This is a genomic window from Pseudomonas sp. BIGb0558, assembly GCF_024807515.1.
GTDB classification, from domain to species: domain Bacteria; phylum Pseudomonadota; class Gammaproteobacteria; order Pseudomonadales; family Pseudomonadaceae; genus Aquipseudomonas; species Aquipseudomonas yamanorum_A.
Window position 1 is genome coordinate 57,672 of the sequence record NZ_JANUEW010000010.1, and the last position, 57,671, is coordinate 115,342.

General features: G+C 55.6%; 44 protein-coding genes, 1 other RNA gene and 8 pseudogenes (2 of these 53 cut by a window edge). 24 read left to right on the forward strand and 29 right to left on the reverse strand.

Annotated features, from left to right (window positions below; translation table 11 throughout):
* Positions 1-884 carry the 5' portion of a bifunctional 3-(3-hydroxy-phenyl)propionate/3-hydroxycinnamic acid hydroxylase gene (locus M2400_RS14555; RefSeq protein WP_259196462.1) on the reverse strand. Its footprint begins 775 nt before the window's first position, so only the first 884 of its 1,659 coding nucleotides appear in the window; the start codon lies at positions 882-884; its stop codon lies off the left edge, out of view.
* Positions 885-1,017: 133 nt separating this feature from the next.
* On the opposite strand from M2400_RS14555, the gene M2400_RS14560 reads away from it, so the two are divergent.
* Positions 1,018-1,794 carry a DNA-binding transcriptional regulator gene (locus tag M2400_RS14560; RefSeq protein WP_259196463.1) on the forward strand — a complete coding sequence of 259 codons (777 nt, stop codon included), beginning with the start codon at positions 1,018-1,020 and terminating at the stop codon, positions 1,792-1,794.
* 59 nt (positions 1,795-1,853) lie between these two features.
* Here M2400_RS14560 and M2400_RS14565 read toward each other — a convergent pair whose 3' ends face one another.
* Entirely contained in the window at positions 1,854-2,399 is a 546-nt protein-coding gene (locus M2400_RS14565; protein ID WP_259196464.1) for a TetR/AcrR family transcriptional regulator, read from the reverse strand.
* A 99-nt stretch (positions 2,400-2,498) separates the two neighbouring features.
* Here M2400_RS14565 and M2400_RS14570 point away from each other — a divergent pair, with 99 nt between their 5' ends.
* The 3 genes and pseudogenes from M2400_RS14570 to M2400_RS14575 form a co-directional block, all read left to right on the forward strand.
* Positions 2,499-3,476: an NAD(P)-dependent oxidoreductase gene (locus tag M2400_RS14570; protein ID WP_259196465.1), complete on the forward strand. Its 978-nt coding sequence runs from the start codon at positions 2,499-2,501 to the stop codon at positions 3,474-3,476.
* Between the two features lie 493 nt (positions 3,477-3,969).
* Positions 3,970-4,245, forward strand: coding sequence for an MBL fold metallo-hydrolase (locus tag M2400_RS33595; protein ID WP_405046186.1), 276 nt, complete (start codon positions 3,970-3,972; stop codon positions 4,243-4,245).
* Between the two features lie 90 nt (positions 4,246-4,335).
* A pseudogene (locus M2400_RS14575) lies at positions 4,336-4,909 on the forward strand (hypothetical protein); the annotation flags it as partial.
* Between the two features lie 22 nt (positions 4,910-4,931).
* On the opposite strand, the gene M2400_RS14580 reads toward M2400_RS14575, so the two are convergent.
* Complete coding sequence (locus M2400_RS14580; RefSeq protein ID WP_259196466.1) at positions 4,932-5,549, reverse strand: TetR/AcrR family transcriptional regulator; 618 nt, start codon at positions 5,547-5,549, stop codon at positions 4,932-4,934.
* 99 nt (positions 5,550-5,648) lie between these two features.
* On the opposite strand from M2400_RS14580, the gene M2400_RS14585 reads away from it, so the two are divergent.
* Both M2400_RS14585 and M2400_RS14590 read left to right on the forward strand, forming a co-directional pair.
* Positions 5,649-6,452 (forward strand): inositol monophosphatase family protein, encoded by an 804-nt coding sequence (locus tag M2400_RS14585; protein WP_259196579.1) that lies wholly within the window; start codon positions 5,649-5,651, stop codon positions 6,450-6,452.
* Positions 6,449-7,129 carry an NAD(P)H-binding protein gene (locus M2400_RS14590; protein WP_259196467.1) on the forward strand — a complete coding sequence of 227 codons (681 nt, stop codon included), beginning with the start codon at positions 6,449-6,451 and terminating at the stop codon, positions 7,127-7,129. The genes M2400_RS14585 and M2400_RS14590 overlap by 4 nt, the downstream gene beginning before the upstream one ends.
* Before the next feature lie 446 nt (positions 7,130-7,575).
* Here M2400_RS14590 and M2400_RS33410 read toward each other — a convergent pair.
* Positions 7,576-7,939, reverse strand: a pseudogene (locus M2400_RS33410) (phosphohydrolase); the annotation flags it as partial.
* 249 nt (positions 7,940-8,188) lie between these two features.
* Positions 8,189-9,064: an SDR family oxidoreductase gene (locus tag M2400_RS14600; RefSeq protein ID WP_259196468.1), complete on the reverse strand. Its 876-nt coding sequence runs from the start codon at positions 9,062-9,064 to the stop codon at positions 8,189-8,191.
* 78 nt (positions 9,065-9,142) lie between these two features.
* Between M2400_RS14600 and M2400_RS14605 the strand changes: the two genes are divergently transcribed.
* Positions 9,143-10,075, forward strand: coding sequence for a LysR family transcriptional regulator (locus tag M2400_RS14605; protein WP_259196469.1), 933 nt, complete (start codon positions 9,143-9,145; stop codon positions 10,073-10,075).
* A gap of 36 nt (positions 10,076-10,111) precedes the next feature.
* Here the strand turns inward: M2400_RS14605 and tnpC are convergent, their stop codons facing one another.
* The 10 genes and pseudogenes from tnpC to M2400_RS14660 all read right to left on the reverse strand — a co-directional run bounded on the left by tnpC (position 10,112) and on the right by M2400_RS14660 (position 20,434).
* Complete coding sequence (gene tnpC, locus M2400_RS14610; RefSeq protein ID WP_259196470.1) at positions 10,112-11,638, reverse strand: IS66 family transposase; 1,527 nt, start codon at positions 11,636-11,638, stop codon at positions 10,112-10,114.
* A 50-nt stretch (positions 11,639-11,688) separates the two neighbouring features.
* A complete protein-coding gene (tnpB, locus tag M2400_RS14615; protein ID WP_167055474.1) occupies positions 11,689-12,024 on the reverse strand; it encodes an IS66 family insertion sequence element accessory protein TnpB in 336 nt (111 codons plus the stop codon).
* Positions 12,021-12,338, reverse strand: a complete 318-nt coding sequence (gene tnpA, locus M2400_RS14620; protein WP_259196472.1) for an IS66-like element accessory protein TnpA — start codon at positions 12,336-12,338, stop codon at positions 12,021-12,023. The genes tnpB and tnpA overlap by 4 nt, the downstream gene beginning before the upstream one ends.
* A 66-nt stretch (positions 12,339-12,404) precedes the next feature.
* Positions 12,405-12,824, reverse strand: a pseudogene (locus M2400_RS14625) (IS3 family transposase); the annotation flags it as partial.
* A gap of 278 nt (positions 12,825-13,102) precedes the next feature.
* Positions 13,103-13,918, reverse strand: a complete 816-nt coding sequence (locus M2400_RS14630; protein ID WP_259196474.1) for an NAD(P)-dependent oxidoreductase — start codon at positions 13,916-13,918, stop codon at positions 13,103-13,105.
* Entirely contained in the window at positions 13,915-14,367 is a 453-nt protein-coding gene (locus M2400_RS14635; RefSeq protein ID WP_259196475.1) for a MarR family winged helix-turn-helix transcriptional regulator, read from the reverse strand. Before M2400_RS14635 ends, M2400_RS14630 begins: the two co-directional genes overlap by 4 nt.
* A 113-nt stretch (positions 14,368-14,480) precedes the next feature.
* Positions 14,481-15,651, reverse strand: a pseudogene (locus M2400_RS33600) (sigma 54-interacting transcriptional regulator).
* 172 nt (positions 15,652-15,823) lie between these two features.
* Positions 15,824-17,182: a DUF1329 domain-containing protein gene (locus tag M2400_RS14650; RefSeq protein WP_259196477.1), complete on the reverse strand. Its 1,359-nt coding sequence runs from the start codon at positions 17,180-17,182 to the stop codon at positions 15,824-15,826.
* A gap of 10 nt (positions 17,183-17,192) precedes the next feature.
* The gene (locus tag M2400_RS14655) at positions 17,193-18,941 is read right to left on the reverse strand and encodes a DUF1302 domain-containing protein (RefSeq protein ID WP_259196581.1); all 1,749 of its coding nucleotides are present in this window, start codon (positions 18,939-18,941) and stop codon (positions 17,193-17,195) included.
* A 302-nt stretch (positions 18,942-19,243) separates the two neighbouring features.
* Complete coding sequence (locus tag M2400_RS14660; RefSeq protein ID WP_259196479.1) at positions 19,244-20,434, reverse strand: citrate synthase; 1,191 nt, start codon at positions 20,432-20,434, stop codon at positions 19,244-19,246.
* Positions 20,435-20,853: 419 nt separating this feature from the next.
* Between M2400_RS14660 and M2400_RS14665 the strand changes: the two genes are divergently transcribed.
* From M2400_RS14665 to M2400_RS14675, 3 genes are all read left to right on the forward strand, one after another.
* The gene (locus M2400_RS14665) at positions 20,854-22,137 is read left to right on the forward strand and encodes a CitMHS family transporter (RefSeq protein ID WP_259196582.1); all 1,284 of its coding nucleotides are present in this window, start codon (positions 20,854-20,856) and stop codon (positions 22,135-22,137) included.
* 157 nt (positions 22,138-22,294) lie between these two features.
* Positions 22,295-23,698, forward strand: coding sequence for a DUF1446 domain-containing protein (locus M2400_RS14670; protein ID WP_259196480.1), 1,404 nt, complete (start codon positions 22,295-22,297; stop codon positions 23,696-23,698).
* Positions 23,695-24,006, forward strand: coding sequence for a DUF4387 domain-containing protein (locus tag M2400_RS14675; RefSeq protein WP_259196482.1), 312 nt, complete (start codon positions 23,695-23,697; stop codon positions 24,004-24,006). The genes M2400_RS14670 and M2400_RS14675 overlap by 4 nt, the downstream gene beginning before the upstream one ends.
* Positions 24,007-24,315: 309 nt before the next feature.
* Here the strand turns inward: M2400_RS14675 and M2400_RS14680 are convergent.
* The 7 genes and pseudogenes from M2400_RS14680 to M2400_RS14710 all read right to left on the reverse strand — a co-directional run bounded on the left by M2400_RS14680 (position 24,316) and on the right by M2400_RS14710 (position 34,494).
* Positions 24,316-25,762: pseudogene (locus tag M2400_RS14680) on the reverse strand (IS1182 family transposase).
* 260 nt (positions 25,763-26,022) lie between these two features.
* A pseudogene (locus tag M2400_RS14685) lies at positions 26,023-26,205 on the reverse strand (transposase); the annotation flags it as partial.
* A 13-nt stretch (positions 26,206-26,218) separates the two neighbouring features.
* On the reverse strand, positions 26,219-28,585 hold the full coding sequence (locus tag M2400_RS14690; protein WP_259196483.1) for an RND family transporter: 2,367 nt from the start codon (positions 28,583-28,585) through the stop codon (positions 26,219-26,221).
* Positions 28,582-29,529: a YCF48-related protein gene (locus M2400_RS14695; protein WP_259196484.1), complete on the reverse strand. Its 948-nt coding sequence runs from the start codon at positions 29,527-29,529 to the stop codon at positions 28,582-28,584. The genes M2400_RS14690 and M2400_RS14695 overlap by 4 nt, the downstream gene beginning before the upstream one ends.
* A 246-nt stretch (positions 29,530-29,775) precedes the next feature.
* The gene (locus M2400_RS14700; RefSeq protein WP_259196485.1) at positions 29,776-31,125 is read right to left on the reverse strand and encodes a DUF1329 domain-containing protein; all 1,350 of its coding nucleotides are present in this window, start codon (positions 31,123-31,125) and stop codon (positions 29,776-29,778) included.
* Between the two features lie 14 nt (positions 31,126-31,139).
* On the reverse strand, positions 31,140-33,044 hold the full coding sequence (locus M2400_RS14705; protein WP_259196486.1) for a DUF1302 domain-containing protein: 1,905 nt from the start codon (positions 33,042-33,044) through the stop codon (positions 31,140-31,142).
* A gap of 256 nt (positions 33,045-33,300) precedes the next feature.
* Positions 33,301-34,494, reverse strand: coding sequence for a citrate synthase (locus M2400_RS14710; RefSeq protein WP_259196487.1), 1,194 nt, complete (start codon positions 34,492-34,494; stop codon positions 33,301-33,303).
* 228 nt (positions 34,495-34,722) lie between these two features.
* Between M2400_RS14710 and M2400_RS14715 the strand changes: the two genes are divergently transcribed.
* The 9 genes from M2400_RS14715 to leuD are packed head-to-tail and all read left to right on the forward strand — an operon-like array spanning position 34,723 to position 45,693.
* Positions 34,723-36,054, forward strand: coding sequence for an MFS transporter (locus tag M2400_RS14715; protein WP_259196488.1), 1,332 nt, complete (start codon positions 34,723-34,725; stop codon positions 36,052-36,054).
* Positions 36,055-36,073: 19 nt separating this feature from the next.
* Positions 36,074-37,081, forward strand: a complete 1,008-nt coding sequence (locus M2400_RS14720; protein ID WP_259196489.1) for a LysR substrate-binding domain-containing protein — start codon at positions 36,074-36,076, stop codon at positions 37,079-37,081.
* 60 nt (positions 37,082-37,141) lie between these two features.
* Positions 37,142-38,803 carry a hydantoinase B/oxoprolinase family protein gene (locus M2400_RS14725; protein ID WP_259196490.1) on the forward strand — a complete coding sequence of 554 codons (1,662 nt, stop codon included), beginning with the start codon at positions 37,142-37,144 and terminating at the stop codon, positions 38,801-38,803.
* Between the two features lie 13 nt (positions 38,804-38,816).
* Positions 38,817-40,949 (forward strand): hydantoinase/oxoprolinase family protein, encoded by a 2,133-nt coding sequence (locus tag M2400_RS14730; RefSeq protein ID WP_259196491.1) that lies wholly within the window; start codon positions 38,817-38,819, stop codon positions 40,947-40,949.
* Between the two features lies 1 nt (position 40,950).
* Positions 40,951-41,949, forward strand: a complete 999-nt coding sequence (locus M2400_RS14735) for a phosphoglycerate dehydrogenase (RefSeq protein ID WP_259196493.1) — start codon at positions 40,951-40,953, stop codon at positions 41,947-41,949.
* Positions 41,950-41,971: 22 nt separating this feature from the next.
* Positions 41,972-43,345, forward strand: coding sequence for a DUF1446 domain-containing protein (locus M2400_RS14740; protein WP_259196496.1), 1,374 nt, complete (start codon positions 41,972-41,974; stop codon positions 43,343-43,345).
* Complete coding sequence (locus M2400_RS14745) at positions 43,342-43,656, forward strand: DUF4387 domain-containing protein (RefSeq protein WP_259196498.1); 315 nt, start codon at positions 43,342-43,344, stop codon at positions 43,654-43,656. Before M2400_RS14740 ends, M2400_RS14745 begins: the two co-directional genes overlap by 4 nt.
* 5 nt (positions 43,657-43,661) lie before the next feature.
* Positions 43,662-45,083 carry a 3-isopropylmalate dehydratase large subunit gene (gene leuC / locus M2400_RS14750; RefSeq protein WP_259196499.1) on the forward strand — a complete coding sequence of 474 codons (1,422 nt, stop codon included), beginning with the start codon at positions 43,662-43,664 and terminating at the stop codon, positions 45,081-45,083.
* Position 45,084: 1 nt separating this feature from the next.
* Positions 45,085-45,693 carry a 3-isopropylmalate dehydratase small subunit gene (gene leuD / locus M2400_RS14755; RefSeq protein WP_259196501.1) on the forward strand — a complete coding sequence of 203 codons (609 nt, stop codon included), beginning with the start codon at positions 45,085-45,087 and terminating at the stop codon, positions 45,691-45,693.
* Between the two features lie 407 nt (positions 45,694-46,100).
* Here leuD and M2400_RS14760 read toward each other — a convergent pair.
* Positions 46,101-47,531, reverse strand: a pseudogene (locus M2400_RS14760) (IS1182 family transposase).
* Between the two features lie 116 nt (positions 47,532-47,647).
* On the reverse strand, positions 47,648-48,631 hold the full coding sequence (locus M2400_RS14765) for an NADPH:quinone reductase (RefSeq protein WP_259196503.1): 984 nt from the start codon (positions 48,629-48,631) through the stop codon (positions 47,648-47,650).
* 142 nt (positions 48,632-48,773) lie between these two features.
* Here M2400_RS14765 and M2400_RS14770 point away from each other — a divergent pair, with 142 nt between their 5' ends.
* Positions 48,774-49,118 carry a helix-turn-helix domain-containing protein gene (locus M2400_RS14770; protein WP_008436803.1) on the forward strand — a complete coding sequence of 115 codons (345 nt, stop codon included), beginning with the start codon at positions 48,774-48,776 and terminating at the stop codon, positions 49,116-49,118.
* A gap of 172 nt (positions 49,119-49,290) precedes the next feature.
* Here M2400_RS14770 and M2400_RS14775 read toward each other — a convergent pair whose 3' ends face one another.
* Complete coding sequence (locus tag M2400_RS14775) at positions 49,291-50,205, reverse strand: LysR family transcriptional regulator (RefSeq protein ID WP_259196506.1); 915 nt, start codon at positions 50,203-50,205, stop codon at positions 49,291-49,293.
* A gap of 124 nt (positions 50,206-50,329) precedes the next feature.
* On the opposite strand from M2400_RS14775, the gene M2400_RS14780 reads away from it, so the two are divergent.
* Positions 50,330-50,740 (forward strand): DoxX family protein, encoded by a 411-nt coding sequence (locus M2400_RS14780; protein ID WP_259196507.1) that lies wholly within the window; start codon positions 50,330-50,332, stop codon positions 50,738-50,740.
* Between the two features lie 44 nt (positions 50,741-50,784).
* The gene (locus M2400_RS14785) at positions 50,785-51,657 is read left to right on the forward strand and encodes an NmrA family NAD(P)-binding protein (RefSeq protein ID WP_259196508.1); all 873 of its coding nucleotides are present in this window, start codon (positions 50,785-50,787) and stop codon (positions 51,655-51,657) included.
* Between the two features lie 226 nt (positions 51,658-51,883).
* Here the strand turns inward: M2400_RS14785 and M2400_RS14790 are convergent, their stop codons facing one another.
* Together M2400_RS14790 and M2400_RS14795 are read right to left on the reverse strand one after the other, a co-directional pair.
* Positions 51,884-53,068 carry a M20 aminoacylase family protein gene (locus tag M2400_RS14790; protein ID WP_008436817.1) on the reverse strand — a complete coding sequence of 395 codons (1,185 nt, stop codon included), beginning with the start codon at positions 53,066-53,068 and terminating at the stop codon, positions 51,884-51,886.
* 68 nt (positions 53,069-53,136) lie between these two features.
* The gene (locus M2400_RS14795; RefSeq protein ID WP_259196509.1) at positions 53,137-54,444 is read right to left on the reverse strand and encodes an MFS transporter; all 1,308 of its coding nucleotides are present in this window, start codon (positions 54,442-54,444) and stop codon (positions 53,137-53,139) included.
* Positions 54,445-54,605: 161 nt separating this feature from the next.
* Between M2400_RS14795 and M2400_RS14800 the strand changes: the two genes are divergently transcribed.
* Entirely contained in the window at positions 54,606-55,523 is a 918-nt protein-coding gene (locus M2400_RS14800; protein WP_259196510.1) for a LysR family transcriptional regulator, read from the forward strand.
* A gap of 145 nt (positions 55,524-55,668) precedes the next feature.
* Positions 55,669-56,099, forward strand: a pseudogene (locus M2400_RS14805) (DUF2326 domain-containing protein); the annotation flags it as partial.
* 103 nt (positions 56,100-56,202) lie between these two features.
* Here M2400_RS14805 and M2400_RS14810 read toward each other — a convergent pair.
* Positions 56,203-57,459, reverse strand: coding sequence for an integrase domain-containing protein (locus tag M2400_RS14810; protein ID WP_259196511.1), 1,257 nt, complete (start codon positions 57,457-57,459; stop codon positions 56,203-56,205).
* A gap of 185 nt (positions 57,460-57,644) precedes the next feature.
* Positions 57,645-57,671, reverse strand: a transfer-messenger RNA (tmRNA) gene (gene ssrA, locus M2400_RS14815); it runs 367 nt beyond the window's last position.

Genomic DNA, 57,671 nt, shown 5'->3' on the forward strand with positions numbered 1-57,671 from the left:
GCCGCATCACCGGCTAGCAGCAGCCGGCCTTGCCGAAACTGCCCGGCCAGCCGTGCGTTGTGGGTGTAAACCCGGCTGCGAATCAGCTCAATGTTGTCGGGGTTTGGCAGCACCTTGCCAAGCAGTTTGCGCATGCTTTCGGGCTTGGTCAGTTCTGCTTCGGTCTCGCCGGGCATGACCATAAACTCGAAGCGCCGAACGCCATGAGGCAGCGCGGCAGAAACATAGGGGCGCTTAGGATCGCAACACATGTACAGATGTGGCGTACCGAGCGGATCGTTAGCGAGGTCCAGAACGATCCACTGATTGGGTGCAGTCTTTCCTTCAAAACTGATATCGAGGACGCGGCGAACCAAACTGTTGCCGCCATCGCACGCGACCACGTAGCGGGCCCGCAAGGTATCTTCATGGCCGCTTTGGTCTTTCAGGCGCAGGCTCACTGCGGTTTCGTTTTGCTCAAAATCCTGAAGCTCAAGACCGAAGAGCACCTTGACGTTGTTGAAACGCTGCAGCCCTTCAAACAACACGCGGTCGGCCAACGGTTGGATAAATGCGTTGCGCCGCGACCAGCCAAACTCATCGGTCTTGGGCTGGATATCGGCAAAACAACGACCCCTAGGCGTCATGAAACGCATGGCGTGTGACGGCGTTGTATGCGGCAGTACTGCCTGCGCCAACCCCACCGCCTGGAAGGTGCGCAGGCTTTCGTCGTCAAGGCCAATGGCGCGGGGGTAGTCGATTAGGGTGTCGAGCTTTTCCACCACCGTAACATTCACACCACATTGGCCCAAATAGTTGGCGATCATTAGGCCGACGGGACCGGCGCCGATGATGGCAACGTCGGTGGTGTGCTCAGGAGGGTAAGCAGATGACGTGGAATTCATGTGTATCTCCGTACTGCACTTTTTGAATTTCTTGTGCAGCGGAGTATGGAAATCACCTGGGTGGTGTACAACGGCAACAGTTGCTAGTGTGCACCTAGTGCACAAGGTACATTTTCATGGTGTGGACAGTACGATGAGCGAGACCCATTACAAGTCAGTACGCGGGCTAACGCGCGGGCTGGCGCTAATTAACGCTCTAAACCGCTTCGACGGAGGGGCCAGCGTCGCCCAGTTGGCCGAGCAGAGCGGGCTGCATCGCACAACGGTACGCAGGTTGCTGGAGACGCTCCAAACCGAAGGATATGTGCGCCGCAGTGAATCAGATGACAGTTATTGTTTAAGTCTGAAAGTGCGTGAACTGAGCGAGGGGTATCGCGACGACCAGTGGATTTCGTCCCTCGCTGCGCCATTGCTTGGCGGTTTGCTACAAGAAGTTGTCTGGCCAACTGATCTATGCACGTTGGATGTCGACGCCATGGTCATACGGGAGACCACGCACCGTTTCAGTCGTTTGTCCTTTCATCGGTCGATGGTGGGCCGACGTTTGCCGTTGCTCAGCACGGCAACCGGACGGGCGTACTTTGCATTTTGTCCGCCCGCCGAACGCGAAGGGCTGATTGAGTTGATGATTAGCCGTGACGATGAACAGTCAGTGCTAGCTGCAGACCGGCGTTTCGTAGATCGCCTTGTGGACCACACGCTTGCTAAAGGCTATGGGGAAAACCGATCTCATTGGGCTGAAGAGCGCAAAATTGCTGCCATTGCAGTTCCGGTCGTTCATGAGGAGAGGGTGATGGCCTGCCTGAACCTTGTCTACATCGCTAAAGCGATGCCAATTGAGGAAGCCGCTCGCCGGTACCTGCCAGCCATGCGCCATGTTGTGCAGCTGATTCAGGCTGGGATGACGTGACGCCAGCAAGCGCGAAGGAGATAGGTCGGTAACTTTACTCCATCGCTCACACGCCGCCTCTAGTCTCGAGCCCGCGAGAGTTCGTTGACCACGGCATCGAAGAGAAGTCTGCTGGTCGTTTCTACATCCTTGCGCGCGACCTGCTGTGCGGCCAGAGAGAGCGCGCCCTGTGACGCAGCCCACACTGCGCGCGCCGCCATATCGACGGGCTGATTAAAGCGCCCTGTATCGACTAAACGCTGCACTCTGGCCTTCATTAGCGCGTAACCCTCCGCGCCCAAGTCAGGGTTGGCGCCCACGTGTTGCGCGAACAGTGCATAAAGGGAAGGTCGCTTCAGCGCGAACTCCACGGCCACATCCCAACCGAAACGCAGTTGTTCCACTAAGTCGGCGGTGTCGGCAGGGGCGCGTTTGCGTTTCATAAAATCGGCCATTGCGCGTCGCACGAGTGCCAACTCCAGCCCGACCTTGTCGCCGAAGTGGTGGTAAAGCGTTGGCGCTTTGACGCCGGCAGCTTCACAAACCGCTCGCGTGGTTAACCTCACAGGGCCGTGCTGCTCAAGCAACCCGGCGGCTGCGTCCAAGATTACCGTTTCAGTATCCATGTCTAATTCAAATTCTATGTTGGCGGCATGAGGATCCAATGCTTGCTTACTATGTATCACCGATATACCTTATGTATATCTATGATATAGAGGTGTCACATGAAATCCACATGCTTGGTTACGGGGGGCTCCGGCTTTGTCGGTAGCCGACTTATCCAAATTCTACAGCAGCATGGGTGGCAGGTGCGCGCCCTGGCGCGCAGTGATGAAGCGCTGCGAACTGTTCGCGCACTGGGCGCTGAACCTGTGCGAGGGTCGTTGGAAGACCGAGCTTCCTTGATCGCTGCTGCACAGGGGTGCAGCGTAGTCTTCCACGTAGCGGCACATTTCAGGCTATGGGGCGACTGGGCTGAGTTCGAGCGTTCGAATGTGCAAGGTACCCGTAACGTTCTGGATGCGGCTGCAAGCGCATCCGTCGAGCGCTTTGTGCAGTTGGGTGCGGCAGCAGTCGTAATGGGGGATCTTGAGCCGATGTTCGGCGTAAATGAAGCGTTGCCTCGGCAGGAGCGCGACTGGGCACCCTACAGCGCCTCCAAGGCGCGCAGTGAAACGCTGGTGCTAGCCGCCAATCGCCCGGGGGTTTTCGAAACCGTGGTTGTACGTCCCCCGATGATTTGGGGGCCAAATATGCCGACCTTGGATCACATGATCGAGACCGTGAAGGCAGGTCAATTCCGCTGGGTCGGCGGTGGTTCGCAAGCGATGTCCACCGCACACGTCGACAACGTCTGTCTAGCGCTCGAACTGGCAGCAGAGAAAGGCCCTGGCGGCGAGGCCTATTTCGTCAGTGATGGAAACGACAGCACGCTTAAAAACGTGATCTCTGGCCTGCTACAGACGCGCGGCATTGCACCACCGCGTTCCTCCGCTCCGTTGCCAGTGGCCTGGGCGATGGCCAGCGTAACGGAGTGGGTATGGCGCACGTTCTCACGTCCGGGTGAACCGCCGATGACGCGCCAAATGCTGCGCCTGATTGGCGCGCCATTCACGCTGGACATCGGTAAAGCCCGGCGCGACTTGGGTTATGTGCCCGTTATTTCGAGAGAGCAGGGGCTCGAGGCGATGAGGTCCAGCTAAGTCAGATTGCTCTGCCAAAACAACGTGCGCAGCACTGGGCAGTCGTCCAGCGGCATCAACCTTGGGGCGTTTCATGCGAAGGCGGGTTACGGAAATAAAGGCGAGAGCGCGGCGCGCGGGCGCATTCCTTTCCGGTATGACCATGCTGGTAGGGCTGGTAGGGCTGCTCGGCTGTACGACGCAACATGCCGACCCGGCGACCAATCACTTTGATGGGCGCAAGTTCCGAAACGCCGAGCCGCCCCCTGCATATGCATTTTGGGGCTTCTTACGCTGGCCACTGTTCGAGCTGGGTGTAGCTTGTCCGAGAAGTGTTCAGTGACCATGACCGCCCGCCCCTGCGTGTCTGTGGCAACATCATTAGTATGTTCTACGTCGGGCACGCCACCGTTGCACTGCAGGTGGTAGGCATGAGTATTTTGACGGATCCGGTTTTGGCCGAGCGGGCGTCACCGGTTTTATACGCCAGTCCCAAGCGTGTGCGTAACCCAGCGTGGAACTTGAGGACCTGCCCGCAATAGACTTGGCGCTCGTCTCTCACAACCACTACGACCACTACGACCACTACGACCACTTGGACGCTGCCGCACTCGTGCGGCTTTGGCGGCCTGACCGTTTCTTCATAGTTACGGCATTGGGCTATCTGAGCTCAGTGCGCGAAAAGTACAAAAACCTGCGGGCTGTCGAACTCGAATGGGGAGAGGCAGTTGATAGGCGGACCTTCGCATCGCCGCTGAACCAATGCAACAGTGGGCCGTATTCGTGGTGAAAAAAACACCGGTCGGCTCGATCTATTTTGCTGGTGACATCAGTTACGGGAGTGATGAGTATTCCCAGTCTTCGTGGCGCTGTACAGCCAAACGGTAAGCCGCTCCATGTACAGGGTTTTAGCGGCATTCAACAAGGTTGCGATACGCAATGCCAGGCACTTCAGGCCTCAAGTCGATTAGGTGTGCGCCTGGTTGGCTTGGATCCGGCGATGAACTGGTGTACCGCCAGGAGTACCCAAAAGTGCCGGGTTTGACTGAGGCTCCCGGGGTTAAGTAGCCTCGGGAGTGGTTACTGGATTGTCTAAGTGAAGCGACGGATCGCAGGATACCAAGGACATTTCGCTTGCTCGCCATTGCACGGAGAAGACCAATGTGCCGGCGAGCAGCAAACAATGGGTTGAGGTATTTCGGCGATTGAGTTTAGGACTGAGGGTTGAGGGGACTGGTTGATGCGGTATGTCCGGTACCTATGGTCATGAATCACGTAATCAGGAGACATCGCCGACTATTTTTGATCAGTCATGGAAACTGAAGCTTGCAGATGACATAGGAGGAGAGCCCTTTGCTACTGGTTACTCGTGCCGTAGCCAGGTGAAACGCCTTTCTGATCGAGCCTTGAGGCACCCACTGGAGATGCTTCTGGAGGTGTATCGGGACATCTAGGCAAACGACTGTTTTTGGCCGATCAGGATGTGCTGTACCTATCGATGTACCCATAAACCGCATACTCCACACGACGAAGCAAACATTGCGCATCGTGTTCACCTCGAAGCCCGGCGGCATCCACCATTCCTTTAATGATGGCGAGCAGGTCCTCGCATAATTGATTATTAGTCACCGGCGCCAGCGAAGTGTCTTTAAGCAAGTTACACAGAATATTCGAGATAGCTGTCCCCGCTTGATTCACGTCTTCCTGTATAGGCAGCCTTGCCTCTTCGATGTCCAGCATCCGGGCCAGAACAGGCCGTCGCAGTTGGTGCCGAACAGCAATTTCAAGCATTCCTTGCAAGGCCGCCATACCTTTTGAGGTTGCTTCCAAGGCAGCGAGCTCAGCAAGTAGTAACCCCATCTCTCTCTCAATCAGCGCACGCGTAATTGATGTCTTGTTCGGAAAGTATTGGTACAGGGATCCAATGCTTACGCCAGCGTACTGGGCAATAGCGTTTGTTGAATAGCCAGCAAAGCCTGCCGTTTCAAGAATGTGAGCTGCACCTTCCAGAATCGCCGCGACTGTGCTTGAGGAGCGGCTCTGTCTTGGCGTTTTTCGAGGGTTTAGCGTTGTTTCGATAGAAGGTTTTTTCATAGTGGGAAGGCGAGTTGTCAACGTGAGGTTTTGCTCACATTCTATTGTCTTAGCAACCAGATAGCGACCACTATGAAAACGCCCGTTGATGATTTGATAATGCTACGGCCATACGTTGTAGCGGCAGTTGAGCGAGCTGGCAGCTTGCTTCTATCGCGCTTTAGAGCGTCTGCGAGACCGGCAGACATTGAGAGTATTTTGACTTCGATTGAGGAAAACGACGCTGCTGTTATCCATCCCTTGCGCGAGGCTCTATTGGCTGCATTGCCAGGCAGCCGCTGGGTGGAAAATGAGGAAGGTGAGGGCGCAATGCCGGCGGGAGATTGGTGGATCGTCGATCCAGTGGAAGGAAATATTAATCATATCCACGGGCGGAATGGTTGGGGTGTGACCGCTACGCTAATTCGGGACGGCGCAGCGGTGCTCACCGTTGCAACGGTTCCACTGGCCGGGGAAATCTACACGGCTATTGAAGGCAACGGTGCTTTTCTGAATGACGTTGCGCTTGTTACTTCAGCGAAGCGGGAGCTGAACGCCGCGATTGTGGGGACCTGTCAGGCTCGCCCTGGGGAAGATGTCGCCACCTACGCCCGTGTGGGCTGCTCAGTAGAAGTCATGCTGGCAAATGCGTTGCTCGTTCGCATGTCGGTTCCCTCTACCCTCGAATTGCTCGAAGTCGCATCAGGAAAGATCGATGCGTTCTGGCAGTTCAGCCAAATTCGCTCCGGCCTTGCTTCGGGCGCTCTTTTGGTTAAAGAGGCAGGCGGAAGTGTGTCTGATTGCCGAGGTGAAAAATGGACTTTTGAGAGCAAGGATTTTGTTGCTGCCGCTCCTGGTGTGCACGCTGTAATGATCGAGTGCCTTAACCAAACCCAACATTTGACCGTAGAGCAGTGCGTATGAAAACTTACGCAGTTGTGGGCGCAAGCAGTGGGACAGGGCGCTATCTGACTCAGTTACTTGCAGACAGAGGTGACAGGGTCCGAGCCATTTCTCGTCATCCGCCTGAGCAGCGGTCAGGTGTAGAGCCGTATGCAGCTGACGTAACTGATCGTGATGCCACAAACGTGGCACTCGCATCCCCCTTCGATGCCGTATTTTTCACCGTCGACATTCATGGTCTGACACAGTCCCGCGAGTCTATTCGTGCTGTGATGTATGATGGGTGTGTCAACGTGATGAACGCGGCGCTGGCGGGTGGAGCCAAGCGTTTCGTACTGCTTTCCGTCATAGGTGCCGATCAACCATCGTGGGTGTGGTGGATTTTGAACTCCTTGAAGCGCGGGATGCAGCGAAATATCGTCGACCGGGAACAAGCCCTGAAAGCGTCTGGGATGCCATATGTCATCATTCGCGCACCAAAGCTTAAAGACGGGCCTGTAGGCACTATGCCCCTCGCGGCCACGCCGTCTCGGCATCGACTGGATATGAAGTTGGGTATTTTTCGATCTGAACTGGCTATGGCGCTTCTCGCTGCAGCTGACGGAGCTCCGAAAAACTCTCAGTGGGACGTGTTTACCGCCGAGGCCGGCCCGGTAACAGCGTGGCTAGATTCAATCAAAGGAAGCGGGCGAATATGATGCTCGTAGTGAAAGCGAGCATGCGTAAAGCTTCTGTAAGCAAGCCTTGAGAGTTCTCAGGTTGGACATCACGGAACAAACGGGTGTCCGGCTTCATTAGGCCACTACAAGATGCATCGGTCGCCTTTCAGCCGGTATCCGGCCGCCTAGATAGCGATGCCTCTGTTCTTCCCTTGCCGCCACGGCCGAAGGGAAGCCCGTGGCCGACGCTTTCGCAGATGACGGGGCACTCTACAGCCCTGAACATTCGAAATCGATAGCACTGCACACTGCAGAAATTCGTAGCGTCGTCCGTTTCAGCCGTGCTTTGTAAGGGTCTGGCAGACACACCTTGCTGATGCTTAAACTGCTACCTTTCGTTTTTGGGTGTGATGGAGCCTACTTATAGGGTAAGCGTCTGGCGATGTCACCTGCATCACCCAGTATCACTCATGTGAAGATTGCGTTCAGCCAGGTGCTCCCTTTTCATCCATAAAATCGTCTAGAAAATTATTGAGGCGCGCATGCCTAACTGCTGCCCATCAAGCATCTCCAGCTGTCTGAAATCCCGAAGCAAGCTTGAGTAACATTGTGTGGAAATGTTCAATGGTGAAACGCCTGCCCTGATAATCCCTGCCTACGGCTTGGGTTTGTAAAGTCGTACAGCGCAGAGCCCATCAGCCCAGCAGTGTAGAAGCAGCGTGCGACCCCTACCATACCGATGGCGTCTAACCGGTTACTGTCCTGGAGAATTTTGGCCTCCAGGCGTAGGGGCTCTAACCCTGCTGAAAAGCTGTGGGTCTTTACCGCGTGAGCAACTCGCCCAATTCGTGATGCAGATCCTGACCCTGGGTTGAAACTTTCGCATAGCCGATAAGCTGAACTAAATTTTGCATGTGGCACCAGTCGCATAATTTGTCGCATAAAATCTACCATCTGCGACAGACATATGCGACGAGTTGGCGCCACCAAAACTGGTCCTGGCTGACATGTCGCACAATTTAGGGGATGCGCGAAAAAATGGAAGTGATCCCGAAGCACGTTCAAAAATTAACGTCCGTGGCAACGGAGTCGTTCGCCTCAGCGCACCTTAAGCTTTAGCAAGTTCTCGGTACCGAACGCTTGATAAATACCGGCGGTTACTTGGGCTAGTATTTGGTTCATCTGTTCAACATGTTCGCCCATTCCTAAACAGTCGACAGTGGTTCGTGCTTGACGTGTGCCATCCGGGGCTTCGACCAGGCTGAGTATCGTTTTGGAGACGTTGGCCGGATCTTGGTCCGGCCGGGTGGCGAGTAGAGCCTCATAGGCTTTCAAAGCCTGCTCTGGTACATGAGAAAAGTCGCCGTATTGTTCTAAGCGAGTGCGGTCTTGAGGTAATACTAAATTGTCGATCCATGAGGTAGCGAAGCCGCCCGGCTCGACTAATACGAAGTCGACGCCGTACTGCGACAGCTCTGCTCGATACGTATCGCTCAGGCTTTCTACAGCCCATTTTGTCGCGCTATAGGGACCGTAAAATGGCAGTGATAAACGTCCCAGCAAACTGGAAACGTTGATGACGAGCCCCGTTCCCTGCTCGCGTAGCGTCGGCAACACGCCGCGAATCATGCGATGCACACCCACAACATTGATATCGAACAGCTTCAGCATCTGATCGGCACTGAACCCCTCGGTCAGCCCGTGGGTGCCTGTGCCCGCGACGTTGATCAATGCATCAAGGCCGCTCAGGGCCTCGATTGCTGTAGTAACACCTTGGGCGACACTGGCGTCATCCGTAACGTCAATTTCGATGACGGTCGCGCCGGCATCTCGTAACGTTTTAGTGACCGGGGCGTTTCGGCCCTGAGGCTCACGTAATGTCGCTGCAACGTGGTGGCCGGCCTTCAGTAACGCTTGAACCGTGAGCAGACCAAACGCGCCATTGGCGCCGGTGATCAGTATTTTCTTTCCCATGCGTTCGTCACTCAATAATGGCTAGAAGTGCTAGTATCAACATCGTGATAAACCGAACAACTAGCCGATTTAAAATCTATGGTTCAAGAAAACAGAACAATTGATTTCCGTGAACTTCAAGCCTTTATCAGCGTTGTTCGCGCGGGCGGTATCACCGCTGCAGCCGCAAGTTTAGGCGTGTCAAAGTCCACTGTTTCCATGCAGATCACGCGTTTGGAAAAACGGCTAGGCACGCGCTTGCTTACGCGCAGTTCGCGCCAGGTTGCCTTGACGCGTGAAGGCGAACAGTTGCTGCCGCGTATTCAATCGCTTCTGGCCGAGACCGTGCATTTGCTCGAAGAAGCGGGCAGGACGACGGCGATGCCCCGTGGAACCGTGAGAGTTGCGTTAACTCCAGCTCTCGGCGGGAGGGTGTTGGAACACCTGGTGCCATCTCTCAAAAAACACTATCCCGAGGTACGCCTGGTGGTGGTACCGACCTATGAGTTCAACGACTTGCAGGATCCTGCATTCGATTTTGCTATCCGGATCGGCAAAATTCATGACGAGGACCTAGTCGCAGATAGGGTCGGAAGTTTTTCGCGCATTCTGGTTTGTGCAAGCTCGCATCCTGCGGCGCAAATGAGAGTTATTGACAGCCTCAGCGAGGCAGCGATCTTGAACTTTTCGGGACGCTCGACCCATGTTGATTGGCGGTTGGAGCCTATCGCCGGCTCCGCTCAGCCCGTGACGCTGGATTGCGAGGCACTCTTCACTGTTCAGGACTTTGATCTGCTGTTGCGATTGGTCCGACTAGGCCAAGGTGTGGCTTTGGTTCCGGATTTCATGGTTCGGGCTGATATCGCTAGTGGTCGACTTGTACATGTACTCGGGCAATGGAGATCGCTCCCTATGGACGTGATGCTGGCTTATCGCGCAGGAACTTCACGTCTAGGAAGAGTGGCCGCAGTGCTGGAGCAAACACGGTTAGCTTTGGCGCTAGTGCTCAGCGGAGAAGGGGCAGGGGCATAAGCAGCGTAAGCGTACGGGGAATACGCCTTGCGCAGATCAGTCCGGCATCCACCGATGCGGCATTAGCCGTTCGATCTCGCTGGCCTTCTGCGTCGGCAACCGCATCAGCACATCCTTGAGATACGCGTACGGATCATGCCCGTTCATGCGCGCCGACTGGATCAGGCTCATGATCGCCGCAGCCCGTTTACCACTACGCAGCGATCCAGCGAAGAGCCAGTTCGACCTACCGAGTGCCCACGGCCTGATCTGGTTCTCCACGGCATTGTTGTCGATGGGCACGGCACCATCATCCAGATAGCGCGTCAGCGCTACCCAGCGTTTCAAGCTGTAATCCAGTGCTTTGGCCGTGGCCGATCCCTCGGGCACAAGCGCGCGCTGAGCCAGCATCCACTCATGCAACTTTTCAGCGATGGGCACCGCTATTTCCTGGCGTAATCGCCAGCGATCTTCATCGTTCATGTCCTTGGCCTGCCGTTCGACTTCGTACAAGCCGCCAATGGAGTGCAGCGCTTGCTCTGCCAACTGGCTTTTGTTCGCCACATGCAGGTCGAAAAACTTGCGCCGGGAATGGGCCATGCAGCCGATTTCGGTGATGCCCTGCTCGAAGCCAGCTTTGTAGCCTGCGAAGTCATCGCACACCAGCTTGCCGTTCCAGGTGTCCAGGAAGTTGCGCGCATGTTCGCCTGCACGGCTGGGGCTGAAGTCGTAGACCACCGCTCTCAGTGCCGAGAATGGTGTCGTGCAGTAGGCCCAGACGTACGCTCGTTGTGTTTTCTTTTCGCCCGGTGCCAGCATCTGCACCGGTGTTTCATCGGCATGGACAACTTGCTGGGCCAACACGGCTTCGCGCAGTGCATCGACCAGCGGTTGCAGTTGCACGCCGGTTTGGCCAACCCACTGGGCCAGCGTCGAGCGCGGGATCGCCAGGCCGGCACGGCCGAAAATTTTTTCCTGCCGATACAGCGGCAGATGGTCGGCGAACTTGGCCACCATGACGTGGGCCAACAAGCCAGCAGTGGGGATGCCCTTGTCGATCACCTGTGCCGGTACCGGTGCCTGAATCAGTGTTTCGCACTGGCGGCAGACCCACTTGCCACGTACATGTTGCTCAACCGTGAACACGCCGGGGGTGTAATTCAGCTTCTCGCTGACGTCTTCACCGATGCGCTGAAGTTGGCAGCCGCAGGAGCACTCAGTGTTCTCCGGCTCGTGATGAATGACGGTACGAGGAAACTGCGGCGGCAACGGCGCGCGCTTGGGTTGTTGGCGTGGTTCGTCCGGTGCCGGGGCGGGACGAAGTGCTTTCAACTCGGCGTCGATGGCTTCGAGGTCGGTGCTGAGCAAGTCATCCAACAAGCTGCCTTGCGCCGTGCTGATCTGCTCACTGCGCTTGGCAAACTTGTGGCGTTTAAGGATGGCGATCTCGTGAGAGAGCTGCTCGATGACGGTCTTGTCGCGGCGGCTCTCTCGGCCCATGGTATCGACCTTCGACAGCAACTGCGCAGCGAGTGTGCGCAGTTGATCGGGCGTCATTTGGTCGAGATCGGGCGAGGAAGTCATGCCGTGGATTTTACCCAAACAGCCCAGCTGGCACAGCTAAAAGACCCGATTCAGAGCAACGTAATTGCGCCGTTTGCGCCAACCCGCTGCCAAGGCAGGCCCAGCACCAGTGCTTGAAGTTGTTCGGCGTCCAGTTCAACTTCATGGCCTCGGTGCGTGCCAGGCCAATGAAACTTACCTTGGTTTAACCGCCGCGCGGCCAGCCAGATACCCACGCCGTCGTGCACCAGTACTTTCATCCGATTGGCACGGCGGTTGGCGAAGAGATAAGCGCAGTGTGGCTTCGCCGCACCGAACACGGCGACCACGCGGGCCAGTGCTGTGTCCGTGCCAGCGCGCATGTCCATGGGCTCGGTGGCGAGCCAGATGGCGTCGATGCGGATCATTGTGAAAGGCTACGGATAAAGCGGGCACAGCCGTCCGGGTCGGAGACAGGCCATTTGACCGTGATGGTTTGAGTGCCCAGCGGCAGTGCGATAACCACCACCTCATCAGCGTGCCGCTTGGGCATGGGTTGCAGTGGTACGAATGCAGGAAGTGGCGCGACGGGTTTATCACGGTAAATCGGCAGCCACTTGCGAATCACGTTGGCATTGATGCCGTGGCTGATGGCGACGCTGGAAACTGATGCACCGGGTTTCAGGCATTCCTGCACGACGTGGGCCTTGAAGGGTTTGGGATAGGAGCTTCGTTGGCGCATGGAAATCCTGGCGATAAGGGTGATCGCGTCCGCTTAAAATGATCTGACCCCGAAGTTGGACACCTTCTATGCCCGCCGTGCTTGAGTCCGGTATTCCACAGGGCTCAGGCCGCTTAGTTTCAGCCTGATTCGCGAATGATTGTAGTAGTGTATGTAGTCCTCTATACCTGCTTCAAGCTCATCGAGACTGTTGAATTTGTTCAGGAAAAAGAACTCTGATTTCAACGTGCCAAAAAAGCTTTCCATAGCCGCATTGTCATAACAGTTTCCTTTGCGGGACATGCTTGGCTTTACCGCACGCTCGTTCAGCACGCGGCGGTAGATAGGCATCCGGTACTGCCATCCCTGGTCGGAATGCAAGATTGGTTTATCGCGTGGCCGCAGCCTCTCAAAAGCCTGCCGCAGCATCGAACCAACCATGTCGAACAGCGGGCGCCTCGCGGTCTTGAAGGCGATTATTTCGCCGTTATAGAGTAAGCGGATGGGGAACACGCCTTCAAACTCCCAGCAGTAATGGCGATGGTGTCCGCGTATTTAGGCGGATGCAATTACCCTCAATATCAGGATAGTCTTATGCCAACGTAAGTCTTAACCGAAATTCTTTAAGTCTCAGGTCGTCCAAAAATGCCAAGAACTCGGTCAGTCGCGGACATCGCGTTGAGTCATGACATCGCCTCTTGCTGAAAGCGACTGGGCTAGCGCGCGTTCTGCATCGCTATGGCGACAAACCGTTATTACCAGTAGGCCGTCCTTGTACAAGCGCGTCAGATGGCGTTCTCCCTAACCGCTTGCCAGGTCGTAGAAACCTCCGGCTTGAAGCCGAGGCTTCTGGCCAATGAACCGTCCATGACTCCAAACCAAGGTTTCACGAGCGGCGAATCAACGGTATCCATCGCGGAGCCGGCTATGTTGCTTAGTTCTAGAACGCTCATAGGCGACTCGTCTACCACATTGATTGTGGCCTCATCCAAGCGTCCACTCAGTCCCATATGCACAACATTAGCTATGTCACGGTGGTGGATCATGCTCAAGCGGTTTGATGGGTGCAAGTCCATTAACTTTGCGATGTGCGGAATTTGCGCAACATGGCCGTCATTATCTCCGTAGACGAATCCGAAGCGCAGAATGGACCAGGTTAGCCCACTTTCACGGAGCAAGATTTCAGCAGCGATTTTACTAGCTGGATAATCACGCGCAGAGCTAACGCTATCACTTTCCCCGGAAGGGCGGTGATTATTGTCCGCATAAACAAGGCCGGTACTTGCCATTATAAATCGAGCATTCGGCGCAAACTGCTTCGTAACCGCGATCAGATTCCGTGTGCCCTCAAGGTTGACGTTCCATATCTGGGAAGCATCAGGTGTCCGTAGAACCGCCGCTAGATGTACTATAGCGTCAACGCCCTCTACAGCTTTGATCAGTGATTTCTGATCTAGCACATCTCCTTCGAAGACGGTGACCCCATCTGGAGCTGTCTTTCCTGGGCGAATCAACACACGACATTCGAAACCTGATTCTGAAAGGCGGGGTAATAGGCGAGTGCCAACGAGGCCTGTGCTGCCAGTGACGAGAACTTTCATCTTTCAACTCCTTTGTTGATAAGGCCATTAAGGCGCTCTGTGCCAGTGCTAAGAACTCGAACAACGACCGCAAGGTCATCGCTGGGAATTCCTTCGAAAGCGGTTTTCAGGATGAGATCAATCGGATCAGGCAATACTTGCCATAAGGCTTGTCCCGCCGGAGTGATGGATAAAATCTTCTGGCGCTGGTCTTTACTGTCGGTTGCCTGCTCCACGAGTCCTTTGCGTACCAATGCGGAGGTAACGCCACTGAGCGTCGTCTTTTCAATATTTAGATACGCCAAAAAATCCCGCTGAGGCGTCGGCCCGGCATTGATCAACTGCCACAATACGTACCATTGCGTTGAACCGAGATCGTACGGCTTCAACATAGCTTCGATTACCGAACGCGCAGCCTGGTGATATTTCTTTGCCCAGGCACCGGCCGAATTCTGTTGGGAGAAATTCAAGTAGACTCCATTATAGTGCGCTACCGGACTATTATGGTTCGGTAGCGTACTATGTCAAGGAGGGATGTGCTGTTTCTGATAAACAGTCTTGGTGCTGCAAGCTCTGGGCTCGTCTACCCGCTGGGGCACATGGGTGCCTGCTCCTGTTCCATGAGCGGCGCAGAGGTAGGCTCAAAATGTTCGGCAATCCCTACCAACACCGCCCAAGCTTCCGCCGGAGTCACTTGTCTGGTCGGGCAGGCGTCCACTGATGGGGCAGCAGTCGCTCGATCTCGTTGGCCCGCTGTGTCGGCAGCTGCCCGCGAAAATCCCTTGATCGAGCGTTGGTGCAAGAGGGAGAAGCGCTTGATGAAATAACGGATGAGCAATGGGATGTCGTTTCGCCGCTCGCGCAGAGCCGGAATGTGAATGGGCACTACGTTGATGCGATAGAACAGATCTTTACGGAAGCGGCCCTGCCGGACGTCCTCTTCCAAATCCGCATTGGTTGCGGCAATGACCCGAATATCGACTGGATAGGGGGAATCACCAACTAACCGATCCACTTCACGTTCCTGCAGCACGCGAAGGAGCACTTCCTGCGCCACTGAGGTCAGGGTACCGATTTCGTCGAGGAACAATGTGCCGCCATTAGCCTGATCGAAACGCCCGGGCCTGGTACGCGTGGCGCCGGTAAAGGCGCCCTTTTCCACCCCGAAAAGCTCCGACTCGATCAGCGTTTCTGGTAGCGCGGCGCAGTTGACGGCCACGAACAGTTTGCCTGCACGGTGGCTGAGTTGATGCAGCAGTCGGGCAAAGCGCTTTGCCGACGCCTGTCTCTCCTTGGAAAAGTACGGTGACATTGCGAGGCGCGATCTTTTCGATCCGTCTGCAGGTAGCGAGGAAACTAGGGTCGGCCCCAATGAGATCGGAGACAGCCAGGGCGTTATCGAGTATCGGATCATTGAGCGAGGCGTTGATGTAATCGGTGGAACCGAACAGCTCCAGCTGGTCAGCATCAGGCCCCCATTCCTCAATAGGCTTACCGATGATACGGCACTGTGCATGCCCCATACCGCGACACTCAATCTCACGAAACAGCACCGTGCGGCCGAAGACGGCGCTGGTCAAACCGGATGCATGCCCTATCTGCATCCAGCAGACCGGTTCGGCGGAAAGGGGCAGATGCGCCGAGTGGGCGCTGGCCTCGATGGAGTCGTGCCAGATCTGATCGGAAACCCTTAGCGTACCATTTTTTCCGAATTCTGTAGGTTTCCCCTGTAGGCCATAGTGCAAAAAATTCACCAGACGGTCTGATGCACCTCATGTATTCCAGCGGAGAATTTTGATTGAAACGATTTACCTATTAAATCGCCGTTAAAAAAAACCGCCCAATAAGGGCGGCAAAGGTCGATGAACAACAGCAATAGATCATAAACAGTGAATCAGGAAACACCTGTCTCGGCGAATAGCCGGGTCAACGGATGCCAATGGCGCGCAAGGCGGCCGGGGTGAAATCGGATGATTTGGCCTTCAGGCCAAACTCGTAGGCATTTTTAATCTGGTTAAACATGTAGTTTGCCACGTAGCGCCCGGATTGCAGGTCGTATGTAAGCTCACCGGCCGATACTTGGGCTTGTACGTCGTATAGCGGCAGAACGTGATTTTCCGAAACTCGCCAGAGAGTGCCGCGGTTGTCGTAATGGTCGGCTTCGACGATGGTCCAACTGTCTTCATCAATAAACAGATGGCGCTTGGAATACACATGGCGCTCGCCAGATTTCAAGGTGGCGATCACTTCCCAGACACGATGCAACTCGTAGCGGGTTTTGTCTTGGTTAATGTGACCGGGGGTAATAAGGTTGTCATAGCTATTGGTCGGGTCCGCTAGACGGAAGCTATTGTATGGGATATACAGCTCCTTCTTACCGACCAACTGCCAGTCGTAGCGGTTCGGCGAGCCATTAAACATGTCGGTCTGGTCGGTGGTGCGCAGGTTGCCAGGGCCCGGGCTATCGTAGGCTACCTGAGGCGCACGCCGCACGCGTCGTTGGCCAGCGTTGTACTGCCAGGCCATGCGGGGCTCTTTTAACTGATCAAGTGTTTCGTGCACTAGTAGCACGGTGCCTACGTCGCGCGCCGGCGCGATGTTCTCCGAAGTAAAGTAGTAAAGGATATTGCTCGACTCGCTCGGGTCGTAGTCGAGTAATTGTTCGTTGTAGGCTAAACGGTCGCGCTCAGTTTTCCAAGAGTAGTTACCGTTTGGCGTAGTCACAAACGCCGTGGTTTCACGTTGAAAACTGCCACCACGGTAACGGGTGATGTGATTCCAGATCACCTCCAGACCGTTTTGCGGAAAAGCAAATGCCAGCGGACTGTGGTAATCGATCAAGCCGTTGCCACCCTCTATTAGTTGAGTACTGGTGGCATTTTTACGGATCGCTTCATAAGTCGACTGCGGCCACGCCACGCTGCGATGACTTGGGTACACCGGCATTTTGTAGGTGTCTGGATAGCGTGCGAACATCGCTTGCTGGCCAGGGCTGAGCTGATTGCGGTATTGATCGACATTCTTTGCGGTGATGGTGAACAGAGGCTGTTCCTTGGCAAACGGATCTTCTCGGAAACCATCGACTACCTTCCCGGCATTCTTCGGCAAACCTCCGGTCCAAGCCGGGATAGTACCTGCGGTATTGCCGGATTGCTCGGCGCCGAGCGGGGTCAGGCGCTGCCCTAACTGGGCCACTTGGCTGGCATCCACTGCAGCAAAGCTAGGCGATATTGCCAATGGCAGAATGGCCAGTACAGCACAAAGCATTGTTGTTTTTGTAGGCATGGGAAATCCCTCAGAACGTGACGCCAATGCTGGCGCTCAAAAAATCTCTGTCGACGAGCGTGTTGTAGTCGCCGCCGAAGTAGTCGGTGTAACTTAAGCTGGCTTCGTAGTTACTTAGGTACTTGGCGTTTACGCCAATGCTGATGGCCTTGCTGCCTTCGTTGAAGTTCGGCCCGTAGCCGTCAACATCGTGGTTGAACGCCAAGTTGGGCGAAAGGTCCAGACCACCGATCACACCGTTGTATGCCAAGCTCCCTCGCAGACGATAACCCCATGAGTTGCGTGTGAAAAAGCCATGGCTGTTGCAGTACTCGGGGCGAGCGCTAAGCAAAGTACGGCACAGGTCTTCGCCATTGTTACCGTAGTACTCTCCGGTACCGTAAGGGCTGGAGCGGCCATACCGTGGCTGGCTTGCCTTACCTTCGGAAATACCGGAAAGGTGGTTGAAGCCGGTTTCACCGATCACAGTCAGGCGGCTCGCACCGAGAATCTGGTCGAAGGTCTGGGTGATACTGATCTGCGCCTGGGTCATGGGTATGCGCTTATAGCCATGAGTGGTGTCGCCGGGAATTCCTGAGTTGGGAATCACGCTCGGCACTACAGGATCAAGACGCAGGGTGGCGTAGATCAGGTCGTCATACGCCAAGGGCATGTTCGGTCGATAGCTCAGCTCACCTTCCACAGAGGCGCTGCCTATATTGGTATTAAAACTCATACCGTAAAGGCGAATGTCTTCCGGGTATTCGAGGAAGTAGTTGCCCGTACGCGCGCCAAACGCCACGCTAGTAAAGGGATTGGCAGTTACCATGGTCGAGCTGCTCACAGGGGTGCGGCTGTGATAGTTCAAGTAATAAGCGCTGAACTCTGTGTCATTCAACTCAGGTATCAACCAGCGCAGCGCCAGACCAAACTGACCGCTATCGCGGGCATCCCGATCGCCACCACGGGGTAGATAGATGGTGTTGCCATTGATACCGGAGTTATCCGACTCTCCAGGTGCTTGGTCGGCGCCCCGCAGCACGTAGCGGTCCTCGCAGCCATCGGCAGCAAGATCAGAACCGGCGAAGAAGGTACCGCAGTTATCCGCCACCGACTGGTCCCACTCCAGCTGGTAGAAACCCTCCATGCTCACGGTGTCTGTGAGGGTTTGCTGCATGTACAGCATGTTTACCGGCAGTAAGCCTTCCTTGAGCTCCGAACCTGGGCGACGCAGCGCGTTGGCATCCAGTGGGTTAATGATGTTGATGCCACCACCGATAAATGTGCTGCCTCCCCAACTGACGACTTGCTTGCCGACGCGGAATGAGCCGGGAAGGTCAGCCAGCTCATAGTTGTGATAGAAAAACGCATCGAGCAGATCGACACCAGAGGATTGCGCGCCGCGTTTACGGCCGTTGTCCTGAATGTCGTAAAGATTTTGGTGTTCGTCTTTGAGTTCGAAGTCGTACCAGTACTTGCCTCGCATAAATACGCCCGATTCGCCGTATTTCAATTCTAGGTCGTGGCTGCCTTTGAAAATTTTCGAGAAGGTCTCATGCTTTTTGAAGTTCAATCGCCCATCGTCGGTGGTTTGCGACTCACCTCGCCCCCCGTTTCTCACGCCAATAAAGTCCGGGTCTGGGGAACGCATGGCCAAACTGGTGCCAATGGAAAGTGCGGAGTCAAGTCGCCCCTCGATTTCGCCTACTTCGAAGTTGACCGCTTGGGCACCGGCCATATACCCCGCCATTGACACTGCCAAGATGACTGCGCCGGGCATGCCGGGCCGCTTGATGATTAGTTTCACGTATCTTCACCTTTCTTATTATTGGATACGGAAATGGGCTAGTGCTGCATTTCCGGCACCTTAAGCTTGGGACTCAAAGATACATGCACTTATTTGTACACATGTATTCGATGAGCACGAAGGTACGTTATACATGCTTGTGAGCGATGTAAATCTGTACGGAATTTGTACATGATTGGTGCGCGTCGACGCACCAGCCGTTAGCTGCCGCGGCAAGTTTTAGGAGAGAACTGGGAAAGGAGAAGCGGGCGGCGGCAGAGATCGCCCGTAGATGATTATCCGGGGAGGGCACCGGTATAGCGGGCGCGATGGCGAACCATCAATTGCTGGTTGTATTGCTCGCTGGCATGAGCAATCCAGCCAATCAGCCGTGCTACCCCCAACAGCGCTAACTCTTGGCCGACGAGGTTTAACTTACGGCCAACAAAACTCACCAACAGTACAAACTCCGCCGGTCGCTGCACTAACTCTTCAGCCACATTCATCGCCTTGAGCAAACGAAGGTAATCGGGGTCGTCGGCAAACATAATGTCTAGGGTGTTTTTCAGGCTGATCGCACGTGGGTCGGCGATGCTATACGTATAGGCACAAAACCCCGGAATATCATCGCCCTGGCTGTAATATTGAAGAATTGGCTGGGCCGGATCTTTGGCGTTGCATACCTCATCCAGCAAGCGGCTTACCGCCTCACTGCGGCCATAGGCAATGCGTCGTCCACGAGCGGCCGCCAAGCCCACAATCGCTGCATAATAAGGAGTCACCCCGGTATTGGCCGCCGCGCGCACGCTGTAGGTGGAATGGACAAGTTCATGGTCGATGCACAGAATTAGCACGCGACGGATCAAGTCGGCGAAATGCTGGTTCATCCCGCAGGAAGTTGCAATGTATTCATGCAGAGGTCGGATATCCGGCACGTTTGCTCCCACCACCAGCGCGGCAAACCAACGGACCACATCGGCGCCGGTACGTGCATAACCCTCTGGAGTCAGGTCGAAGGCCTTTGGATTTTCCCGCTCCACCAGCGGAAACAGGGCGATGGCTTTTTCCACCGCGGAGGTGTGGCTAAACAACTCCAGCAAAGTCGCCGCGCCCTCTGGCATATGAGGTAGAACCGTGCCAAAAGCGCCGGGCACCTGCCAGAACATTTCCGCCACTTCCTCCACCGTGGCTTCCTCTACCAGCTCAGTGACATCCCGACCGCGGTAGTACAGGCCGCTCTCCGTTAACAGGGTCAGGGAGCTGTAGGAGTCGGCATTGCCGCGCTTGCTTGGCGTACGCTCGGGAGCTTTCCCATCCTTGGTAAGGCGTTGAATGTCCGCCGCCCAATAGCGTCGCTTACGGGACCCCTCAATTTTGATCGAGCGAATGTTTTTGCGGCCTACGTAGGCATATAGGGTCGCCACATTGATGCCCAACAAGTTGGCGGCTTCCTCAGCGGACAGGTACAGCTCATCTTCGTTAAGCATGGCGACTCTTATATAGACGGAGTTCGTACAGATTTACGGATGGTAGTCGACTGGTTAGATTTCTGTAAATGCTTGCAATGAGGCTTCTATCCTTGCACTGGAGCTTACGATTGCCCCATGGAGGTTATTTAAGCCTTTACTCATTGCGCCTCGACGGTCAGCAACACCGCTCATAAGCGCCGGTACCTGGATCTTTATACAGGAAGGATTTGTCCTGGATGCGGCGCGGTATAGCTATGAAAATTTGTGTGTTTTTTGGTGATTATATTCAAGTGTACGATAAAAATACAGATTTACACAAAACTCATATATATATATTTTCTCGGCGTTATACATGTGTACTGCTGGTTGACTCCCGCTTTTGCGAGGCCTTAAACCAGCAATCCACCAACGGTTTTCATAAGAATAAGGATAAGAAAATGGCTTGGGTTGGTTTCGGCATGGTGCTGGTGTTTATGCTGCTGATCCTCAGCAAAAGGTTGTCCGCCATCGTCGCGCTTATTGTGGTGCCTGTGGTGTTTAGTCTAGCCATCGGTAGTGGCCCACAGACAGGCGAGATGGTGATGGGCGGTATCCTCAAGGTGGCACCTACGGCAATAATGCTGATGTTCGCCATTCTGTTTTTTGCCGTGATGTATGACGCCGGCCTGTTTGAGCCGGCGATTCGGCGGATTATGCGTTCGGTAGGAGATGACCCGCTGCGCATCACTATTGGTACCGCTGCGCTGTCGACGATCATCTCCCTCGATGGCGACGGCTCCACCACTGTGCTGGTGGTGATCAGCGCATTTCTGCCAGTCTACCTGCGCTTAGGTATGAACCCCCTGATTCTCGCAGTGATGTTGCTGCTGACCAATACCATCCTCAACGTGGTGCCTTGGGGTGGGCCAACCGCACGTGCCGCCAGCGCCTTGCACCTGGACGCAATGACGGTATTCACCGGGTTGCTGCCAACTCTTGTGATCGGGCTGGCTTATGCCTTTGCGGCAGCTTGGTGGCTAGGCATGCGTGAACGCAAACGCTTGGGTTGGGTAGCTGGGCGAGCGACTGCAGCGACTGTGGAAATACAGCACATCGATAAACACAGTCATCGACCCAAGCTGATCTGGGTGAACTTAGCCCTGACTCTCGGTTTGGTGATGTCGATGGGATTGAGGCTTGCTCCCCTGCCGGTGCTAATGATGGGGGGGTTGGCCGTGGCGCTGGTGATCAACTACCCCCGTCTGGTCGACCAGAAAGAGCGCATCGCCGCTCATTCGGAAAGTGTGCTTACCGTGATCGCGCTGATTTTCGCCGGAGGCGCTTTTACCGGAGTTCTGAGCGGGACGGGAATGGTGGCTGCCATGTCTCAGGCATTCCTTAATATAGTTCCTGATTCGGCTGGCCCATACATGAGTGTGATAGCTGCAGTGGCAGCCATTCCCTTCACCTTCTTCATGTCCAATGACGCGTTCTTCTTCGGCATCCTACCCATTCTTAGTGGTGCGGGGGCGCAATACGGGGTCGACCCATTGCACATTGCCCGCGCCTCGCTGCTTGGTCAGCCGGTACATGGTCTGAGCCCGCTACTGGCTCCGGCGTACCTGTTGAGCGGTTTACTACAACGCGATGTAGGTGACCTGCAGCGGTACTGCCTGATTTGGGCGTTTGGCAGCTCTTTTGTGTTGATTCTCGCCGCGTTAGCAACGGGCGCCATTATCTAGCACCACCTAATTTTTCTGCTTCTCCCTGCCCTTGACCTGGCGGTCAAAGGGATAGGCGGCGGCTTGCCACGAGAAAGTCATTGCTGAAAAGCGACACATCGCCGTCTCCCTGCGTTATCGCAGATGAGCGCGACAATTTTTAAACGGAGGAATGACCATGAACAACAATGTAAAGGTGCTCGTGCCCACTGGCGTGATCGGCTCGGGGCTGCGGCTTGATATCTTCGAACGCGCCTTACTGGAAAGGCCAGATGTGATAGCCATGGACGCCGGATCGACTGACTCTGGACCTTATTACCTAGGTACGGGTAAAACCAAGTCGACCAACGCAGTGCTAAAGGCGGAGTTGCTAGCGTTGATGAAGGCACGCGCTGATCTGGGTGTTCCGCTGATTATCGGCAGCTGTGGCACGTGTGGCTCCAACGCCGGTGTCGACCTGATGCGTAACCTGTGCCTAGAAGTAGCCGCAGAGTTGCAACAGAAAGTGAAGATCGCCGCTATTTACAGCGAACAAAGCGCTGCCACTGTTATTCAGGCATTGGAAGATGGCCGAGTAGTGCCCTTGAACCCGGTGCGCTCCATCGATCCAGCGCTAATTGAGCGTTGCTCCCACATTGTTGCCGCCATGGGCGTTGAGCCCTTTCTCCATGCGCTGGAACAGGGCGCCGACATAGTGCTGGCGGGCCGTGCTACTGACACCGCCGTACTCGCCTGCCTGCCGATTTTTCGTGGTGCGCCCTGGGGAGCCGCTTGGCATGCGGGGAAAATTCTTGAGTGCGGCGCGCTGTGCACAACTACTCCCACTGAAGCAATGGTAATGGCAGAAATCGACCAGCAGGGCTTCACCCTGACTGCGATTGGTGAAAATGCTCGAGCTACACCGCGGTCAGTAATGGCGCACATGCTTTACGAAAACAGCAACCCTCATATGCTAGTTGAGCCGGGTGGCGTACTCAACGTCGAGGCTGCGACCTATACCGCTATCAGTGAAAACAGCGTACGGGTCGAAGGCTCGGTCTGGGTACCGAGCGAACACTATACGGTGAAGCTCGAGGGTGCAGCAGCAACGGGTTATCAGTCAGTAGTGCTGAGCGTGGTGCGCGGGTCCAAATACATCACCCGGTTTGATGAATGGCTGGCGTATATGGACGACATCATGCGTAAGCGCATTGAGAAAATCCTGAGCATTGTCCCCTCAGATTATGACCTGCAGTTCCGCGCAATTGGCAAGAATTCTGCACTTGGCGACCTCGAAAACCAGTTAGGCCAACCAGTGGAAATCGGGGTATTGGCAATTGTCACCACGCCAGAAGCTTCGCGCACCCAAGACATCATCGCCTTGCTCAATCCCTACATGCTGCATTTACCCCTTCAGGATGACAAAGACCTGCCGACCCATGCCTTCCCACTGTCACCAGCGTCCATGGATCGGGGCATGGCATACGAGTTCGTGCTTAACCACGTCATAGTGGTGGCCGACCCATTGGCACCGTTCCGATTCGACTTCACGACGGTAAATAACACCCCATTAGAAAATGAGAGTACAGGAGCCCAAGTATGAGTGTTTCCCATAGTTATGAAATTCGTTCTAAAAACGCCGGGCCTTTCTGGCTCACTTTCGACATTTTCTGCGCCAACACCGAGGTTTTTAAGCAACTGAGCGCCGAGCCTTTACTAGCCGAAGAAGCGGTAGCCCGCATGCTGCACGGCGACCCGCACCAGGTGAAGGTGTTCCGCGTGCAGGCGTTGAATGTGGTGAAAATTACACTGCCGCGCCCCATCACCCAAGGCGCGTTACACGACCGCGACATGCATGGTGCCCAGTGGGGCCATGTGCTGACCGAGGTGTTAGCCCGCGCGGGCGTTTGATGCCATGAACTATAGGGCTCCGCGCATCGCGCAGCCCTGAGAATCGGTTTGCTGTTTACGCTGATTAGGTGAGGCGGATGGGGTCTAACCGATTCTTGCAGTATACAAACACTTGAAGCAAACAAAGCCTTTCGTGACCTACCCGCTGGAGGCATTGATTTTCCTGGGTTCGCCCTACTAACAATTCTATGGAAAATCTGTCGTTGATACCAAAAGGCAATACTCTCTCAGTTCCTATGCGAAAAAAGTCTGTCACGCGGACTGAAAAGTACTCACGAGGGCCACTCACGGACGATCAAACGGCTGGATTCACGCCCTGATCGCTTCAAGCAGTCCTGCGACGCCGAAGATGCTCATCATCCGTTTGAGGTTGTAGGCGAGCACATGAAGGCTCATCTCGGTGCTTACCCTCGGAAGGGTTTTGGTCACGAAGTGGGTACTTCCCATCTAGTATTTGAGCGATCCAAAAGGATGTTCAACAGTCTGTCGGCGACGCCTCATCATCGTTGGGTCATGATCCAGCCGAGCCTGCATCGCATCGCATCGACTATGGTTTCATGTTCCCAGCGCTTTATCCGGCGTTCCTTACCTTACCCGTCGTACATTGATTTTGCATTAAGCAGAACTGGCAGCCAGAGAAGTAGTAACAATGCAATAACATGCCGTCTTCCATCGACGAATGCCGCCTGGTTAGTAACTGCCCCGCAGGGCATCGATACTCGTCCGATGCAGCAATGTAGATAAAGTCCTGCTTACCAAATCGGCCTTCGGCTTTGCTGCCTGAGGTCAGGGGTTTCGGTACGAAGGTGGTGATACTCGCCTGCTCGCAGGCAAGGATTTCCAGCCCCTTGTAATAGCCTCGGTCGGCCACCACCGTCAGCGACTCATCGCCGATCTCTTCACTCGCCTGATTCGCCATATTGCTGAGTCGCGTCCGGTCATTGCCAACGTTGGTCACCTCATGGGCAATGATCAGATGGTGCTTGTCGTCGACGGCTGTTTGTACGTTATAGCCAACCGTTCCGGTACCTCGGCCGCTCGTGGCCATTGAACGTGCATCTGGTTCGGTAAGAGAGATTTGCTGGTCTGGACTGTCGTGAAGTGCGCCTCAATGTCCTTGAGTTTCTGCATCTGCTTTTTCAGCGTTTCTATCTTTTCTTTCAACCGCTCGGCCTTGGCCTCGGCTACTTCGGATGTTGCCCGATCCGCCGAATCAATCGCCGCCAAATAACGGTCAATGCTCTGCTAGATCTGCTGCATGCGTGCATTCACTTTTCCCTGGGTGAAGTTACGGTCGCGATTATTGACGGCTTTGAATTTGCTGCCATCAATGGCGATGATTGATTGGGAAAAGAGATCGAGGTGCGGCAAAGCACTACGAACTGGCGGCAGATGCTGCGAATGGCTTTGCCGTTGTCTTTGCGAAAGTCGGAAAAGGTTTTGAAGTCCGGAGCCAAACGCCCCGTGAGCCACATCAACTCAACATTGCGCTCGGCCTCCCGTTCCAGCCGGCGGCTGGACTGAATCCGATTCAGGTAGCCGTAGACATAGATCTTCAGCAAGATCGCTGGATGGTAGGTCGGACGCCCCGTTGCGGCAGGATCAACACCTTCAAATCCAAGTGCGCCCAGGTCGAGTTCATCGACGAAAACGTCGACCACTCGCAGTGGATTTTCTTCGGCTACGTAATTGTCCAAGCACTCAGGCAGCAACGCGTGACTTGCGTCCGAGCCTCACCTTCAATGAATCGCTTCATGATCGCCCCAATACAATCTAGACGATCAAAAGGTTAGACAAACACAGGCGTTTTCACACAGCCTGGCCCCAAAGCGGACTGTCACAACTGGCAGCTCTTGGCCCTGAGTGTGTAAAAACGCTATCTGGCATCGTCGGCGCGGAGCGCCGACGTCTGTTCGGTGACGGAAATGCACCTGAAGCTCCATGGTCGATCAGTGTAGGCCTGGAGCCCACCAGCAGGGATTCACAGCTTATTGGAGGGGCCAAAACCCGACCTTTTCAGGCCGACAACGCCCTCATCAAGCCGTTAGCACCAAGGATTGTCAAAACTCGCTTCAAGTTATAGGCGAGCACGTTCAAGTTCATCTCGGCGCTTACCCCGTTGAGCTTTCGCGTCAAGAAGTGCGTCGCCCCCATCCATTGTTTGAGCGTCCCGAAGGGATGCTCAACCGCCCATCTTTTCGTGGCGCAAAGGTCAGCTACTCAACCGCTTCCGACGATGCAGGACCGCGGCAAGGGCAGGCATTAGGAGTAGCGCACCTAGCATGTTCCATAGGAAAAGAAAGACGAGCAGCAAGCCCATATCCGCTTGAAACTTTATTGACGAATAGATCCACGTCGACACGCCAAGAGCCAAGGTAAGACCGGTAAATGCAACAGAGCTACCGGTAGTCTTGAGCGTCTGGAAGTAAGCGGTGCGCATGTCCATTCCCTGCTTCAGGAAACCCTCTAATCGGCTGTAGAGGTAGATGCCGTAGTCCACCCCGATGCCTACGCCAAGCGCCACGACCGGGAGTGTGGCGATTTTAACCCCCAGCCCCAGTTTGGCCATGACCGCCTCACACAGAACAGTGGCGAGGTAGAGAGGGGCCATCAGCGCAAGGGTGACTTTGAGTGAGCGGAACTCCCACAACACTACGGCGCTGATAATCGCAAACACCAAAATCAACATCGGCGTTTCGGAACTCGCGATGACTTCGTTGGTGGCAGCCTCAATACCGGCGTTGCCGGCGGCCTGCAGAATTTGCAGATCAGGCGTCGAGTATTTTGCAGAAAACTCGCTGACCGCACTGGCTACCCGCGTTAGCGTTTCCGCCTTATGGTCGGCAAGGTAAATGCTAATGGGGGCCACGCTGCAATTGGCATCAACCAACTCTGATGTCACGCCCGCGCGCGCGGAGTTCATGACGAACTTATCTCGGGAAAATTCGGCCCACTTGGGGTTGCCCTCGTTGCGCGCCACGATATTGAATCGCATGGTTTGGTACAGCGACTGAACGGACTCTACGCCGGGTACCGCACGAAGTGTCTGTTCAAGCTGGTTGGCAAGGTCCGCTGCGTGGAAGCGGACGCACTGTTCCTTGGGCGTAGTAAGCATCACCACGTACACATCGGTGCTGGTGCTGTAGTGAGCCAGCAGGTAGGCGTTGTCTTGGTTGTAGCGCGAGTCCGCCCGGAACTCGGGCGCCCCCTGGTTCAGGTCTCCGATCTTCAAGTCCTGCCGAGCGTCATAACCGTAGGCCAACAACAACAGGCTGACAGCGATCAAGGGCCAGGCAAATCGTGGCTCGACTACCCGGGAGACGCGACTGAATATCGGCCATGAGTAGTTCAGTCGTGCTTGTTGCTTGCGCAGCCCGCCTCGACTGATGCCAACGTAAGACATCAAGACGGGAAGCAGGAACATCTTGGTGAACAACGCAACGAACACCCCGATGGTTGCGGCAATTGCCAACTGTTCTATAACGCCGACCCGTATCACCAGCAACGTGATGAAGCCCGCCGCATCTGCCAAAAGTGCGGTGGCGCCGGGTATGAATAGGGCGCGAAACGTTTTGCGCGATGCTTCGAGTGAGGTTGCCCCTGAGGCCATCTCACTCATCATCAGATTGATGTTTTGCACGGCGTGGCTGATGCCAATGGCGAAAATGAGAAAGGGCACCAAAATCGAATAGGGGTCCAATCCCAGGCCTAGCAAATTGAGCAAGCCCAACTGGCAGACCACCGTCACCAGGCAAATGAGCACCGTAACCACCGTGCTTCGCCAGCAACGGCAATAGCCGTAGAGCACGGCGCTGATCAGCAGTACGGTAATAGCGAAGAACAGCGCAACGTCTGCGGCCGCTGCCAGCAAGTCACCGATGATCTGGGCAAACCCGATCACCCGTATCTGCACGCCGTGACCGTCAAATGCCTCGCGGACCTCAACTTCCAGCGCTTGCGTCAACTTGCCGTAGTCCAGTGGCTTGCCGGTCTGAGGATCTTGCTCGAGCAGTGGCACCAAGATGACGGTGGACTTGAAGTCGTTAGCGACCAGGCTGCCCAGCATGTTGGCGCGAAGAATATTTTGCCGTAGTTGGACTAGTGACGGCGCATCGCCTTTGTAGGTGTCTGGAATAATCCGCCCAGCCCGAACACCGTCGGTGGTGACTTCCGACCACTTTGAATTGGGCGTCCATAGCGATTTCAGGTTGCCTCGATCGACGCCCGGAATATAGAAAATACGATCGGTGACTTTATGAAGCGTTTCCATGTAGGACTGCGTAAAAATGTCCTCACCGTTAGTGCTTTCCACCACCACGCGCAGAACATTGCTCTGCGGACGAAGTATGTCTTCGTATTTGAGGTAGTGCGTTATGTAGGGGTGGTGAGTGGGGATCATCCGGGTAAAGCTGGCGTCGGGCCGCAGCAGAGAGGCCAAATACAGTAGCGGTAATGCAACCACGATGGACATGACCAACACGGCTGGGCGGTGGTTGAATAGCAGGTTCTCGATCCGTGTTACAAGGCGTTGGAAAAAGGCCTCACGGGTCGTTGCTTCAATTTTGATTGGCGAATTCATTGCAGGTTGGCCTCAATTTCCGATAGCGCTATGCGGCTCAAGCCGGCACTGCCGATCAGTGCGATCTGACCATCCGATAACATCGCTATACCCAGTAACGCGGCTCTTCCACGTCCCTGCCAGCGCCTGAAGTTGCGCGAGTCCTGACTTAACAAAACAGTGCCAGCCTGACCCACCAGCGCTAAATCACCGTCCGGCAATTGGGCGCCCCCGTAGAGGTTGGCATGCGTGGGTAGAGGGATGAGTTGCCAGTGCTGTCCTTGATCTTTGCTGCTAAGCAGCGTGCCGCCAAACCCCAGCGCAAACACTTGTCCATCGCGCAGTGCGATCAATTTGTACAGCGAGGCAGGCGTCGTGGCCGGTAGCGCCGTCCAGCGGTTGCCACCGTCTATGGAGCGGTAAATTCGGCCACCTTCACCGGCAATTAAGAGGGTGCCATCTGCTAAGCCGACGATGGCATTCAGATGCAGACGTTCAGGGTCGTCCAAACCTTCCATGAATTGCCATTGTTTACCGCCGTCCACGGTGTGCAGTACGGTCCCATACGCACCCACCGCCCAGCCTTCGTCGGCATTACGAAACCAGATGTCCAGCAAGGGTCTGGACGGCCCTGACTGCAATCCAGCGTTGACGTCGTCGAGCATGAAGTTGGCGTTGTCCAGCGCTCTATTAACGTCGTCGCTGGGCGTTTCGGCTTGTAGCCGAGCGATACGTTGCTCAGCACTCAGTTTCATCAATTTGCCGATAGCGGCGCCATCGCTCTGGGTCGTCCAGGTAGCACCTGCATCGGAGCTGTTAAGAATTACACCGTCATGACCCACTGCCCAGCCATTGCGAGCGTCGACGAAATAAACTGAGGTCAACAGCAGGTCTACGGGCACTTGGGCTTGTTGGGTGGTGCCGTTGGCGTCGCTGAGCAGTATTAGTCCATTGGCGCCGACCATGACGAGGGTTCCGTTGTGCTGCTGCACACTAGTAAGTGGCTGGCGAGTGGGAGTTGGCTGGGTAGGCGCTTCACGTTGCAGCCGATCCGCAAGGGCAGCTGCATTGCCGGGATGCGAAGCGACGCATAGCCAGACCGCAATGCCCAGCAACGCGGGGCGTCTAGATATTTGCATGGTGCGTGTCTCTGAATTGGAAAGAGGCAGGCAACACCAGTTGCCCACCCTGAGTACGCCAGCGTTTATCGATCAGTGACCGCTGCGGCGTAGCGCTGCCGGGCTGAAGTCGGTGAATTTCGACTTGAGGCCGAACTCGGCAGGCTTTTCCTCATTTTCCAAGCCATAAACGGCATAACGCTGAGATTGCAGGTCGTAGCTCACGTCGCTGATTTGAAGGTTCGACAGGACGTCGTAGCGCTGCAATGTGTGGGCTTCCTGCATCCGCCAGAGCCCGTTATTTCCGTCGAATAGGTCGACGGCAAGGATGTTCCAGCTGTCCTCGTCTACGTAAAATTCCCGCTTGGAATAGATGTGCCTGGCGTCCGGTTTGAGCGTGGCTTCCACCACCCATACGCGGTGCAGTTCATAGCGCAACAGGTCTTGATTGAGGTGCCCAGCCTTAGCAATCTCCTCGTATTTTAGGGAGCGATCAGCCAGTTTGTAGGTGTTGTACGGAACAATCATTTCCTTCTTGCCGATGAGCTTCCAGTTGTATTTGTCGGGCGCACCGCTGTACATATCGATCATGTCGTTGGTGCGCAAACCGTCTGCCGTCGACACTGGCGTGTCGTAGTTTGCTTCCGGCGCCCGAAGGACTCGGCGTTGCCCTGGGTTGTATTGCCAAGCCAAGCGAGTTTCCTTGGTCTGGTCGATGGGTTCGTGCGCCAAAGTCACTGTGCCAGCGACGCTTTCTGGTCCAGTGATTTTTAGCAACGTGTAGTAGAGACGATTCGGTTCTGGATTGTTCAAGGCTGAAGCCATGACCAAGATTGATTCACGGTGGGTAGGTGTAAAGCCGCCAGAACCCTGCACCACCATTTCGGTGGGATAATTGTGGATCTCGCCCGTGCGATAACGCACATAGTGGTTGTAGATAACCTCAAGCCCTTGCTTGGGAACAGGGAACGGCACAGTGGTACGTTGATAACCGACCATTCCAGCGCCGTTATCGGCGAGCTTCACGTTGGCCGCTTCCTTACGGATCTGGTCGTACTCGGCTTGGGGAAGCGCTGCACTTCGATGCGTCGGGTAGACGATCATCTTGAAGTCAGGGAATTTGGAGAGCATGGCTTTATAGCCGGCTCCCAGCTTGTCAGCATACTGAGCCGAATTGGCGCTGGTCACTGTATACAGTGGCTTGTCGGCGGCGTATGGGTCGACGTAGCCTTTCTCTCGGTTGAACGGCACGGGAGCCTTGGTGAGGCCACCGTCCCAGGCAGGGATGGTGCCATTAGCATTCCCCGCTTTTTCCGCGCCGGTAGGGGTCAAGTCTTGGCTGAGCCGTGCGAGTTCGCCTTCGCTCAACTGAGCGGTCGCCGCGCCACTTGCCAGGGCAATCACGCTCGAGAGTAGTGCTGTATAGAGGTATTTGTTGTTCATTGTGTGCCTCCTGGTTAGAAACCCGCTCGTACGCTAAGGGCAATGAAGTCCTTGTCGGTAGACGCGTATGGCGTATTGCCGCTGCCGGACCATGAAAGGTCTGCTGAATAGGTCTGGCGATAGTCCGCCCTGATCCCCACCGACCCGGTCAATCTGTCCTCAACGAGGTTGCCGTCATACGACCAACCTTTGACGTCTTGGCCGAATGCCACATATGGCGAGACGTTCACACCGAGAAATGCGCCCGGATAGTTCAACTGCCCTCTGAGTCGATAGCCCCAAGAAAAAGCAGTTACGAAACCGTCGCTGGTACACGCGTATTTTTTGTACTTTTCGACCGGCACGCCGACCTGGCAGCCCTTCGCGCTACCGTTCGCCATGTCCGTGCCGTAGATGTCGGTACGACCATAACGCCGCTCATCAAGGCTCGGTAGATCATGGATGTACTTCGCAGCGGCCTCTGCCGTAAGGCTTAGGCTGTCCGCCCCCAATACCTGAGAAAACGTTCGGGTAGTGCCGAGAGATAGCTGTGAAATTTTGAGGCGGTCATAACCGTTCACTTTGGCCCCAGGTGCCGCTGCCAGGCCGTCCGGCCCCTGAGGTAACGGGACCACTACGCCGCCGAACCCACCGGTACCGTTGAGGGCTGAACTCGGGTCGCCAGCATAGGCCTGAAGCGTGTCCGAGCTATTCAGTTGCACCGGCTGATTGGGCCGGTAGCTGTACTCGCCGAACACCGTAGAACCCATCGCTTCGGTTGAGAAACTGAGGCCAAAGATGCGGATGTCTTCGGGGAATGCGTCGTAGTATTTGGCGTTCGCATCAGCGATGGCTTGGGTTGTCGGATTCTGCCAACCCGCACCGGACAGGCGCTGATCGGCGATGGTGTTGATGTAGGGCGTACGTGAGTGAATTTTCATAGCGTAGGCGCCGAACTCGGTTCCTATGCTGTCGGCAAAGTATTTCAGCGCCAATCCAAACTGCCCACTGTCACGGGCTTCTTTATCTTTTGCGCGGGCGATGTATTGGCCCGTCTCGATACTGATCTGATCGTTTGCGCTGGGTCTTTGAGGTATGCCGAAACAACCGGGAGCGGCGTAGTCATTGGTGGAGAAGTACGTGCCGCATCCCTCAAGCACCGTTTTGCGCCATTCCAACTGATAAAACGATTCAACGCTGAGGCTATCGGTCACACCAAAGTTGCCGTACAGCATCGGGACTGGCAGCAACCCCTCTTTCACCTGAGCGCCGGGCCGCCGCAAGGCTGCGGAGTCAATCGGGTTTATCGAGTTGATACCATTTTGGAAGAACAACCCTTCCCCCCAGTTCACCACTTGATTACCGGCCCGCACATTCAGGGGGTGGCTACCGATCTCGTAGTCGGCAAATACATAGGCATCCAGAAGCGCGATTCCTTGAAACTTGGCAAGGTCATCGAAGTGACTGTCGCTCAGGGGCGCATTGTGGTCATAGCCGTTTGTGGAGTTACCAAATGGCACGTCTTTGTTATTCAGCGTGTAGTCATACCAAGCCTTCGCGCGAAGAAAGGCGCCATAGTTTTGCCACTTGAATTCAATTTCACCCAACGCGGTCACTGGCGAGGAAACCAGCTCACCACGCTTGTGGAAGTTGAGGCGGCTGTCATCACCCGTGCGCCCACCATTGGGGTTGAACTGGCCCGCCGATCCATAGCCAATGCTATTGGCGTTGCCCTGGGAAATGGCTGATGCCTGAGGCTTTGAGGCATTCCAAATACCCCCAGCGCTTATGCTGCCGTTGTAGCGCCCGCTCACTTCGCCAATTTCGAAATCACTAGCTCGCACAGTCATGGAGATCGTGCACGCCAACGGCGCAAGCACCAGCGGCAATTTGTACAGCCAGTTGCCGTCCCGGAATCGGGAGTTACCTGAAAGCTTCATTTCGCCCACCCCTGCTTATTGTTGTTTTTGTATCGAGTTTTCCCGCGTATTTCGCCTGTTTGGACGATAGCCGCGGAGCTACCATGGAGGTCCACGTCCAGCACCGCTGGTTAGGTTGATTACATTGGTGGATGTATCTACCTAACTAGGATTTCCGAAGGCTAATGAATCATTTCGGTGCTGTATATCTCTACGGGATCAATCAACCTTAGGGATTGCGGGTATGGGTAGGGCGTTCCTTGGGCGATGGCGCGGGTTACGCGGGGCCGGGAAGGGGGCCGGTGTACACAGCGTGGTGGCGAATCAAGTCGTGCTGGTGATATTGCTCGCTGGCGTGGGCGAGCCAACCGACCATGCGACCCAGGCCGGCAAGCACGATTTCCTGTCCGCGCATATTCAATTTACGGCCGCAAAAAACCAGCAGGAGAATGAAGTCCAGAGGCTTGCCGGAGATTTCTTCTACCGTCTCGGCAGCAATGAGCAGGCGCTGAAAGTCTTCATCGTGCGCATAAATTCGACGCAGATGGTTGAGCAGGCTCTTTGCGCGCGGGTCAGCAATGCTGTGTTGGTTTGAGCCGAATCCGGGGACTGGCTCACCCTGCCGGTTGCGCAGCAGAATGGGCTCGCGAGGATCGTCGGCCACATAAATTTCTTCCAGCATGCGCACCATCATTTCCGTGCGGGCATAGCTCAGACGCCGCCCCCTGAATGTGGATAGCCCCGCTATTGTCGAGTAGTAAGGGGTTACACCAGCGTTGGCGGCGGCTCTGACGGTGTAAGTGGCAGGGTCGAACTCGTGGTCGACGCTGAGAATCAAAATTCGCCGAATCAAGTCCTCCCCAGCTTCGTCCAGCTCCAGCGCGCGTGCTATTGCCTGTGGCAGTGGGCCGACAGCCGGGCACTTCGCGCCGACGATCAGCGCAGCAAACCAGCGCATCACCTCAGCTCCCGTGCGGGCTAGGCCCTGCATCGACAAGTCGTGGGCGCGGGGATTGTCGCGTTCGATGAGCGGGAACAGGGCGATGGCTTTTTCAACGGCGGACGTTTGCGCCATGGCGTCGAGAATTGCAGTTGCGCCGGCTGGCACCTTGGGCAGGGGATGGTCGAATGCGCCATCTACTTGCCACATCATCTGGGCGACGCTTTCGACGCTTGAGCTTTCAGCTAGCACCGCTACGTCGTGGCCTCGATAGTAAAGGCCTTGCTCTGTCAGCAGAGTGATGTTCGTGCGGGTAGCCACCTGCGGGGGCGGCGCTGGAGCAGCGGCGGCGCCCTGCTCGACGAGTAGTCGGTGGATGTCAGCAGCCCAATAGCGGCGGCTGCGCGATGTGCCAACCTTTAGCGAGCGGATGTTTTTGCGGCTCACGTAGGCATAGAGAGTTTTATGAGCAATACCGAGCAATCCAGCTGCTTCGTCGGCGCTCATGTACAAATCGTCTTCGCTTGGCATGGCTTTCGACTCATTGATGAGGTTGGGAGTAGCAGCTTATTTGTAATAGGTTGATTGATCCAGTAGAGATTTACACCTTTTACAGCTGGCTATATGTTGGTCCGCACGCAGCCAAGGCTCATGACGTCTCCAGTTAGGTCGTCTCAGCCCAGATTTTTTTGCAGAAAAAAACAGACGGCAATTGTCCGCCCACAAAAACAAGAAATACGCGCTCCCCAGGAGACCGACATGAGTCCCGAGCTTGCCCCCGTCACCGTTAAAAAGATCATCCGAAAAGTCATGCTGCGGATTATCCCCCTTACCTTTTTTCTCTATTTCGTAGCCTTTCTGGACAGAGTCAACTTGGGCTACGCCGCGCTGCAGATGAACGCTGACTTGGCACTGACCAGTGAGGCGTTCGGGTTTGCAGCAGGGATTTTTTTTATAGGCAACGTGTTATTTGAAGTGCCCAGCAACATGCTGGTGATCAAATTTGGGCCGCGGGTTTGGATAGCTCGAATCATTCTGACCTGGGGTGTGGTTGCGACTCTGACGGCTTTCGTTCAAACCGCAAATCAACTGTACGTTTTACGGTTCTTACTCGGCGTCGCTGAGGCAGGCTTCCTGCCAGGCATGGTGTTCTATTTCGCCTTGTGGTTTCGCGAAAAGGAGCGTGCCACAGCAACCGGCCTGTTCTTGCTTGCAGCGCCTGTTACTTATCTGGTGGGAGCGCCGCTCAGCACTGCGCTGATGCACTACGTCACACTCGGCGACATCGCAGGGTGGCGCTGGATGCTCTTTCTGGAAGGGTTACCCGCGATAGTGGGCGGCGTGCTGTGTTATCGCTACTTGTTAGACAGCCCGCAGAAAGCCACCTGGCTCACTCAGAGTGAGAAAGACTGGTTGGCGGCCGAGTTTGAGCGAGAAAAAGCCAGCCAGCCTCCCGTTACTCATTTGGGTACGTGGCAAGCGTTGACCAACCCCATAATCCTTTATCTGTCGGTCATCTATTTCCTTTCCCAAGTAGGTGCATTGGGTATCGGCTATTGGTTGCCCCAGATAGTCCAGAACCTTTCAGCGGCTTTTTCATTGACTCAAATTGGCTTGATCGCCGGCCTTCCGTATGCGGCGGCTGGTGTTGGTCTCGTGATTTGGGCGCGTTTGTCGGACCGCTTCTATGAGCGCAAATTTTTTACTGCCATTCCGTTATTGCTGGGGGCGATAGGCCTGTTCGTCGCAGGAACCACTCAAGACCCTTACCTAGGCATGGCGGCAATTACGTTGGCGCTGACCGGAATCTTCGCTACGAAATCGCCATTTTTTGCCATGTTGACGCAGCTGTTTAGCAAACCAACGGTGGCGGTTGCTGCGGCAATCATTTCATCGCTAGGTAACTGCGGTGGGTTCGTTGGCCCTTATATCGTGGGCGTGGTCAAGAAGGCGACCGGTACGTCCTCGGCGGGGCTGTTCGTATTGAGCGGTGCATTGTTATTGGCGGCACTAATGACTTTGTTCATCGTGATACCTCGCCACAAATCAAAGCAAGCCTCGTTGCAAGCACTGAAGATGAAAGAGCAGTGAATGTTCGGTGGGGGGTGTGATGACGTATCCAGATCCAGTGTCGTTGAAGTTATTTGTTGCTGTTTGCGAAGTGGGAAGCCTTGCCGGTGCGGCGGAGCGTGAGTGTCTCTCGCCGTCGGCCTTGAGCAAGCGAATCTCGGACTTGGAAGCGGAGCTCGGTACCACGTTACTGACTCGCGAACCCCGTGGTGTGCGCATGACGGCGGCAGGTGAAACGCTGCTGCTGCATGCCCGGCAAATCTTGCACAGCCTGGCTCGAATGCGAGCCGAGGTCGGAGAGTACGGCGATGGCATTCGCGGCCATGTTCGAGTGCTGTCCGTGGTTACAGCAATGGTCGAGTTTCTGCCGGAGTGCTTGGCAACCTTTCTAGGCGACAACGCTCACATTCGAATCAGCCTTGATGAAGCCGTGACGACCCAGGTGTTACGCAGCGTAGAAAATGGCTCTGCGGATATTGGTATCTGCCGGGAAATGCCAGTGCCGCACGGTTTGCTGAGTTACCCCTGCGGTTCCGATCGTTTCGCTGTGGTCGTTCACCCGCAGCATGAATTGGCCTGCCGCACGAGTGTTGCCTTCAACGAAACCCTGATCTACGAGCACGTTGCGCTTTCACTGAACGCAGCGTTGCAACCTCCGATGGAAAAGCTGGCTCGGGATATGGATCGTGAGGTGAGTATTCGGTTTTACGTTTCGTCATTTGATGCCGCGCTAAGAGTGATCAAGTCGGGCCATGCGATCGGGATATTTCCTGTGGAAGCCATTGCGCGATTTACGGCGCTTTACGATTTGCGAGTCATTGCCTTGGACGAAACGTGGGCAGGCGGAAACTTCATGCTTTGTGCACGGCCAGCGGAAGTTAACTCGCCCGTTACGCGGCGTTTGATCGCCCATCTTCTACGCGAAAGACAGCCATCGAAAGTAACGACGGCTGCCACCCAAAAAGATCACTTGTCGGTCCTTGAGACCAGCATCGACACTGGTAAACAGCTGGCTGACACCGGGGCTGACTACCGAGCCGCTTGCTGATTTTCAACCCGTCATTGCGGTGTGTTTGCGGACGCACCTGACTGTGTACCTGGAGCGGTTATGAATCACTTAAAAAAAGAAAATATAGATCCGATTACGCTCGAAATATGGTGGAGCCGCTTGGTCGCCGTTGCCGACGAAGCCGCCACCACGCTGCTGCGTACTGCGTTCTCCACCATTGTTCGTGAGTCCAACGATTTTGCGACCACGTTGATGAACGTCAAGGGCGAGTCCATCGCTGAGTGTTCCGGTGGAATCCCTGCTTTCGCGGGCATTATTCCGCGTACAGCCAAGGCGATGTTGGAGAAATTCAAACCGCACACGTTACGTGACGGTGATTGCCTGATTACTAACGACCCTTGGCTCGCCACGGGACACCTGCCCGACATCACCGTTATCACACCCATTTTTTACGAAGGCGAGTTAATCGGTTTCGCAGGTTCTGCCGCGCACTCGCCCGACACCGGCGGCAACCCCGGGCCCGGTAACCGAGAGTTGTTCGAGGAGGGCATCTGTATCCCACTCATGCACCTCTATCATGCCGGCCAACGAAACGACGCGATGCTTGAGCTGTTCCTCAACAACGTGCGTTTACCTGAGCAGGTGTTGGGAGACCTGGAAGCTCAGGTTACCGCCAACGACGTTTGCCGAAAAAAGGCAATCGAGTTCCTAGTCGACACCGGCCTGCGTAATTTTGAACTCCTGTCGGACGCCGTTCATGGGCATTCGGAAATGGCGATGCGCCGCGCTATCGGCGCCATACCTGACGGTACCTACACGGCGTGCGTAGACGCTGACGGTTTCGATGGGTTGCCCACGCGAATCAACTGCACGATTACGGTCGCCGATACGGACATGACCGTCGATTACAATGGAAGCTCTGCACAAGTTGCCCGTGGCACCAACTGCACATTGAACTACACCCAGGCCTATTCGATTTACCCGCTCAAATGTGTGCTGGATCCGTTGACCCGTCGTAACGAGGGTTCCTATCGCGCCATAACAGTCACGGCGCCGCAGGGTTCCATTCTCAATGCACGTTTCCCTGCAGCGGTGGGCGCTCGGCACCTGACCGGACATTTGTTGTGCTGCGCCATTTACCAAGCGTTGGCAGATGTATTGCCTGACCAAGTTATTGCCGACAGTGGTGGCACTCCGGCAATGCGGGCGCGCTTTAGCGGTCGAAGTGAGGCAGGTATCCCGTTCTCCCAAATCCTCTTCGCCAGCGGCGGGATGGGCGCCTCATCTGCTCGCGACGGCTTGTCTACAACTGCGTTCCCTACCAACTCTGGGGCCGGCAGCATCGAGGCCATGGAGGCTGTTTCGCCCATCCTGGTCAACCGTAAGGAGTTCCGCATCGACTCCGGCGGCGCGGGACGCCAACGCGGCGGCCTGGGACAGGCTTGTGAAGTCCGCAACATCACTCAGCAGCCTGTCCAGTTGGCGATTCTAGCCGACCGCCACGACCATCCAGCCTTGGGCATTGCCGGGGGGCTGCCCGGGGCGCCCACCGATGTGGTGTTCCAGGATGGAAGTCGACCACCGCTCAAGTCCCAGGTGTCCTTGCCGGCCGGCCAACACGTGACGTTTTTCTTTGCCGGTGGCGGCGGGTACGGCCCGGTAGGCGAGCGCTGCAAAGCGGCCATCCAGCAAGACATTGACGACGGTTTCATTTCAACGCAGGCCGCGGCCGAGATTTATGGGTATTCCGATGCCCAGTAACGAGGAATTCACTATGGCAGTCCAAAAAACCACGCGTATCGGCGTCGACATTGGTGGTACGTTCACTGACTTCGTTTTCCATGACGAAGTGCGCGGCATCACGCGTACCGGCAAACGTCTGACCACTCCTGAAGCCCCGAGCCGCGCGATTATTGAGGGTATCCAGCGCCTGCTCAAGGAAACAGACACGTTGGCTGGGCAAATCCAGACCATCGTCCACGGCACGACGTTGATCACCAACACGGTGCTCGAGCGCACTGGGGCGAAGGTGGGGTTACTGGCCACAGAAGGTTTCCGTGATGTACTGGAAATGGGCCGGGAAAGTCGCTACGACGTGGACGACCTTTTTCTAGAGGCCGTTCCGGTCCTTGTTCCCCGCTCACTGCGGCTGGGTATCGCTGGCCGGATCAGGGCAGATGGTGTTGAGCATGCCCCGCTTAACGAAGCCGCCGTTGCCGAAGCGGTGACGCACTTGGTGGAAGTGCATCAGATAGAGTCGCTGGCCATTGCCTTCATGCATTCGTATCGCAACCCGGTTCACGAGAAGCGCGCCGCGCAGATCATTGCTGAACTCTACCCCGACTTGCTGGTGACCCTGTCATCCAGCGTGGCGCCGGAAATTCGGGAGTTCGACCGCACCAGCACGGCGTGTGTCAATGCGTATGTCCAGCCGCGGGTTCACGGCTACATGAATAGCTTGAGCGCAGAGTTGCAGGGGCTGGGTTTTGCGGGCGACCTGTACATCATGTTGTCAGGTGGCGGGGTGACCACCATCGATGATGCCAAGGCCTTTCCTGTCCGGTTAATCGAGTCAGGGCCAGCGGCGGGCGCCATGGCGGCTGCATTCACGGCCCGGCAAATCGCCGAAGACAAGATCATCTCCTTCGACATGGGCGGTACGACCGCGAAGATGTGTTTGATCGAGAACGGTCGGCCTCACGTTAAACATGATTTCGAAGCTGGGCGGCTGAGCCGCTTCAAGCAAGGTTCTGGACTGCCCCTTAAAGTCACCGTAATTGACATGATTGAAATCGGTTCGGGCGGCGGATCGATTGCCCGCATCGATGAACTGGGGCTGATGAAGGTCGGCCCGCGAAGCGCGAGTTCGGTGCCGGGGCCTGTGTGCTACGGCAAGGGCGGGACCGAGCCTACCGTGACGGACGCAGATCTGCTTCTGGGCAACCTCAATCCCGAGTATTTCCTAGGCGGTGAACTCAACCTGTCGCTTGGCAAGGTCAAGGACGCCATGCATAAAAAGCTGGCCAAACCCCTGGAAACCGATGCCGTAACGGTCGCACGCGGCATCCAGAGCATCGTCAACGAGAGCATGGCTGCCGCTACGCGGATGCACTTGGCTGAAAAGGGCAAGGACCCGCGTGCCTACACCATGTATGCCTTCGGGGGTGCGGGCCCAGTGCACGCATACGGGTTGGCGAAGCTGCTCAAGGTTCGGCGCCTGGTCGTCCCGATGGGCGCAGGGGTTATTTCCGCTTTCGGTTTCCTGGTTGCCGCACCTGCTGTAGATCAAGTTCGTGGTTACGTGACCCAGCTCGACCACGCCGATTGGGCGCACGTGCAATCCATCTATGACGAGATGGAGGCCTATTGCACAAACCTGCTGGTACAAGCCGGTGGCAATGCACAAGCCATTCACATGGCGTGGTCAGTGGACATGCGTTACCTGGGACAGGGTTTCGAGATATCCGTACCGATCCCCAGAGGACTGCTGGGTAACCAGGATATCGAGGTGATTCGTCAGGCATTCCTTGATTCATACCTGGAGCGCTTTGATCGCATGGTCAAGGGCGTGCCGGTTGAAGCTATCAATTGGCGGCTGACGGCCTCGCTCCCCGAGCAAGACATCAGCCTTGCCTATAGCCAGGCGAATACCGAAGCACGACGCGGCGAGCGCCAAGTGTATTTTCCTGAGTTTGGCGACCTCACTGCCGCTGTCTACGACCGATACGCCATTGCTCCGGGCACCCTGCTCACTGGACCTGCAGTAATAGAGGAGCGCGAGTCGAGTTGCAGCGTCGGGCCGGACTGTCAGTTCACTGTCGATGAGCATTACAACCTGGTCATTGACATCGAATATCCATCGTCGCTGATGGTAACCCAGACAGAACGTCAATCGGATGTGGCCTGATATGACGTTGAACAAACGAAAGATTGTCGTCACTCAGCGTTTTTTCGACGAGGCGACCATCCACTGGTTACGCGATGCCGGCTGTGAGGTGGTGATAGCCGACCTTCCGGCGGGTCAGGCCGACGGTGGTCTTTCGCAGGAGGCGCTGGTGGAGCTGTTAACAGACTGCGATGGCTGGATTGTCGGCCACGCGCATGTCACCGCAAGCTTGCTCGCCGCCTTACCTCGCCTGCAGGTCATCGCTCGCCGTGGCGTGGGTTATGAGCGTGTCGACGTGGCGGCGGTAAATGCCCATGGCAAGGTTGCAACCATCGCGGTGGGCAGCAATGACGCCTGCGTCGCCGACCGAACCCTGGCAATGATGTTGTCACTGGGCCACCGCATTCGAGAGTCGCAAGAGCGGATGATCGCCGGCGATTGGTCGATCCTGTTGGGCACCGATCTGTACCGCAAAACCGTCGGCATTATTGGCTTGGGTCGTATTGGCCGAGCGGTGGTGCAAAGGTTGATCGGTTTCGAGGCGCGGATATTAGCCGTGGCGCCGGAGCCTGACGCTGATTATGCCCGGAAGACAGGTGTGACCTATGTCGACCTCGATACGCTGCTTGCCGAAAGTGACTACGTCACGCTGCATGCGCCACTCAACCCGGCCACGCAGTGTTTGATCAATGGCGCTGCTTTGCAGCGGATGAAGCCCAGTGCCTACCTAATCAATACCGCCCGCGGTGGTTTGGTCGACGACAAAGACCTACTGACCGCCTTGGCCGAAAACCGCATTGCCGGCGCTGGACTTGATGTATTCCTGAGCGAGTCCGACCCCGCTTATAAACCGGTGACCGACGCGCTGATTGCCTTGCCGAATGTCATTGCAACGCCTCACTCCGGCGCCTCTACCCGTGAAGGGCTTGACCGGACCAACCTGGTGGCGGCTCGGTGCGTGGTTGCCGTATTCGACGGAACGGCTCTGCCCCCCGACTGCACAATTGCTGACGGCCGATAACACTATCTACTAAGGACTCGACATGAACACGTCTATAAAAGTGCTGGTCCCATCCGGTTCGATGGGCTCAGGCCTGCCGTTAGCTGCTTTCGAACAGGCCCTACTTGAACTTCCCGATGTGATCGCCACAGATTCTGGCTCCACTGACTCCGGGCCGCATTACCTGGGCACGGGCAAGACCAAATCGTCAGTCATGGTGCTCAAGTCTGAGCTGCGCACCTTGATGATCGCCCGGGCAAAACTGGGTATCCCATTAATCGTGGGTAGTTGCGGAACCTGCGGCTCGGACGATGGCGTCAACATGATGCGTCGGCTCAGCGAGGAGCTGGCAATCGAACTGGGCCAGACCGTCCAAGTAGCATGCATCTACAGCGAACAGCTTGGCGAAACGGTAAAGACGGCTCTAAGGGAAGGGCGCATCAGCTCCCTGCAACCCCAGCGAGAAATTGACGAAGCGCTGATTGATCGGTGTTCTCATATTGTCGCCGTGATGGGCATAGAACCGTTCATACATGCGCTCAGTAAGGGCGCAGATATTATTTTTGCGGGTAGGGCGACCGACACGGCGGTGATGGCTTCGTTGCCGATCATGCGCGGTGCCGCACCGGGCGCTTCCTGGCATGCTGGCAAGATTCTGGAGTGCGGTGCGATGTGCACCACCACGCCGGGTAAGGCCGTGGTAATGGCCACCATTGATGACCACGGCTTCACCTTGCAGGCCATCGCCGACGGTGCGAAAGCGACACCGCGTTCGGTAATGGCGCACATGCTTTATGAAAACAGTAACCCGTATGTGCTCGTAGAGCCCGGTGGTTCGCTAAACGTCGAAGCCGCCACTTACACAGCGCTCGATGAGCAAAGTGTTCGTGTCGAAGGCTCGGTATGGACGCCAACGGATACCTATACCGTAAAGCTTGAGGGCGCTGCGCCGGCGGGATACCAGTCCACCATCATGTGCATCATCCGTAACCCGAAGTACAAGGCGCGCTTCGAGGAATGGCTTGCCTGCATGGACGAGGCAATGCACCAACGCATTCGCAAGAGTCTCGAAATTGAGGCTGCCGACTACGATTTGCAGTTCCGCGCCATTGGCAAGGATTCGGCCTTGGGCAGCCTTGAGGCGCTCACCGGCGATCCCGTTGAAATCGGTGTTCTAGCCATCGTCACATCACCGGATGAAACGCGCACTCGGGAAATATTGTCGCTGCTGAATCCCTACATGCTGCACTTCCCGCTGCCAGACGATGAGTCGTTGCCCACGCACGCTTTTCCTTTTTCACCGGCCTCTATGGACCGAGGCGTCGTCTACGAATTTGTCCTCAATCACGTGATGACCGTCACCGACCCATTGGCCCCATTCGTTTTCGAGTTTTCTACCTTTGGAGTATCCCAATGACAGCGCTTGCAAATACTGGCTACGACGTACGCTCTAAAAACGCCGGACCGTTCTGGTTGACTGTCGATATTTTTTGCGAAAACGCCGATGTGTTTGAGCGCTTGTGCAAAGAACCAAAGCTGAAAAGTCAGACTGTTGCGGATTTGCTCAAGACGGCACCCGAGGGCGTGAAGATTTTCCAGATCGATGCACTGAACGTTATCAAGATCAGTCTGCCGCGACCCATCGTGCAAGGTGCCATTGCGGACCGCGATATGCACGGCGCTCAGTGGGCTTGCCTGCTCCAGGAAGAGCTTGAGAAAAAGGCTTGATCCCCATGAATAAACTCCGAACGTTGTACGAAAAACACATCGACTCCCACGCGGTCTCCGCGCTCGATGATGATGGTCATGTTCTTCTCTACATCGACCGCCAGGTCGCTAACGAGTACACCAGCCCACAGGCTTTCAGTGGCCTGCGCGAAGCGGGCAGAAAGGTCTGGCGTCCGTCTGCGACGCTTGGCGTGGTTGATCACGTAAACCCAACGTCGCCGATTCGAACGGCAACCATGCCCGACGCTGGAGGTGCGCGACAAGTTTCCTATTTTGGCGAAAACTGTCGGGACTTCGGCATCGAGCTGTTTGATGTGCTGGATAAACGTCAGGGCATCGAGCATGTCATCGCCCCGGAACAAGGCTTCATTTTGCCGGGGATGGTGATCGCCGCCGGTGATAGCCATACCACTACTTACGGTGCCTTGGGCGCCTTTGGTTTTGGCATTGGCACCTCGGAGATCGAGCATCTGCTGGCGACCCAGACGTTGGTCTATAAACGCCTGAAAACTATGCGGGTGACCGTGATGGGGACGCTTGGCGACGGAGTTACGTCGAAGGACATCATCATGGCTTTGATTGGTCAGATCGGGGCTTCAGGGGCAACCGGTTTTGCCATTGAATTTAATGGCCAGACCATCACTGATCTATCTGTGGAAGCACGGATGACCATCTGCAATATGGCTGTGGAAGCCGGTGCGCGGGGTGCATTCATGGCACCCGATGAAAAAGTCTACGCGTACCTTAGCGACAAGCCCCGCGCGCCAAAGGGGGCTCTGTGGGAGCAGGCTATAACCTGCTGGAAAGAGCTGTACACCGATCCGGGCGCAACATTCGACGCCCAGGTCGACATCGATGCCAGCCAATTGCAACCGATGGTCACATGGGGTACTAGCCCGGACCAGACGGTGCACATTGGCGAGCGGGTACCTGATCCACTCAAAGAAATGGACCTGATACGCCGTCAAGATATGCAGCGGGCCTTACGGTACATGGGCCTGGAAGCCGGCGCGTTACTTAGCGAGGTTCCCATCAGTCATGCCTTTATCGGCTCTTGCACCAATGCCCGCATCGAAGACCTGCGCGATGCTGCCAGAGTGATTCGTGGGCGCAAGGTGGCAGCCCACGTGCGAGCGATGATCGTGCCGGGATCTACCCAGGTGCGCGAGCGGGCTGAAGCAGAAGGTTTGGCGCAGATTTTTCTCGACGCTGGTTTTGAATGGCGGCAGTCGGGTTGCTCCATGTGCCTGGCCATGAATGACGACGTGTTGGCTCCCGGTGACCGCTGCGCCTCCAGCACCAACCGTAACTTCGAAGGCCGTCAGGGTGCAGGTGCGCGCACTCACTTGATGAGCCCGGCCATGGTTGCTGCGGCGGCTATCAGCGGCCACCTGACCGACGTTCGCAAACTCGCCCAGGAGGCTTGATATGCAGCCCTTTACAACGGTTACTGGCACAGCAGCACCGATTCTGGCAGCTAATGTCGACACGGACGTAATCATGCCCAAGCAGTTTCTCAAGGGCATCGACCGTAATGGATTGGATCGCGGTCTTTTCTTTGACCTGCGGTTTTTGACCAATGGGGACAAAAATCCCGATTTCGTGCTGAATCAAACGCCTTGGGAGGGCTCAAGTTTTCTCGTGGTGGGGCCCAACTTCGGCTGCGGTTCCAGCCGTGAGCACGCCGTGTGGGGGCTCAAACAGTTGGGTATTCGCGCGTTGATTGGTACCAGCTTTGCTGGCATTTTTTACGATAACTGCCAGCGCAACGGCGTGCTACTTATCCAACTCAGTGAGGCCGAGCTGCATAAGCTTGGCACTCTGGTTAGCAACCTCGAAACCGCTTCGATATCGGTCGACCTTGAGGCGCAAACCATCACACTGGCAGATAAGACATCCATCTCGTTCAGCATTGATGGGCTACGCAAGGAGGCGTTACTTCTCGGCCTGGATGCCATCGGCAGCACCTTGCAGCGCACCGATGCCATCCGCCAATTCGAAGCGGCTCACCTGCAAGCGAACCCATGGCTGGCTTAAAGCTTCTGCCATGCTGACAATTATGTGAAGCACGACTGCAACGCGCGTGTTTCGACGGGATTTCCAGAGAACAGGGGGGCTGTCGACACGTCATTCGCGCGTTAGAGGCAACCGCACCTACCGGTCATCTCAACGGTTTACCGGTACACGCCGTCCTGCATATGCGCTCATGTCAACTGACTGGCTTGGTTTGGAAACAGTGGTCTTCCACAGACAGCTAGCGGCCTAAACGACAGGCAGCTTATGGTCCAGAGTGTGTAAAAACGTCAGATTGGGTTTTCTATATCTACGCTAGGAGACCGTGCTTACGTTTCGAAAACTGATCAAGTCTGTGACGTTTCCAGGAACAGTTAAAACCGCTTAGCAACCTCTTAAAGCCCTTTGGATAGGGCAAAAAAGACCGGTTTTTACGCCGTTAACGCTTTCATCAAGCCAGTGGTGCCGATGATTTTCATGACCCGTTTCAGGTTGTAGGCAAGCACATTCAAGCTCATCTCGGCGCTTACCCCGTTAAGCTTTCGGGTCAGAAAGTGCGTCGCACCCATCCATTGCTTGAGCGTCCCGAAGGGATGCTCAACAGTCCGTTTTCGGACTCGCATCATCTCCGGCGCGTTGCTCAGCCGATTCTGCATTTGCTCCAGTACGGCTTCATGTTCCCATCGCCGAACTCGTCGTTCCGTGCTCGGTGTGCACTGCAATTTCAACGCGCAGCCCTGGCATTTCGAACTCCAGTAACGATGCAACTTCAGGCCTTTTTCAATGTAGGAATAGTGCCAGATCAGCGCCTCTCAAGCTGGGTAAATGTATTCGTTTTTTTGCCGCGTCATAGATGAGGGCATCGTTATTGAAACGCCCGTCAGCATTGGCTCCAGAGGTCATCGGCTTGGGCACATAGGCGGTGATGCCTGCATCGTGACAAGCCAGGATTTGTTCGCTTTTGAAGTAACCTCGGTCAGCCACTACCGACAACGTTTCTGACGCTATGGCCTCGCGGGCCTGCTTGGCCATTGAGCTGAGTTGATCGCGGTCGGAACCGACGTTGGAAACCTCATGCGCAACGATCAAATGGTGCTGCGTATCGACCGCTGTCTGCACGTTGTAGCCGACGATTCCCGTGCCGCGCGTCTTCATGGAACGGGCGTCTGGATCGGTCAGTGAGATCTGTTTATCCGGCGACTCATTGAGCTGGATTTCGATCGCCTGAAGCTCCTTCATTTGAGTTTTGAGCATGGCGATTTTCTCTTCCAACCGCATGGCACTGGGCTCGGTAGCTGTGGGTTCTTGCCGATCGGCAGCATCGAGTGCCGTCAGGTAACGGTTGATACTCGATTCAATTTCTTCCATTCGCCGTTGCAGCTTGGCGCTGGTGAAATTGCGGTCGCGGTTGTTGACGGCCTTGAATTTGCTGCCGTCGATGGCAACCAGATGTTCTCCGAATAATCCCAACTGCTGGCAGAGCACCACGAACTGGCGACAGACGCCTCGGATGGCCTGCTGTTGTCTTTTCGGAAGTTGGCGATGGTCTTGAAATCGGGCATCAAACGCGCGGTCAGCCACATCAGTTCGATGTTGCGCTGGGCTTCTCGTTCCAGGCGTCGGCTCGACTGGATGCGGTTGAGATAGCCGTAGATGTAGATCTTCAGCAGGATCGCTGGGTGGTAAGCAGGCCGGCCTGTGTCGGCTGGGATAGCACCCTCAAAACCCAAGGAGACCAGGTCGAGTTCATCGACAAAGACGTCGACTACGCGCACCGGGTTGGTATCGCTGACGTAGTCGTCGAGGCTCTCGGGAAGTAAGGTGCCTTGGCCTCGATGTTCACTTTGGATAAAGCGCTTCATGGGCGATCCCTGCGATGAAATCCTCAGAAATCATAGCAAGGGTTCGAGAAAGCGTTTTTACACACTCTGGGCCATTAGCGGACGCTTAGCAATGTCGGCTTTGTGACCGACCTCGCTCACAAAGCGACGAGTACCTTGCCCATAACGGATGCCGATTCAAGAGCGAGGTGCGCGTCGGCGATCCTCTCCAGCGGTACACTCATCCCGATATGGGGCACATAGTTGCCACTGGCCAGGCAGGCGTTGATGTCCCTAATCGCGTCGATTTTCGCCGCCACGGGTACCGAATAGATAAACACGAAGCGCAGCACGCATCCATGCACCATCGCGCTTAACAGCGGCAAGGTGAGCGCATCGGTGGCATGCGTCATCGCGTAGGAACTGATGACCCCCCCAGGCGCCAGGCATGCAATGTCTATATCCAGGTTCGCCTTCACGTTAACGTCGACGATGCGGTCCACACCCGTGTTGCCCGTGCGTGCTTTGACTACCGCGGCAACATCTTCATTTAGACGGTTCAACACCAGATCTGCCCCAGCCGCCCGAGCGACGGCGGCCTGCTCTTCATTCCTGACGGTGGCCGCTACCCACGCGCCCGCCCACTTTGCCAGGAGGATGGCGGCAGTGCCGACCACGCCCGCTCCGGCCTGCACTAGTACATTCCTGCTCCGGATGTCGCCATCGGCGAAGAGACAACGATGAGCCGTCAAGGCCGGGATGCCGAGTGATGCGCCGACCTCGAAAGACACGTTGTCAGGCAGTGGCACGGCCTGCGCCGACGGCACCACGACATAGTCGGCCGCGGTTCCTGCCGGCCTGCCGTATTGCGCTTCATAGACCCATACCCGCTGGCCTACCCGACTAGCCTCTTTCGGATCGCCCACGGCGTCAATGACTCCTGCGCCGTCCTGGTGCGGAATGATTCGCGTGAACGGCATAGCGGAGGAGAACCCCGTGCGGGCCTTGAGGTCGGTAGGGTTCAGTCCCGACACGTGCACCCGCACTCGGACCTCTCCGGGACCGGGTTGGGGATCAGGGATTTCGGCGATGCAAAGCACCTCATGTGCGGGGCCTTGACGCTCGTAAAAAGCGGCTTTCATGGATCTGTTCTCCGACGTGGAAGGCATGCTTCCGTAAGGCTCCATTGTCAAAATCCAGTATATTTTTTACAAGTAGGCACATTCTTTATACGTAAGGATAAAAAGTATACTATCGAGGCTCTATCTGAACTGAGGCAGCGTCATGGCGCGTGGCAAGCTCGATCAATACCGATGCACGGTCGAAATCACCGTCCACATCGCGGGCGGAAAATGGAAGCCGTTGATCATTCACTACTTGCTGAGCGGAACCAAGCGTTTCGGCGAACTGAAAAAGCTGATCGGCGGGGTCACGCAGCGCTCGTTGACGTTGCAACTGCGCGAGCTTGAGGCAAGTGGCATTGTCAGCCGTGAAGTATTTGCCGAAGTGCCTCCACGGGTGGAGTACACGCTGACGGCGCTCGGAAGCACACTGACTCCGACACTAGAAGCGATGAAGTCCTGGGGCGAACACTACCTGGAGAGCAAGACCCGCAAACGGAATGGCTAAGCGCAGCGAGCTACGGTTCCTTGCTTGGGAAAAGGACGCCCATGCAGTTCGGTAGGTCTGCTATGGGTCGATTTTCGCCTGTAGTAACAGGCTCAGATTTGCCAGAAACTGATGCTCGCCAAGGACGGCTTTCAACCCGAAGCAGTCTTATGTCTATTAGATGAGGGGCGATTCAGTCTTCCCGTTCCAGGTACGGCGTCAGCACCCCTTCGATCCACTTCATGAAGGTGAGCACTCGGCGCGACAGATTGCTTCGATGCGCTACGACGAGGGACACGGGGAGCGCCCGGCGACGAAAGTCGGGCATGATCTCCACAAGTGCTCCGCTCTTGAAGTATTGGCCAATCCCCAAGAGTGGCGCCTGAATCAAGCCAAGACCGGCGAGAGCAGCGGCATCATAGGTTTGCGAGCTGTTGACGTGCAGCGTACCTGGCAACTGAAGCGTCGCGTAGCTGTCGCCGTCCGGATATTCCCATCCGTAAGGCCTTGCGCCCAGCATCGTAGAAAAATGAATTGTCCGATGTTCCTGACGCTGCAGATCTTCTAGCGAGCGAGGGATGCCATAGCGCGCCAGATAAGCGGGACTGCCAGCGTTGACCATGCGCAACAGGCCTAGGGAGCGGGCAACCAGCGTTTCGTCTCTGATGGGGCCAAGCCGCAATACACAGTCGAACCCCTCTTGAACCAGATCGACCTGTCGATCCGTACTCGATATTTCCAACTCCAACCCAGGGTGAGCCGCCATGAAATCTGGCAAAGCCGGCACGATCGTTGTGCGCGCTACCTCGGTCGGAAGATCGACCCGTAAACGCCCGCGAAGTGCCATATGGTCGCTAGCAAACATTGAGTGTAGGCCATCGACTTCAGCAAGCAGATCGCGGGCACGGGAGTGAAATGCGCGTCCGTCCTCCGTCAACTGAACGCTACGTGTCGTTCGATGCAGAAGCCTGACCCCGACATCGTCTTCCAGCTTGCGGACCGCCGCGGAAGCCCTTCCTTTTTGGATGCCCAAGCTATCGGCCGCCCGAGTGAAGCTCCCCATCTCGGCTACCGTTATGAATATGAGGAGGGGGTCGAGGTTTTGCATTTTTCACGCCTTTGTATTGTTCTATTTTAAAAGAGCAGTGCGTTCACTTTGGCTGTGTTTATCATATTTGAGAGACACAGTACCTTCGAAAATGAGACTCCCCTCGAAAAAAGTGTCCGAAACCATGAAGCTGCATCAGGTATATAAAGCTGTGATCCTGCATCGCGCCCTATGGGCTGGCTGGATAATGAGCGGGTTTGTCGTTATCGCTCTGATGGCAGACGGCACTATTCAGCTTTTCGCGCCCGCACACATCGCGAGCATGTTGCAGGAAACCGGGTTCTCAATGGATCTGACCCATGTTGTGGGTCCGATCATCCTTGGCTGCGCCATCCTTTATGTCATTCCGGTCACCGCTGTCCTCGGCGCGATCCTGGTGACGGGCTTTTTGGGAGGCGCGATCTGTGCTCACGTCCGCATCGGTGAATTGGGATCGCCACCGGAAATTATTTCTCTGCTTCTGGGAGCGATGACTTGGGGTGGTCTCTATCTGCGTGTTGCCCAAATCCGAGCCATTTTACCGCTCATCCGTTGAACAATTCGGGTAGTGCTCTGTGCCTCAAACTCAGGAGAAAAAGCATGTTCTTAGTAATGGGAATCACGGGAAATGTAGGCGGCGCGACGGCAAGGCATTTGCTAGCGCAAGGCAAGAAGGTGCGCGCTCTGGTCCGCGACCGCGAGAAGACGGTTGACTGGGCGAACCAGGGCGTGGAACTGGTTGACGGCGACTGGAATGATTCGGCAGCCATCGAGCAAGCGCTCAAGGGCGTCGAAGGCGCCTTCGTCATGTTGCCTCCTGTCTGGGCGCCGTCGCCTGATTACAAAGAAGCAAAGGGCGTGATTGCAAGTTATGTCGAGGCGCTCGCCAAGGCAGCGCCGCCGCGAGTGGTGGCGCTTTCGTCAATGGGGGCGGACAGAACCACTGGACACGGGGTGATCATGGCCTTGTCGCTTCTGGAGCAAGGTTTTCGCGACCTGATATCGCCAATCGCATTTGTGCGCGCTGGCGGATTCTTCGAGAATTTTCTTTTCGGCTTGCAGGTCGCGCAGAGCGGAACGTTACCGGTCTTCTATAATCCGACAAATCGAAAATCAACCATGGTCGCGACGGACGACATCGGCGCGCAGTTCGCAACCCTTTTGACCGGGCCAGCGTGGTCAGGGCAGCGTTTCATTGAGATGGGTTCTATGGTCACTGCGGATGAAGTCGTGGCGCAATTGGGCGAATTCCTGAATCTCGACGTGAAAGCCTTGGCAATCCCACGTGCAGGGTGGGCGCAAGCGTTAGAGCAATTCGGTATCCCGAAGGACCGCACCGGACCTGCCGAAGAAATGTACGAGGCCGTGAATGCGGGATGGATGGACCTCGGTGTGGACGGCACGGAGCACGTAGCGGGGACAACGACCGCACGCGATGTCTTCGCAGCCGCGCAGAACGCCATGACGGAGTGACCCACTATGCTAAACGGAGGCCGGGTACGATTCACCGGGTCAGCCTGACAGAGTAATTGGTTGGTTCTGCAGACCAAGAAGAGTGGCCTTTATACCACCCCTTCTGAGGCAACAGCCTTCGTCCGGCCAAGTGATCTAGCCGGACGAATACGGCGTGATCAAAGAGGTTTCTATTACCTAGGCAGAAAAAAACGAGCCCAGCATTACGGTAGGCCTGATTTTTTATTTAGCTTAGATACCGCTCGACCAAGCGCGCCCAGTAGGCAGCACCGATTGGTAAGTTTTTATCATTAAAATCGTAGGCCGGGTTATGAACCATACAACCATCTTCTCCAACGCCATTGCCCAAGCGTAAAAAACAACCTGGCCGCTGCTCAAGCATGTAAGCGAAGTCCTCGCTGGACATAAGCTGATCGGCATGAGCAATCACATGCTCATCACCCACTAGTTCCCGTGCTACTTGCAGAGCAAATTCGGTTTGCGCTCGGTTGTTGTCGATCACCGGGTAACCCGCCATATAGTCGATTGTGGCCGTTGCTCCATAACTGTTTGCCTGGGCATGGATCAGTGCTTCGATGCGCTCTTTCAGTTGACTACGTACCAGCTTGCTGAACGAGCGGATGCTCAGCTCAAGGTAGGCACTGTTAGAAATCACATTATTAGCAACACCCGCCTGAAGCAGACCGACCGTTACTACGGCGGGTTCGACAGGGTTGATATTGCGCGCAACAATGGTCTGAAGTGACATGACAATGCTAGACGCTACCACCACCGGGTCCACTGTAAGATGTGGGCGAGCCGCATGCCCTCCGAGACCATTAATGGTAATCGCGACCTTGTCGCTGGCCGACATGAACGGTCCGCTTCTAAATAAGAAGGTGCCTGGAGCCTCGCCCGGATGGTTGTGCATTCCGAATACGGCATCACAGGGAAAACGTTCGAACAAGCCATCATTTACCATGCGTTGCGCACCGCTATCGAAGCCCTTCTCCTCGGCGGGTTGAAAATAGAGGTGCACCGTTCCGCAGAAGTTTCGTGTGCGCGCCAGATATTCAGCCGCCCCAAGCAGCATGGTGGTATGGCCGTCGTGGCCGCAGGCATGCATCTTTCCCTGATAGACACTGGCGTAAGGCAAGCCGGTCTGCTCGGTCAATGGCAGAGCATCCATGTCCGCTCGTATGCCAATGCTCTTGCCGGTGCCTACCGTCAGGCTGCCTACCACGCCGGTCTCCCCAACGCCTTCGGTTACGCTGAACCCCCAGGCCCGTAAGCTCTCTGCAACGAGTTTGGCGGTTTGAAACTCCTCGTAGGCCATTTCTGGATGCTGGTGAATATGACGGCGAATACGTGTCAGTTCCTCAGCACGAGGGCGTAGATCATCGACGTTGCAGTAGTGAGGTTCAGTCTTCATCACAGTGAATTCCTAGCGGTGAATAAGGGAGTGCAGAAGTGCTGTCAGTTGGGACGCATCCCCGGCTCTTACGGCTGAGCCTGGGTCGGTAAACGCAACGTCAACGTGCAAAGACCGCCGATCACTAAAAGGACGGCCATTACGGCCATCCCCGCAGCGAACGAACCGGTGAAGGTCTTCAAGGCTCCGATGATGGATGGACTAACAAAACCACCAAAGGCACCGATGCTGTTGATCAGGGCTATGCCCCCGGCGGCGGCAGTACCTTTGAGGTAACTAGAGGGCACAGCCCAGAACACGGCATAGGCCGCGTAAGTGGATAGCGTTGCGAGGGTAATACTGCACAGCGCCAACGTTAGGTTGCCGGAACTGAAACCGGTCAGCACTAAACCTACCGCCCCCAGAAAGGCGGGCACAGCGCCATGCCAACGGCGTTCGCCCAAGCGATCGGAACTCCGAGCATTGATCAGCATCGCGAGAATGGCGACGCTGTAAGGGATCATTGAATAGAGGCCGATTTCGAAAATATCCTTTACGCCAGCGTCCCGCAGTATGCTCGGCAACCAGAAACTGACGGTATACAGACCGCAGATCAGACAGAAGTAAATGAGGGCCATCAGGTAAATTCGCCAATCCTTCAAAGCTGCAGCGAAAGTATGTTGCTTTGACGCCTGTACTTGCTCTAGATCATTCGCCAGCAACCGTTTTTCTTCTCCACTCAGCCATTTGGCCTGGTCCGGTGAGTCACTCAAAAAGAAAAACGCCGTTATACCCAAAAGAATGCAAGGCGCCCCTTCAAGAATGAACATCCACTGCCATCCCGCCAAACCATGAAGGTCGGCGAAAGCCCCCATGATCCAGGTCGACAATGGTCCACCGATGACGTTCGATACTGGACCTGCCAACAGGACGCACGCCATTACTTGAGCGCGACGCTTGCCTGAAAACCAGAACGTCAGATAGAGGATCATGCCTGGAGCAAATCCAGCCTCAAACACCCCTAGAAAAAACCGCAGGACATAAAATGTAGTGCTGTCATGGACAAACAGCATCGAAGTTGAAGCCACCCCCCACAACACCATGATGCGACTGAGCGTCTTACGTATTCCTACACGTGCCAGCCAGAGATTGCTCGGAACTTCGAACATTACATAACCGATAAAGAAAATCCCTGCCGCCAATCCATAAACTGCATCGGTTAGGCCAAATTCCTGCTGCATTGCAATCTTGGCGTAACTGATATTGACCCGATCCAAATAGGCGAGGGCATAGCACAACAGCAGAAAGGGCAATAGGCGCCAACTGATTTTGCGATAAGCCTTGCGTAGGGCTTCATCGGGGGGGATTGGTGTGATCAATAGTTCTGCTTGAGCCATGGTGAAGTCCTCACAAATTCCGTAGTTATTTTTATTGTGTCGATTAAAGGAGCTTGGCATCGCTCGGTTGACAGGAATTATGGAGAGGGGAGAAACTTCAAACAATAGCTATAGTTGCTGATGAGCGTTGCCTTAAAGGCAACAGATAGGAGCTCCCAAAATTGCAGAAAATTGGCCTTAATGAGCGACGCCTTCACTATTTTTCAGCGGTTGCAGAAACCGGCTCGATTCGAGGCGCAGCGGATCGCCTGAATATCGAACCCTCGGTGGTCAGCCGGCAAATCCACCAGTTAGAGAGCGAGTTGGGGGTGCAACTCCTACAGCGCCACGGCAGGGGCATCGTCCCCACGGAAGCTGCCAAACTGGTGATCAACCACTGTCGTGAGCGGCGTTCAAGCGAAGCATTGCTGCTGACTCAGATTTCTGAACTCAAGGGGCTGGAAAGAGGCGAGATTCACATTGTCGCGGGTGAAGGTTTCCGCGAGGAATTAGTCCGCTGGGTGCTTCGAGACTTCTGCCAGCAACACCCCAAGCTGGTCGTTACTTTGGAGTTTGCCAATGCCGTCGACACAGTACGGATGCTGGCAAGTGACCAGGCTCATATCGGTCTGGCATACCGTCCGCCAATTGATCCCGCTGTGCGTACGGTCATGGTGCGCAAACAGCCAATGTGCGTCATCACCTGGCCCGGCCATCCCCTTACCGAGAAGAAGCAGCCGCTGGCATTGGGTGATGTTTGCCCCTACCCGGTGGGCTTAATGTCCAACGGCTTTGGCTTAAGCAACTTGGTTAAGCTGGCGCAATACCACGATCGCATTCAATTCGAGTCCAATCTGGTCACCAACTCAATCGCCACCCTCAAGAGCTATGTAAAAGCCCACCTAGGAGTGACCTTTCTGTCCTCGCATGCGGTGGCCAATGAGATCGCGGAAGGTACGCTTGTAGCGCTTAGGACCCGCAGCGAAGTATTCGAAAGTGCTGAGGCGCACCTGATGGTCCGAGCGGGGCGGCAACTGTCAGTTGCGGCTGAAAGCTTGTTGGCCATGTTGAAACAGAAGGCCGTTTTTGATGGCTCATAAATCCTTGATCCAACTGCCCTGAAAACCGGCGCATGAATTTAAAAATGGAAGATCCTGGCCTTGGGCTACATGACTGATTAATAGGACCAAGACATTGCCAGAGCAACGCGACCTCAGGCTCTGGTCGAAAACAGGATGTTAGGCACTCGAAGGCACGAAGAACGAGTTGGAGATTGAGTGCAGTCGCCTTATGATCCGCCTGCGACGTAATTTTGCCGAGCAAAAGGACAGCGTGGCGGAAGCCATTGTTGCGTTCGAGGAGGCCTCGCAACGCCTATATAAGTCGGTTGGCAGTATGACAATTGACGAAACCTGCAACAGCCGGGTGCGCAAGTTTCCAATGCAGGGACAGCGTAGCAAAGGCATCAAGAACATGCCGATTTTTTGCTTCGATATGATGCTCATGCGCTTGTGTCCCCAGCGCCAGATAAGACCAAGATATTTGGTCCATGATACGCATTTGTTCGATTGTGTTGACGGTCGCCAAGTCATCAGCGCGCTGCGTCTTGGCTCCGAGATTTCGCGCGAGTTGGATTTCCAGTACATCGTAACAATAATGAAGACGATGCGTTTAAAGTCCATTGTGCCACCAGATCTAAAATCCACGCACGTGTGGGCGGCCGTGTTGAAGTATGAGGGAAGGGTGGTAACCATCCAATCGCCATTCGATTCTTGCGAGCTATTGCGCTGACACTACTTTTAAGCTTGTGGCCCTTTGGATAGCGGAAACGGACAGGCTTCCGGTAGCCGCTTGTTGGATGTGATCGCTCCACCAGGTCATCATTGGGCGCCTTCTATCTATGTAATCGGCGCGATTGTATGCACTACGCACTTCGTCTTTGTCCACGTGCGCAAGTGCGACTTCTATCAGTTCTGGATCCCATCCCTGTTCGTTAAGAATGGTGCTGGCCATGGAGCGCATTCCATGGCTCACCAATCGACCTTCAAAGCCCATGCGCTTCAGGGCCATGTTTGCCGTCTGGCTGTTGCAGTGGGTCCGCGGGTCTCTATCAGCAGGGAACACGTACTCTCTGTGGCCGCTGTAGGGTTTGATCGTCTCTAGCAGGGCAAGCGCGTGCTCGGTCAACGGAATGACATGTGCGCGTCGCTTCTTCATGCGCTCCGCTGGAATCGTCCAAGTTTTCTTATCGAGGTCGATGTCAGCCCAGGACGTCGTAGCCGCCTCTGCAGGACGAGTCATAGTGTGGAGTTGCCATTCGATTAGGCAGCGAGTTGTTCTCTTAATGCTCGCATTGGCGATGGCGATCATTAGCTCTGGCAGCTCCTCTGGGCGGAGGGCAGCCATATTTTGCTTTTTCGGCTTTTTGAAAACAGCCCGAATTCCACTGAGTGGATTGGCAAAGATCATTCCCGAGTTCACACCGTAGGTCATGATCTCATTGAGTCGTTGGGTCAGCCGCTTCACTGTCTCCAAACTGCCTTTGGTTTCCAAAGGGCGCAGCAACCGGATGACCATCGGGGCGTTGCACTGCGAGATAGGTGTTGTTCCCAGTGCTGGAAAGACATGCAATGTGAGCGAGCGCCAGATGTCCTCGGCATAAGCTTGGGTGACGGAATCCTTCTTGAGTTCAAACCAGGCAGACGCCACGTTTTCGAATGTGTGCTCGGTTGCCTGCCTTTTTGTTAGCTCCAACGCGCTCCGATGCTCTTTCGGGTCGACGCCCTGAGCGAGCAGTTCTCTAGCTTCGACGGTCTTCTTCCTGGCTTGCGCGAGCGAGAGCTCTGGGTAGGTGCCCAACCCCATATTGATACGATTCTTGGTAATCGGCTGCCGATAGTTGAAGTTCCAAAGCGTCGAGCCGTTGACTCTCACTCGAAGCTGAAGGCCGTCCCCATCACTCAAGACGTAGTCCTTGTCTTTCGGTTTGACAGCTTTGAGTTGGCGATCAGAGAGGCGGGTGGCTTGGGCGCACATGAGGGATTCCATGACATCGTTCGGTATTCCAAAAATTACCACCGAAGGGCTTGGAATACCATGTGGAATACTAGGTGATGTGGATTCTGCGGGACGTTCGTGGACGTTGCTGGACGCTAAAGCCTTGTATTTACTGGATTTCAGGCACAAAAAAAGACGTCCGTGGACGTCTTTAAATGATTATTTGGTGGAGCCGGGGGGATTTGAACCCC

Bases quoted from the DNA above. Each gene is read 5' to 3' on its own strand.
- M2400_RS14560 (WP_259196463.1), top strand. From the start codon at position 1,018: ATGAGCGAGACCCATTACAAGTCAGTACGCGGGCTAACGCGCGGGCTG.
- M2400_RS14565 (WP_259196464.1), bottom strand. From the start codon at position 2,399: ATGGATACTGAAACGGTAATCTTGGACGCAGCCGCCGGGTTGCTTGAG.
- M2400_RS14570 (WP_259196465.1), top strand. From the start codon at position 2,499: ATGAAATCCACATGCTTGGTTACGGGGGGCTCCGGCTTTGTCGGTAGC.
- M2400_RS14580 (WP_259196466.1), bottom strand. From the start codon at position 5,549: ATGAAAAAACCTTCTATCGAAACAACGCTAAACCCTCGAAAAACGCCA.
- M2400_RS14585 (WP_259196579.1), top strand. From the start codon at position 5,649: ATGCTACGGCCATACGTTGTAGCGGCAGTTGAGCGAGCTGGCAGCTTG.
- M2400_RS14590 (WP_259196467.1), top strand. From the start codon at position 6,449: ATGAAAACTTACGCAGTTGTGGGCGCAAGCAGTGGGACAGGGCGCTAT.
- M2400_RS14600 (WP_259196468.1), bottom strand. From the start codon at position 9,064: ATGGGAAAGAAAATACTGATCACCGGCGCCAATGGCGCGTTTGGTCTG.
- M2400_RS14605 (WP_259196469.1), top strand. From the start codon at position 9,143: ATGGTTCAAGAAAACAGAACAATTGATTTCCGTGAACTTCAAGCCTTT.
- tnpC (WP_259196470.1), bottom strand. From the start codon at position 11,638: ATGACTTCCTCGCCCGATCTCGACCAAATGACGCCCGATCAACTGCGC.
- tnpB (WP_167055474.1), bottom strand. From the start codon at position 12,024: ATGATCCGCATCGACGCCATCTGGCTCGCCACCGAGCCCATGGACATG.
- tnpA (WP_259196472.1), bottom strand. From the start codon at position 12,338: ATGCGCCAACGAAGCTCCTATCCCAAACCCTTCAAGGCCCACGTCGTG.
- M2400_RS14630 (WP_259196474.1), bottom strand. From the start codon at position 13,918: ATGAAAGTTCTCGTCACTGGCAGCACAGGCCTCGTTGGCACTCGCCTA.
- M2400_RS14650 (WP_259196477.1), bottom strand. From the start codon at position 17,182: ATGCCTACAAAAACAACAATGCTTTGTGCTGTACTGGCCATTCTGCCA.
- M2400_RS14655 (WP_259196581.1), bottom strand. From the start codon at position 18,941: ATGCCCGGCGCAGTCATCTTGGCAGTGTCAATGGCGGGGTATATGGCC.
- M2400_RS14660 (WP_259196479.1), bottom strand. From the start codon at position 20,434: ATGCTTAACGAAGATGAGCTGTACCTGTCCGCTGAGGAAGCCGCCAAC.
- M2400_RS14665 (WP_259196582.1), top strand. From the start codon at position 20,854: ATGGCTTGGGTTGGTTTCGGCATGGTGCTGGTGTTTATGCTGCTGATC.
- M2400_RS14670 (WP_259196480.1), top strand. From the start codon at position 22,295: ATGAACAACAATGTAAAGGTGCTCGTGCCCACTGGCGTGATCGGCTCG.
- M2400_RS14675 (WP_259196482.1), top strand. From the start codon at position 23,695: ATGAGTGTTTCCCATAGTTATGAAATTCGTTCTAAAAACGCCGGGCCT.
- M2400_RS14690 (WP_259196483.1), bottom strand. From the start codon at position 28,585: ATGAATTCGCCAATCAAAATTGAAGCAACGACCCGTGAGGCCTTTTTC.
- M2400_RS14695 (WP_259196484.1), bottom strand. From the start codon at position 29,529: ATGGTCGGCGCCAATGGACTAATACTGCTCAGCGACGCCAACGGCACC.
- M2400_RS14700 (WP_259196485.1), bottom strand. From the start codon at position 31,125: ATGAACAACAAATACCTCTATACAGCACTACTCTCGAGCGTGATTGCC.
- M2400_RS14705 (WP_259196486.1), bottom strand. From the start codon at position 33,044: ATGAAGCTTTCAGGTAACTCCCGATTCCGGGACGGCAACTGGCTGTAC.
- M2400_RS14710 (WP_259196487.1), bottom strand. From the start codon at position 34,494: ATGCCAAGCGAAGACGATTTGTACATGAGCGCCGACGAAGCAGCTGGA.
- M2400_RS14715 (WP_259196488.1), top strand. From the start codon at position 34,723: ATGAGTCCCGAGCTTGCCCCCGTCACCGTTAAAAAGATCATCCGAAAA.
- M2400_RS14720 (WP_259196489.1), top strand. From the start codon at position 36,074: ATGACGTATCCAGATCCAGTGTCGTTGAAGTTATTTGTTGCTGTTTGC.
- M2400_RS14725 (WP_259196490.1), top strand. From the start codon at position 37,142: ATGAATCACTTAAAAAAAGAAAATATAGATCCGATTACGCTCGAAATA.
- M2400_RS14730 (WP_259196491.1), top strand. From the start codon at position 38,817: ATGGCAGTCCAAAAAACCACGCGTATCGGCGTCGACATTGGTGGTACG.
- M2400_RS14735 (WP_259196493.1), top strand. From the start codon at position 40,951: ATGACGTTGAACAAACGAAAGATTGTCGTCACTCAGCGTTTTTTCGAC.
- M2400_RS14740 (WP_259196496.1), top strand. From the start codon at position 41,972: ATGAACACGTCTATAAAAGTGCTGGTCCCATCCGGTTCGATGGGCTCA.
- M2400_RS14745 (WP_259196498.1), top strand. From the start codon at position 43,342: ATGACAGCGCTTGCAAATACTGGCTACGACGTACGCTCTAAAAACGCC.
- leuC (WP_259196499.1), top strand. From the start codon at position 43,662: ATGAATAAACTCCGAACGTTGTACGAAAAACACATCGACTCCCACGCG.
- leuD (WP_259196501.1), top strand. From the start codon at position 45,085: ATGCAGCCCTTTACAACGGTTACTGGCACAGCAGCACCGATTCTGGCA.
- M2400_RS14765 (WP_259196503.1), bottom strand. From the start codon at position 48,631: ATGAAAGCCGCTTTTTACGAGCGTCAAGGCCCCGCACATGAGGTGCTT.
- M2400_RS14770 (WP_008436803.1), top strand. From the start codon at position 48,774: ATGGCGCGTGGCAAGCTCGATCAATACCGATGCACGGTCGAAATCACC.
- M2400_RS14775 (WP_259196506.1), bottom strand. From the start codon at position 50,205: ATGCAAAACCTCGACCCCCTCCTCATATTCATAACGGTAGCCGAGATG.
- M2400_RS14780 (WP_259196507.1), top strand. From the start codon at position 50,330: ATGAAGCTGCATCAGGTATATAAAGCTGTGATCCTGCATCGCGCCCTA.
- M2400_RS14785 (WP_259196508.1), top strand. From the start codon at position 50,785: ATGTTCTTAGTAATGGGAATCACGGGAAATGTAGGCGGCGCGACGGCA.
- M2400_RS14790 (WP_008436817.1), bottom strand. From the start codon at position 53,068: ATGAAGACTGAACCTCACTACTGCAACGTCGATGATCTACGCCCTCGT.
- M2400_RS14795 (WP_259196509.1), bottom strand. From the start codon at position 54,444: ATGGCTCAAGCAGAACTATTGATCACACCAATCCCCCCCGATGAAGCC.
- M2400_RS14810 (WP_259196511.1), bottom strand. From the start codon at position 57,459: ATGTGCGCCCAAGCCACCCGCCTCTCTGATCGCCAACTCAAAGCTGTC.